General features: G+C 62.9%; 57 protein-coding genes (1 of these 57 running past the window's edge). 29 read left to right on the forward strand and 28 right to left on the reverse strand.

The window, feature by feature from the left end; all coding sequences use genetic code 11:
- Positions 1-45: 45 nt before the first annotated feature.
- From RA20_RS12455 to RA20_RS12470, 4 genes are read right to left on the reverse strand one after another with little or no spacing between them, the layout of a single operon-like run.
- Positions 46-999 carry a 2-hydroxyacid dehydrogenase gene (locus RA20_RS12455; RefSeq protein ID WP_039129064.1) on the reverse strand — a complete coding sequence of 318 codons (954 nt, stop codon included), beginning with the start codon at positions 997-999 and terminating at the stop codon, positions 46-48.
- A gap of 1 nt (position 1000) precedes the next feature.
- A complete protein-coding gene (locus RA20_RS12460; RefSeq protein ID WP_039129067.1) occupies positions 1001-1339 on the reverse strand; it encodes a tRNA-binding protein in 339 nt (112 codons plus the stop codon).
- Complete coding sequence (proC, locus tag RA20_RS12465) at positions 1332-2147, reverse strand: pyrroline-5-carboxylate reductase (RefSeq protein ID WP_039129069.1); 816 nt, start codon at positions 2145-2147, stop codon at positions 1332-1334. The genes RA20_RS12460 and proC overlap by 8 nt, the downstream gene beginning before the upstream one ends.
- Before the next feature lie 39 nt (positions 2148-2186).
- Complete coding sequence (locus tag RA20_RS12470) at positions 2187-2687, reverse strand: YbjN domain-containing protein (RefSeq protein ID WP_039129071.1); 501 nt, start codon at positions 2685-2687, stop codon at positions 2187-2189.
- Positions 2688-3022: 335 nt separating this feature from the next.
- On the opposite strand from RA20_RS12470, the gene RA20_RS25780 reads away from it, so the two are divergent.
- A complete protein-coding gene (locus RA20_RS25780; protein ID WP_193748833.1) occupies positions 3023-3178 on the forward strand; it encodes a hypothetical protein in 156 nt (51 codons plus the stop codon).
- Between the two features lie 134 nt (positions 3179-3312).
- Here the strand turns inward: RA20_RS25780 and RA20_RS12475 are convergent, their stop codons facing one another.
- Positions 3313-4389 (reverse strand): DUF2652 domain-containing protein, encoded by a 1077-nt coding sequence (locus RA20_RS12475; protein WP_039129074.1) that lies wholly within the window; start codon positions 4387-4389, stop codon positions 3313-3315.
- A gap of 109 nt (positions 4390-4498) precedes the next feature.
- On the opposite strand from RA20_RS12475, the gene sigZ reads away from it, so the two are divergent.
- Complete coding sequence (gene sigZ, locus RA20_RS12480) at positions 4499-5041, forward strand: RNA polymerase sigma factor SigZ (protein WP_039129077.1); 543 nt, start codon at positions 4499-4501, stop codon at positions 5039-5041.
- A 68-nt stretch (positions 5042-5109) separates the two neighbouring features.
- Complete coding sequence (locus RA20_RS12485; protein ID WP_039129080.1) at positions 5110-5820, forward strand: glutathione S-transferase family protein; 711 nt, start codon at positions 5110-5112, stop codon at positions 5818-5820.
- Positions 5821-5905: 85 nt separating this feature from the next.
- On the opposite strand, the gene RA20_RS12490 is transcribed toward RA20_RS12485, so the two are convergent.
- Positions 5906-6154 (reverse strand): accessory factor UbiK family protein, encoded by a 249-nt coding sequence (locus RA20_RS12490; protein WP_039129083.1) that lies wholly within the window; start codon positions 6152-6154, stop codon positions 5906-5908.
- A gap of 97 nt (positions 6155-6251) precedes the next feature.
- On the opposite strand from RA20_RS12490, the gene lgt reads away from it, so the two are divergent.
- The 5 genes from lgt (at position 6252) to RA20_RS12510 (ending at position 10508) form a co-directional block, all read left to right on the forward strand.
- Positions 6252-7151: a prolipoprotein diacylglyceryl transferase gene (lgt, locus tag RA20_RS12495; RefSeq protein WP_039129084.1), complete on the forward strand. Its 900-nt coding sequence runs from the start codon at positions 6252-6254 to the stop codon at positions 7149-7151.
- Positions 7148-8215: a class I SAM-dependent methyltransferase gene (locus tag RA20_RS12500; RefSeq protein ID WP_039129087.1), complete on the forward strand. Its 1068-nt coding sequence runs from the start codon at positions 7148-7150 to the stop codon at positions 8213-8215. The genes lgt and RA20_RS12500 overlap by 4 nt, the downstream gene beginning before the upstream one ends.
- A complete protein-coding gene (gene pgeF / locus RA20_RS12505) occupies positions 8212-8967 on the forward strand; it encodes a peptidoglycan editing factor PgeF (protein ID WP_039129090.1) in 756 nt (251 codons plus the stop codon). The genes RA20_RS12500 and pgeF overlap by 4 nt, the downstream gene beginning before the upstream one ends.
- Positions 8968-9253: 286 nt before the next feature.
- Positions 9254-9394, forward strand: a complete 141-nt coding sequence (locus RA20_RS25785) for a hypothetical protein (protein WP_193748834.1) — start codon at positions 9254-9256, stop codon at positions 9392-9394.
- A gap of 328 nt (positions 9395-9722) precedes the next feature.
- Positions 9723-10508: a Hint domain-containing protein gene (locus RA20_RS12510; protein WP_039129093.1), complete on the forward strand. Its 786-nt coding sequence runs from the start codon at positions 9723-9725 to the stop codon at positions 10506-10508.
- An 81-nt stretch (positions 10509-10589) separates the two neighbouring features.
- On the opposite strand, the gene RA20_RS12515 is transcribed toward RA20_RS12510, so the two are convergent.
- Positions 10590-11090, reverse strand: coding sequence for an Lrp/AsnC family transcriptional regulator (locus RA20_RS12515; RefSeq protein ID WP_039129096.1), 501 nt, complete (start codon positions 11088-11090; stop codon positions 10590-10592).
- A 239-nt stretch (positions 11091-11329) separates the two neighbouring features.
- Between RA20_RS12515 and trxB the strand changes: the two genes are divergently transcribed.
- Both trxB and RA20_RS12525 read left to right on the forward strand, forming a co-directional pair.
- Complete coding sequence (gene trxB / locus RA20_RS12520) at positions 11330-12271, forward strand: thioredoxin-disulfide reductase (protein WP_039129099.1); 942 nt, start codon at positions 11330-11332, stop codon at positions 12269-12271.
- A 5-nt stretch (positions 12272-12276) separates the two neighbouring features.
- Positions 12277-12609 carry a hypothetical protein gene (locus RA20_RS12525; protein WP_039129102.1) on the forward strand — a complete coding sequence of 111 codons (333 nt, stop codon included), beginning with the start codon at positions 12277-12279 and terminating at the stop codon, positions 12607-12609.
- Positions 12610-12643: 34 nt separating this feature from the next.
- Here RA20_RS12525 and RA20_RS24670 read toward each other — a convergent pair whose 3' ends face one another.
- Positions 12644-13927 (reverse strand): caspase family protein, encoded by a 1284-nt coding sequence (locus RA20_RS24670; RefSeq protein WP_082018009.1) that lies wholly within the window; start codon positions 13925-13927, stop codon positions 12644-12646.
- 380 nt (positions 13928-14307) lie between these two features.
- Here RA20_RS24670 and RA20_RS12535 point away from each other — a divergent pair, with 380 nt between their 5' ends.
- Together RA20_RS12535 and RA20_RS12540 are read left to right on the forward strand one after the other, a co-directional pair.
- Complete coding sequence (locus RA20_RS12535) at positions 14308-15984, forward strand: adenylate/guanylate cyclase domain-containing protein (RefSeq protein ID WP_152618513.1); 1677 nt, start codon at positions 14308-14310, stop codon at positions 15982-15984.
- Between the two features lie 222 nt (positions 15985-16206).
- Positions 16207-18282, forward strand: coding sequence for a bifunctional sulfate adenylyltransferase/adenylylsulfate kinase (locus RA20_RS12540; protein ID WP_039129108.1), 2076 nt, complete (start codon positions 16207-16209; stop codon positions 18280-18282).
- A 95-nt stretch (positions 18283-18377) separates the two neighbouring features.
- Here RA20_RS12540 and RA20_RS12545 read toward each other — a convergent pair whose 3' ends face one another.
- The gene (locus tag RA20_RS12545; protein WP_039129110.1) at positions 18378-18779 is read right to left on the reverse strand and encodes a response regulator; all 402 of its coding nucleotides are present in this window, start codon (positions 18777-18779) and stop codon (positions 18378-18380) included.
- The gene (locus tag RA20_RS24675; RefSeq protein WP_152618506.1) at positions 18763-20226 is read right to left on the reverse strand and encodes a sensor histidine kinase; all 1464 of its coding nucleotides are present in this window, start codon (positions 20224-20226) and stop codon (positions 18763-18765) included. Before RA20_RS24675 ends, RA20_RS12545 begins: the two co-directional genes overlap by 17 nt.
- Before the next feature lie 101 nt (positions 20227-20327).
- Between RA20_RS24675 and RA20_RS12555 the strand changes: the two genes are divergently transcribed.
- Positions 20328-21071 carry a substrate-binding periplasmic protein gene (locus tag RA20_RS12555; protein WP_039129115.1) on the forward strand — a complete coding sequence of 248 codons (744 nt, stop codon included), beginning with the start codon at positions 20328-20330 and terminating at the stop codon, positions 21069-21071.
- Between the two features lie 78 nt (positions 21072-21149).
- Here the strand turns inward: RA20_RS12555 and RA20_RS12560 are convergent, their stop codons facing one another.
- From RA20_RS12560 to RA20_RS12575, 4 genes are all read right to left on the reverse strand, one after another.
- Positions 21150-22034, reverse strand: a complete 885-nt coding sequence (locus RA20_RS12560; RefSeq protein ID WP_039129118.1) for a PhzF family phenazine biosynthesis protein — start codon at positions 22032-22034, stop codon at positions 21150-21152.
- A 124-nt stretch (positions 22035-22158) separates the two neighbouring features.
- Positions 22159-23346 carry a hypothetical protein gene (locus RA20_RS12565; protein ID WP_152618507.1) on the reverse strand — a complete coding sequence of 396 codons (1188 nt, stop codon included), beginning with the start codon at positions 23344-23346 and terminating at the stop codon, positions 22159-22161.
- Between the two features lie 76 nt (positions 23347-23422).
- Positions 23423-23647, reverse strand: coding sequence for a DUF1150 family protein (locus RA20_RS12570; RefSeq protein WP_039129122.1), 225 nt, complete (start codon positions 23645-23647; stop codon positions 23423-23425).
- A gap of 5 nt (positions 23648-23652) precedes the next feature.
- Positions 23653-24066 (reverse strand): Hsp20 family protein, encoded by a 414-nt coding sequence (locus RA20_RS12575; RefSeq protein WP_193748212.1) that lies wholly within the window; start codon positions 24064-24066, stop codon positions 23653-23655.
- A gap of 182 nt (positions 24067-24248) precedes the next feature.
- On the opposite strand from RA20_RS12575, the gene RA20_RS12580 reads away from it, so the two are divergent.
- The gene (locus tag RA20_RS12580; RefSeq protein WP_039129125.1) at positions 24249-24473 is read left to right on the forward strand and encodes a YdcH family protein; all 225 of its coding nucleotides are present in this window, start codon (positions 24249-24251) and stop codon (positions 24471-24473) included.
- Between the two features lie 274 nt (positions 24474-24747).
- On the opposite strand, the gene RA20_RS12585 is transcribed toward RA20_RS12580, so the two are convergent.
- Positions 24748-25797, reverse strand: coding sequence for a helix-turn-helix domain-containing protein (locus tag RA20_RS12585; protein WP_206540110.1), 1050 nt, complete (start codon positions 25795-25797; stop codon positions 24748-24750).
- A gap of 143 nt (positions 25798-25940) precedes the next feature.
- Between RA20_RS12585 and RA20_RS12590 the strand changes: the two genes are divergently transcribed.
- From RA20_RS12590 to RA20_RS12605, 4 genes are all read left to right on the forward strand, one after another.
- Complete coding sequence (locus RA20_RS12590) at positions 25941-27008, forward strand: alpha/beta hydrolase family protein (RefSeq protein ID WP_152618508.1); 1068 nt, start codon at positions 25941-25943, stop codon at positions 27006-27008.
- Positions 27009-27185: 177 nt separating this feature from the next.
- Positions 27186-28442: a uracil-xanthine permease family protein gene (locus RA20_RS12595; RefSeq protein ID WP_193748837.1), complete on the forward strand. Its 1257-nt coding sequence runs from the start codon at positions 27186-27188 to the stop codon at positions 28440-28442.
- 406 nt (positions 28443-28848) lie between these two features.
- Complete coding sequence (purE, locus tag RA20_RS12600) at positions 28849-29337, forward strand: 5-(carboxyamino)imidazole ribonucleotide mutase (RefSeq protein ID WP_039129129.1); 489 nt, start codon at positions 28849-28851, stop codon at positions 29335-29337.
- Entirely contained in the window at positions 29330-30406 is a 1077-nt protein-coding gene (locus RA20_RS12605; protein WP_039129130.1) for a 5-(carboxyamino)imidazole ribonucleotide synthase, read from the forward strand. The genes purE and RA20_RS12605 overlap by 8 nt, the downstream gene beginning before the upstream one ends.
- A 186-nt stretch (positions 30407-30592) precedes the next feature.
- Here the strand turns inward: RA20_RS12605 and RA20_RS12610 are convergent, their stop codons facing one another.
- From RA20_RS12610 to RA20_RS12645, 8 genes are all read right to left on the reverse strand, one after another.
- Positions 30593-31741 carry an alpha-D-ribose 1-methylphosphonate 5-triphosphate diphosphatase gene (locus RA20_RS12610; RefSeq protein WP_039129132.1) on the reverse strand — a complete coding sequence of 383 codons (1149 nt, stop codon included), beginning with the start codon at positions 31739-31741 and terminating at the stop codon, positions 30593-30595.
- Positions 31738-32517, reverse strand: coding sequence for an alpha/beta fold hydrolase (locus RA20_RS12615; RefSeq protein WP_039129133.1), 780 nt, complete (start codon positions 32515-32517; stop codon positions 31738-31740). The genes RA20_RS12610 and RA20_RS12615 overlap by 4 nt, the downstream gene beginning before the upstream one ends.
- A gap of 45 nt (positions 32518-32562) precedes the next feature.
- Positions 32563-33420: a DMT family transporter gene (locus RA20_RS12620; RefSeq protein ID WP_039129134.1), complete on the reverse strand. Its 858-nt coding sequence runs from the start codon at positions 33418-33420 to the stop codon at positions 32563-32565.
- A gap of 106 nt (positions 33421-33526) precedes the next feature.
- Complete coding sequence (locus RA20_RS12625) at positions 33527-34117, reverse strand: hypothetical protein (RefSeq protein ID WP_152618509.1); 591 nt, start codon at positions 34115-34117, stop codon at positions 33527-33529.
- 119 nt (positions 34118-34236) lie between these two features.
- Positions 34237-35889 (reverse strand): chaperonin GroEL, encoded by a 1653-nt coding sequence (gene groL / locus RA20_RS12630; protein ID WP_039129142.1) that lies wholly within the window; start codon positions 35887-35889, stop codon positions 34237-34239.
- Positions 35890-35954: 65 nt separating this feature from the next.
- The gene (locus RA20_RS12635) at positions 35955-36242 is read right to left on the reverse strand and encodes a co-chaperone GroES (RefSeq protein WP_039129145.1); all 288 of its coding nucleotides are present in this window, start codon (positions 36240-36242) and stop codon (positions 35955-35957) included.
- A gap of 192 nt (positions 36243-36434) precedes the next feature.
- Positions 36435-37436, reverse strand: coding sequence for an isopenicillin N synthase family dioxygenase (locus tag RA20_RS12640; RefSeq protein WP_039129147.1), 1002 nt, complete (start codon positions 37434-37436; stop codon positions 36435-36437).
- A 175-nt stretch (positions 37437-37611) separates the two neighbouring features.
- Positions 37612-38283 carry a DUF2161 domain-containing phosphodiesterase gene (locus RA20_RS12645; RefSeq protein ID WP_039129150.1) on the reverse strand — a complete coding sequence of 224 codons (672 nt, stop codon included), beginning with the start codon at positions 38281-38283 and terminating at the stop codon, positions 37612-37614.
- A gap of 164 nt (positions 38284-38447) precedes the next feature.
- Between RA20_RS12645 and RA20_RS12650 the strand changes: the two genes are divergently transcribed.
- The 3 genes from RA20_RS12650 to RA20_RS12660 all read left to right on the forward strand — a co-directional run bounded on the left by RA20_RS12650 (position 38448) and on the right by RA20_RS12660 (position 41693).
- Positions 38448-39431, forward strand: coding sequence for a TraB/GumN family protein (locus RA20_RS12650; RefSeq protein ID WP_039129153.1), 984 nt, complete (start codon positions 38448-38450; stop codon positions 39429-39431).
- A gap of 40 nt (positions 39432-39471) precedes the next feature.
- Entirely contained in the window at positions 39472-40452 is a 981-nt protein-coding gene (locus tag RA20_RS12655; protein ID WP_039129155.1) for a TraB/GumN family protein, read from the forward strand.
- Between the two features lie 320 nt (positions 40453-40772).
- Complete coding sequence (locus RA20_RS12660) at positions 40773-41693, forward strand: manganese-dependent inorganic pyrophosphatase (RefSeq protein ID WP_039129492.1); 921 nt, start codon at positions 40773-40775, stop codon at positions 41691-41693.
- An 88-nt stretch (positions 41694-41781) separates the two neighbouring features.
- Here the strand turns inward: RA20_RS12660 and RA20_RS12665 are convergent, their stop codons facing one another.
- On the reverse strand, positions 41782-42267 hold the full coding sequence (locus tag RA20_RS12665; protein ID WP_039129163.1) for a DUF995 domain-containing protein: 486 nt from the start codon (positions 42265-42267) through the stop codon (positions 41782-41784).
- A 328-nt stretch (positions 42268-42595) separates the two neighbouring features.
- On the opposite strand from RA20_RS12665, the gene RA20_RS12670 reads away from it, so the two are divergent.
- Complete coding sequence (locus RA20_RS12670; protein WP_039129165.1) at positions 42596-43318, forward strand: helix-turn-helix transcriptional regulator; 723 nt, start codon at positions 42596-42598, stop codon at positions 43316-43318.
- A gap of 83 nt (positions 43319-43401) precedes the next feature.
- Here the strand turns inward: RA20_RS12670 and RA20_RS12675 are convergent, their stop codons facing one another.
- Both RA20_RS12675 and RA20_RS24680 read right to left on the reverse strand, forming a co-directional pair.
- Positions 43402-45315, reverse strand: a complete 1914-nt coding sequence (locus RA20_RS12675; protein WP_039129168.1) for a methyl-accepting chemotaxis protein — start codon at positions 45313-45315, stop codon at positions 43402-43404.
- A gap of 230 nt (positions 45316-45545) precedes the next feature.
- Positions 45546-47600: a M10 family metallopeptidase gene (locus RA20_RS24680; RefSeq protein ID WP_052248989.1), complete on the reverse strand. Its 2055-nt coding sequence runs from the start codon at positions 47598-47600 to the stop codon at positions 45546-45548.
- 298 nt (positions 47601-47898) lie between these two features.
- Here RA20_RS24680 and RA20_RS12685 point away from each other — a divergent pair, with 298 nt between their 5' ends.
- From RA20_RS12685 to RA20_RS12710, 6 genes are all read left to right on the forward strand, one after another.
- Positions 47899-48774, forward strand: coding sequence for a TIGR01459 family HAD-type hydrolase (locus tag RA20_RS12685; RefSeq protein ID WP_039129171.1), 876 nt, complete (start codon positions 47899-47901; stop codon positions 48772-48774).
- Positions 48775-48971: 197 nt separating this feature from the next.
- Positions 48972-49415, forward strand: coding sequence for a MaoC family dehydratase (locus RA20_RS12690; protein ID WP_039129173.1), 444 nt, complete (start codon positions 48972-48974; stop codon positions 49413-49415).
- Positions 49416-50108: 693 nt separating this feature from the next.
- Complete coding sequence (locus RA20_RS12695) at positions 50109-50558, forward strand: hypothetical protein (protein ID WP_039129175.1); 450 nt, start codon at positions 50109-50111, stop codon at positions 50556-50558.
- Between the two features lie 176 nt (positions 50559-50734).
- On the forward strand, positions 50735-51667 hold the full coding sequence (locus RA20_RS12700; RefSeq protein ID WP_039129177.1) for a bifunctional riboflavin kinase/FAD synthetase: 933 nt from the start codon (positions 50735-50737) through the stop codon (positions 51665-51667).
- A 5-nt stretch (positions 51668-51672) separates the two neighbouring features.
- Positions 51673-52143 carry a YcgN family cysteine cluster protein gene (locus RA20_RS12705; protein ID WP_039129496.1) on the forward strand — a complete coding sequence of 157 codons (471 nt, stop codon included), beginning with the start codon at positions 51673-51675 and terminating at the stop codon, positions 52141-52143.
- 33 nt (positions 52144-52176) lie between these two features.
- Positions 52177-53211: a threonine aldolase family protein gene (locus tag RA20_RS12710; RefSeq protein WP_039129179.1), complete on the forward strand. Its 1035-nt coding sequence runs from the start codon at positions 52177-52179 to the stop codon at positions 53209-53211.
- Positions 53212-53245: 34 nt separating this feature from the next.
- On the opposite strand, the gene RA20_RS12715 is transcribed toward RA20_RS12710, so the two are convergent.
- Complete coding sequence (locus RA20_RS12715; protein WP_039129183.1) at positions 53246-54046, reverse strand: alpha/beta fold hydrolase; 801 nt, start codon at positions 54044-54046, stop codon at positions 53246-53248.
- Positions 54043-54645 (reverse strand): 2-hydroxychromene-2-carboxylate isomerase, encoded by a 603-nt coding sequence (locus RA20_RS12720; RefSeq protein ID WP_039129184.1) that lies wholly within the window; start codon positions 54643-54645, stop codon positions 54043-54045. The genes RA20_RS12715 and RA20_RS12720 overlap by 4 nt, the downstream gene beginning before the upstream one ends.
- Before the next feature lie 107 nt (positions 54646-54752).
- Between RA20_RS12720 and RA20_RS12725 the strand changes: the two genes are divergently transcribed.
- Positions 54753-55646: the 5' portion of a ribose-phosphate pyrophosphokinase gene (locus RA20_RS12725; protein WP_039129186.1), read on the forward strand. Its footprint extends 129 nt past the window's final position; the window shows 894 of its 1023 coding nt (coding positions 1-894); the start codon lies at positions 54753-54755; the stop codon falls past the right edge of the window.

Raw genomic sequence — 55646 nt, forward strand, 5'->3', positions numbered from 1 at the left:
CCCCGGGGGGCCGGGGGGCGGCCCCCCCGCCCTGCCAGGGTCAGCTTACACCCGGTTCGGCAGTGCCTCGCCGGCCAGATAGGCCGCAACATTGTCCAGCGCCATATGGCCCATGTTGCTGCGCACCTCCTCCGTGGCCGTGCCCAGATGCGGCAGCAGGGTTGCGTTATCCAGATCGATCAGCGCCTGCGGCACCTTGGGCTCGAACTCATAGACATCCAGGCCTGCGCCGCCGATGCGGTTGTTCTGAAGCGCCTCGATCAGCGCCGCTTCCTCGACCACTTCGCCGCGGGCGATGTTGATCAGATGCGCGTGGGACTGCATCGCGTTCAGCACTTCGGCGTTGATCAGGTGATAGGTCTCGGCACCGCCCGGCACCGCCACCACCAGGAAGTCCGCCTCAGCTGCCATTGCAGTCAGGCTTTCAGACCGGTCCGCCGGGAAATCCAGAGCTTTCTCAGAACGCGCCACATAAGACACATCCATGCCAAAGCCGAAGTGGCAGCGCCGCGCGATTGCCTGGCCGATGCGGCCCATGCCGGCAATGCCGACGCGCTTGCCGGTGGCATGCAGGCCCAGCATCTGCGTCGGGTGCCAGCCCTCCCAATCGCCCTTGCGCAGCATCCGCTCGCCTTCCGAGGCGCGGCGCGCCGACATCAGAATCAGCGTCATCGCGATATCGGCGGTGGCATCGGTCACCGCGCCTGGGGTGTTGGTCACCTCGACGCCCGCCGCCCGTGCAGCCTCCACGTCGATATGGTTGTAGCCAACGCCGAAGTTGGCCAAGAGTTTGCAGCGCGGGGTGCCCGCCTTGGCAAAGATCTCCGCCGAGAACTTGTCGCCCAAGGTCGGCACGACAATGTCGAATTCGGCCAAAGCCCGCAGCATCTCCGCTTCGGACATCACCGCGTTGGTCTCACGGATCTCCAGATCCCCGAACGCCTCCCGCGCCCGGGCCTCCACCGCGGCCGTCATCGGCCGCGCAATCCAGATTTTCATTTCAGTGCATCCTCCCGCCCAGCGGGACCTGTCCATCGGGACCCGCCAGGAATATTTCTCCATCCTCATCCGGCAGGCCCAGCACCAGGACTTCTGACATGAACTTGCCGATCTGCCGCGGCGGGAAGTTTACGACGGCCAGAACCTGCTTGCCCACCAGCGTTTCCGGCATGTAATGCGCCGTAATCTGCGCTGAGCTCTTTTTTACGCCAATATCCGGCCCGAAATCGACCCAGAGCTTGATTGCCGGCTTGCGCGCCTCGGGAAACGGCTCTGCACGGACGACTTCGCCCACCCGGACATCAACTTTCAGGAAGTCATCGAAACTGATCTCAGCCACGCGACAGCTCCTTGGAGCGGCTGGTGGCCGCCGCCACTGCCCGGTTCAGCAGCGCCGGGAAGCCGTCGTCATCATCCATCAGAACTTCCAGAGCGGCCTGTGTGGTTCCGTTGGGGCTGGTCACATTGATGCGCAGCTGGCCGGGGCTTTCTTCGGCCGCCTCTGCCAGCGCACCGGCACCAGCCACGGTCGCCTTGGCCAGCTGCATTGCCAGTTCCGCAGGCAGCCCCTGCGCCTCGCCTGCCACCGCCAGGGTCTCGATCAGGTGGAAGACATAGGCAGGACCCGAACCGCTGACGCCAGTGACCGCGTCCATCTGGCCTTCATTATCCAGCCGCACAACCTGCCCTACCGCTTGCAGCAGCCCCTCGGCGCGGTCCAGATCGGCGGCGCTGGTATGATCATTGCCGATTATCGCAGTGATCCCGCGCCCAACTGCGGCCGGTGTATTCGGCATTGCCCGCACGATCGGCGACTGCGCGCCCAGAACGTCTTCGAAAGTAGCGATGGAGGTTCCGGCAGCCACGGAAATGAACAGGGTGGACCCGTTGCCGTAGCTCTGCAGCGTGGGCAGCGCTTCGCCCATCATCTGCGGCTTCACGGCGATCAGCACGATACCCGGCGCCGCCGGCAGCTCTGCATTGATATGGACGCCGGTGCCCTGCAGCCACTCCGAGGGCCGCGGGTCGATCACCCAGACCGAGGATGCGGGCAATCCGCCCTCCAGCCAGCCGGCCAGCATCGCCGATCCCATCTTGCCGCAGCCCAGCAGCACCAGCCCGCGCGCAGCAATCTCTTGCATATTCATGTAAAGCCCCTCCCCAAATCTCAGGTTCAGGGCAAAGTCTTACGCCCGGCCGTAGGCCTCTGCAATGGCGACCTGCATCGCCTCATCCGCGCTGCGCCGGCCCCAAACCGCCAGCTGGATCGCCGGGTAGTAGCGTTCCGCATTGGCGACGGCCGCATTCAGCATCGCGTCGATCTGCTGCGGGCTTGCCATTTGGCCGCCTGCCAGCATCAGACCGTAGCGGAACAGCATCAGCTTGTGGTCTTCCCAGTAAGTGAAAGACCCCTCCCAGCACTGGTCGTTCATCCGGTTGATCAGCTCGTACAGCCGCGGCAGCTCTGCCTCAGGCGGCTCCATTTCAAAGCTGCAGACCAGCCGCAGGCATTCCTCGTAGCCGGACCAGGCCAGCGTCAGCGAATAAGTGCGCCACTGCCCTTCCACCGACATGGCGATCTGGTCGTCGCCGACCCTGTCGAAGTCCCAGTCGTGGCGCGAGGCCAGATCTTCGACGATGTCGATCGGGTGGATGTCTTCTTCCAGGTGAAGCTCGGATAGTGCCATGATGCCACCTCTCTTTTTGCCTAGCACACCGGGCACAGAGGCGCCCAACAGCTAGGTTTTTCTGCTATGGGCCGGGGAGGCATCCCCGCTCCCATACTAGATATGGTGGGCCTGAATTCAGGATCTGGCAACCCTTTATTTTGGGGATATCTGCAATAACTTGTGGATGAACTATCCACAGCCCCCTAAATGCCGGCCGCTCACCTACAAACACTCATATCCTGAAAAATGCAACTGCAATGCCTGTCCGGCCTGCCGTCAATATTGCGCATTTACAATGCTCATTTTAACCGGTAGAAAATGCGCATCTGAAACACTCATTAAGGAGCCCCCTCATGACACTGTCAGAAGCCTTCCTGTGGCCCGGAACCAAAGTCTGCGAACGCCTGGGTGTTGACCCCGAAGGCGAAGCGGGCCTGATCCGCTGGATGGTCAACACATTGGTCTACCTGACCGTCAGCCTGATCGCGGTCTGGATCCTGGCGGTCTGACTCAGCAGGAGAGATGCGCGCCGCTTGGCCGCAACCAGTTCAGCCCTGACAACCGGCTCAGGCTCCGCCGCCGCATCCGATGCGGCGGTCTTTTTTCACCGCAGCGCGGCAGGCTCTGCTCTTGCTTGCGCGCGTCAGGACGGAGGCGACACCTGCGGGTCCATCGCGTCAAAGGATGCCGGCCAGAACTCTGCCAGGAACCCGGCAGCCTCCTGCTCAGAGGCTTCGGACCGGTTGCCCGCACTGTCAAAGGCCCTGCCCATGGTATAGCGCAGCTCGGTCCCGCCCGGCACCGGCGTCAGATGGTAGGTTTCGGGCAGTTCAACGCCTTCCCGCGCCGGATCCTTGATCCGGGTCGAAAAATAGTCGAAGGGCTGCCAGTCCGTGATCCTGTAGACAAATTCAGCCAGTTCATGGGCACAGTGATACACCGAGCCAGGCCCCAGGCGGCCTTCGGGGTTTTCCATCCTGATCGCGCCCACTCTGTCCATCCAGCGCACCTTGAACTCCGGCGCGGTCAGCGCCTCCCAGACCAGCTGGACCGGCGCATCAATCCGGCGCCGGTAAGTCCAGACTCCGTCCTCCTCCTCCAGAAAATCGCGCTCCTGTCCGGCCCGGAACCTGTCCCAGGCACGGGCCAGGTCATAGACCTGCATGGAAACATCTCCGAAATGCTCGATCGCCTGCGAATAAGGCGCCATCGCCGCCTGCAGCTGCACTGCCTGCACCGCTGCATCGCTGAACAGCGCATAGCTGCGCACGCCGGTTTCCGCAGCGGCTTCGGTCTTGGTCATACGGTGCACCAGGATCACATCGGCGCCCGACAGATCAGTGACCGGCCCCACCTGCATTTCCTCAAAAGCGCCGAAGTGGACGATGATCTTCAGGTCCAGCCCGTGCGCGTTGGCGCAGGCCTTGCAGGGGCAGGTGGTATTGGCAACGATATCCTGCAGGCGGGTGGCAAAAGCATTGTAAAGGTTTTCGCAGAAGGTCAGCATCAGGTCGCCTGAAAAAAGCTCCTGCCGGGTCGAATAGGCGAGCACTGCATCCCCTTCCAGCTTCCAGAAGTGCAAGGGTTCGCCGACCTGTTCCGCCACTGTCTGCAGCAGCGACTGCAGGATCGGGTTGGCGTGGTCCAGCTCCGAGGAGGTGAGAAACTGCGTATATCCGGAGATATCCGCTATCAGTAGAAAACCGTTCTGTGCTGTCATCCTAACCGTCCCCCTTGAAACACACTTTGGCGCCGGTTGCACCGGCATCCAGCGCCAGTATAACAGAACACATCAAGATTTGCGCATATCTCCTTGCGGAGGCCCTGGTATGACCATCGAAGAAATCTGGCCCCGGTACCGCAGCCGCCTGCGTGCCTTCCTGCGCTCGCGGGTTTCGAATCCGGAAGATGCCGAGGATCTGCTGCAGGACATTTCGATCAAGGTTTTCACCGGCCTGCCCGCGCTGCAGGACAGCGCCAAGCTGCAGTCCTGGCTGTTCCAGACCGCCCAGCGCACCATCATCGACCATTACCGCAAGACCGGCCGCCGGGCGCCGCCGCATCCGGACGACCTGTGGTACGCCAAAGACGACCCCTCGACCCGCCAGGATCTGGAAGCCTGCGTTGAGCCCTTCATTCAGTCATTGCCCCCGGAGGCCGCCCGCATCCTGACGGCCATCGACCTCCAAGGGGTCTCGCAACGCGACTACGCGGCTGCAGCCGGCATCCCCTACTCCACTCTCAAGTCCCGCGTGCAATCAGGCCGCGCGGACCTGCGAAAAGCCTTCGAGGACTGCTGCGGCTTTACCTTGGATGCGCGCGGGAACATCGCAGAATACCACCCGAAACCAGACAGTTGCAAAAAATGCTGAGCTAACCGCCGTCTTTTCCTTTTGCCGTGCGTCTTACAAGCGAAACCACCGGAAGAAAGGAAATCACGATGATCCGGATTATCAGCTTCAAGATCTGCCCGTTTGTACAGCGGGTCACAGCGCTCTTGGAAGCCAAAGGCGTGGCCTATGCAATTGACTACATCAGCCTCAGCGACAAACCGCAGTGGTTCCTCGATATCTCACCCACCGGGCAGGTGCCGCTGCTGGTGACCGAAGACGGGACTGCGCTGTTCGAGTCCGACGCCATCACCGAATACGTGGATGAGATCACCGCGCCGCTGCAGCCCGGCCTGTCCCCTGAACAGCGCGCCCTGAACCGCGCCTGGAGCTATCAGGCCAGCAAGCACTACCTGGTACAATGCTCAACCATGCAAAGCGCCGATAAGGCTGTGATGGACGAGCGCATGGCCAAGCTGAGCAAGGCTTTTGACAAGGCCGAGAAGCAGCTTGGCGAAGGGCCGTATTTCTCCGGCGCTGAGCTTGGCAACGTGGACATCGCCTGGCTGCCGCTGCTGCACCGCGCCGCGATTGTTCAGGCGCACAGCGGTTACGACATGCTGGCCAGCTATCCCAAGGTGCAGGCCTGGCAGCAGGCGCTGCTGGATACCGGCATCGCCCGGAAATCCGTGCCGGAGGATTTTGAGCAGAAGTTCTCGGATTTCTACCTGGCTGAGCGCACCTGGCTGGGGCGCGGCGCCAATCTGAACGAAGCTCCGGGCGAAACGCCTGCAGCATCCAAGGCCGGGTGCTGCGGATAAGCCAAAACAAAAGCCTGCTGCAGCACAGTGCTGCGGCAGGCCTCTTTTCATCGCTGGGCGGGCGGTCCGCCCGCCGCCCCAGGCCTCAGCCTTTTTTGCCGGCCTCCAGCGCGTCCAGCCGCGCCTTCAGCGCCTCGTTCTCTTCCCGCGCCTTCTGCGCCATCGCGCGCACCGCGTCGAATTCCTCGCGGGTGACGAAATCACGGTCGGCCAGCCAGCGGTCGATCATGCTTTTCATCGCGGTTTCAGCCTCGTCCCGCGCGCCCTGGGCGACGCCCATCGCGTTGGTCATCAGCTGGGAAATATCGTCCAGGATCTTGTTCCGGGTCTGCATCGTCTTCTCCATCAACGGGTTGCCCCTTATATGGGCAAGCAAAGCCGCGGCGGCAAGCCGTTGACTCTTCTTAACATGCAGAGGCATTCAGACGCATATGCAGGCCCTGATCCAATTCCCCGACCTCTCGCCCGAGATTTTCACCATCGCCATCGGCGGGTTCGAGTTTGCCCTGCGCTGGTATGCGCTGGCCTATATCGCGGGCATTGTCATTGCCTGGCGCCTCGCCGTGGCCGCCCTGCGCCGCCCTGCTATGTGGCCCGGCAGCCAGCCGCCGATGAAGCCGCAGCAGGTCGAGGATCTGCTCACCTGGGTCATTCTCGGAGTGATCCTGGGCGGGCGGCTCGGCTTCGTGCTGTTCTATCAGCCCGCCTATTACCTGGCGAACCCCGGCGATATCATCAAAGTCTGGCAGGGCGGCATGGCCTTTCACGGCGGGTTGCTCGGAGTGGTCCTGGCGTCCTGGATCTATGCCCTGCGCCACGGCATACCGCGCCTGCAAATGGCCGACCTGGTCGCCCACACTGTGGCGCCCGGGCTGCTGCTGGGGCGGCTCAGCAATTTCATCAACGCCGAGCTTTGGGGCCGCCCGACCGATCTGCCCTGGGGCGTGGCCTTCCCGGGCCAGGCAGCGCAGGACTGCGGCCAGGCACTCGGCGCGCTCTGCGCCCGCCACCCCTCTCAGCTCTATGAAGCACTGATGGAAGGGCTGATCCTTGGCGCCCTGCTTCTCTACCTTGCCTGGCGCCGCAATGCCTTCCATACCCCTGGCCGCTTGCTGGGCGTGTTCCTCGCGGGCTACGGCCTTGCCCGTTTCATCGTAGAATTCTTCCGCCAGCCAGACGCGCAATTCGTCTCGCCCGGCAATCCCCTGGGCCTGGCCTGGCACATCGACGGCTTCGGCCTCACCCAGGGCCAGGCGCTGTCGCTGCCGATGATCGCAATCGGCCTCTATTTCCTGCTGCGGGCCCGGCACGCGGCACGGAGCACAGCATGAGCCTGGCAGACCATCTTGCCGCCCGCATCCAGGCAGAGGGCCCGATCCAGGTTGCAGACTATATGGCCGAATGCCTGCTGCACCCGAAGTTCGGCTATTACACCACCCGCGACCCGCTGGGCGCCAAGGGTGATTTCACCACCGCGCCGGAGATCAGCCAGATGTTCGGCGAACTGGCCGGCCTGGCGCTGGCGCAGGCCTGGATCGATCAGGGCTCCCCTGCTCCCTTTACTCTGGCAGAGCTTGGACCGGGCCGCGGCACCCTGATGGCCGACCTCCTGCGCGCAACCCGCGGCGTGCCAGGGTTCCACGCCGCGATGCAATTGCGTCTGGTCGAGGCGTCCCCGGCTCTGCGCGGCGTGCAGGCCAGGACGCTGGAGGGCTATGCCCCAGATTGGCTGGACAGCGTGGATGCGCTGCCGGACCAGCCGCTGTTCCTGGTGGCAAACGAATTCTTCGACGCCCTGCCTATCCGCCAGTTCATCCGCACGGGCGGTCAGTGGAGCGAGAAACGCGTTGGCCTGACAGAGGGTGCGCTCCGCTTCGGCCTGGCCGCGCCGGCGCCGCAGCCCGCACTGGAACACCGGCTGGCGGACACGAGCGAAGGCGATCTGGTCGAAGTCTGCGAGGCCGCTGCCCCTGTCACGCAAGCCATAGCCGCCCGAATCGCAGCCCGCGGCGGGGCCGCGCTGATTGTCGACTACGGCGACTGGCGGGCGCTTGGCGATACGCTGCAGGCGCTGCGCGCGCATGAACCCGCCGATCCGCTGCAGAACCCCGGCCAGGCCGACCTCACCGCGCATGTGGATTTCGAAGCACTTGCCTTGGCTGCTAAAACCGCAGGCTGCGCCTTTACCCGCCTGACCCCGCAAGGCGTCTTCCTCGAGCGCCTCGGCATCACTGACCGCGCCCGCGCGCTGGCCGCAGCGCTCTCGGGCGAAAGTCTGGAAAACCTGATCGCAGCACATCGGCGGTTGACGCACCCGGAGGAAATGGGAAACCTGTTCAAAGTGCTCGGCCTTTATCCTTCTGAGGCCGCCCCTCCGCCAGGATTGAACCCATGACGCTTGAAATTCTCACGTCCGATCTGCTTGGCCCGGTGCGGCACGGGTTTTTCACCCGCAAGGGCGGCGCCTCGTCAGGCATCTATCACGGCCTCAACTGCGGCCTTGGCTCCACTGATCAGCGCGAGGCGGTGCAGATCAACCGCGCCCGGGTGGCGGCGGCCATGGATGTGCCCTCCGAAAACCTCAGCGCCGTGCACCAGGTGCACAGCGCCGATGTGCTGGTGATCACCGAACCCTCGCAGGAGCGGCCCCGGGCGGATGCGATGGTCACCAATGTGCCGGGGCTGGCGCTGTCGATTCTGACCGCCGACTGCCAGCCGGTGCTGTTCTGCGACCCGGACGCACAGGTCATCGGGGCTGCCCACGCCGGGTGGCGCGGCACCCTCGATGGGGTTTTGGAAGCGACGCTGGAAGCAATGGAAGGCCTCGGCGCCCGCCGCGATAACATTGCCGCGGTGATCGGTCCGACAATCTCGCAGCGCGCCTATGAGGTCGGCCCGGAGTTCTTTGACGACTTTGTCATGCAGGACGACAGCTACGCCCGTTTCTTTGCCAATGGCGTGAACGGCCGCTACCAATTCGACCTGCCCGCCCTGGGCCTGCACAAGCTGCGCCAGGCCGGCGCCGGCCACGCAGAGTGGACCCGCCATTGCACCTATTCCGACGCGGAGAAGTTCTACTCCTACCGCCGCGCCACCCACGCCAAAGAGGCCGACTACGGCCGCCTGATCTCCTGCATCCGGCTTTAACCGCGCGTTAACCCGCCCAATTGTGGCGGATTTTCATAAATTCCGCCGCAATCTGTGCCTTCCGCTACGGAAGCCGCGCAGGGAGCTTTGTTTTTTCACTGCAAAGTCAGCGGCATACAGCGCCCCTCCGCATGCGCCCATGGCTGGGTTTCAAACCGCGCCCGCCTGTGAAAATGCCCACGGCGGGTCACATTCACGGCGCAAAGCTTACCCATAAAAGAGGCAGAACAAACAACAGCAGCAGCCTCCGCACAGGGCTTAGCTGCCGGGCGAAGGATTAGTGAAAATGAACAAGCGTTTCATTGCCTCCATCATACGCTCTGCCAAGAGCGAGACCGTGACTCTGCCTTGGGCTGCCAAGCGCCGCAACACTGGCCAGGCGCCGGTGCAGCTGGCCGTGCCCGCGCCCAAGCGGAAACTGGGTTAACGCCGGGGACGGGTGCCCGGGCGGCGGTTTTCCCCTGGCGCAGCTGCGCCAGCCCGGCCTGCCGCCGCCGGGGCACCTGACCGGGGTTTGGAGCCTCACAGCCCTGCTTGACGCTTCCTTAGCCGAATCGCCTTACGCCCGTCCCTGCCAGCCGCTGGGATCCGCCCGCAGCGGTGACGGGCCGGCCGCATGTTAACCAGTTTGCTTCAGATTTTTTGACAATTCTAATTAAAACCCGCCAGATTACAGACATACACATCGTTCAAGCGCGTCTGTGTTGCCGGTGGGGGCCGATGCAAACGGGCAGTTTGAAAGGAGAGGTCCGGTAATGACCATCCCCCAGTCGCTGCAGAGGGCTGCAGCCAAAGCCGTCGAGGCCAATGCGTTCCTGCAGGACCCGGCCGCCCTGCGCTCTGCCACCAAGCCGCAGCTGCGCCGTTATGATGTCAGCAGCCTGCTGCCCAACGGCGCCATTTCTGAAACCCGCCATATTGCCCCGGCGCTGCCGCTGTTTGAGGATGCCTTCTGCGCCTTCTCCCGCGGCTCGCTGGTGGAAACCGCACAGGGGCCCATCGCTGTTGAGGACCTTCTGCCCGGCGACGAGATCCTGACGAGTGATGGCGGCAGCCAGCCGCTGGTGTGGATCGGCCGGACCAGCCTACTGCCCGCCCGCCCCGGCAGCCAGGGCCGCAGCCACCGCTTGACCAGCTTCATGGCCGACAGCCTGGGGCTGCAAAAACCCGCCGCCAGCCTGGTAGTGGGGCCCGCCGCCCGCCTTCTGCGCACACCGCCACACATGCAGGGCAGCACAGACGGCAGCCAGCTCCTGACCCCGGCCGCCGAATTCCAGGACGGCATGAGCATCTTTGAAACCGCGCCGCCGACGCCGGTGGACATGTACCACTTCTGCCTGCCCCGCCATGCGGTCATCAATGCCGGCGGGCTTGAATTCGAGACCTACCATCCGGGGCCTGACGCACTGAAACTGGCAAGCTACGCGATCAAGACACTGTTTCTGAACTTGTTCTCCCATGCCGACAGCATTGCCGAATTCGGCCCGCTGGCGCATCCGCGCGCCGACGGCGGCAGCCGCAGCAGCTCTGCGGTTCTGTAAGCAGCCAGCCGCTTCAGCAACAAAAAGCCGGGCAGATACAGCCCGGCTTTTGCACGTCCAGCAATGTGAATGCAGCGGCGCTCAGGCCTCGCGGGCCAGACGCTCCTCCAGCACCTCAAACGGCACGCCCGGCTCATCCTTGGCGCCGCGGATCACCAGCGAGGTCTTGACGCTGGCCACATTCGGCGTGGTCAGCAGCTCGCCGGTCAGGAAACTTTGGAAGGTGCTCAGATCCGGCGACACGCATTTCAGGATGAAATCCACCTCGCCGTTCAGCATGTGGCACTCGCGGACCAGCGGCCAGCTGCGGCATTTCTCCTCAAAGGCGCTCAGCTCGACCTCGGCCTGGCTCTCCAGTCCCACCATGGCAAAAACCTGCACCTCAAAGCCCAGCTCGCGCGAGTTCACATCCGCATGGTAGCCGTGAATCAGCCCGGCCTCCTCCAGTGCCCGCACCCGGCGCAAACACGGCGGCGCCGAAATGCCGACCCGCTTGGCCAGCTCGACATTCGTCATCCGCCCATCAGCCTGAAGCTCCGACAAAATCTTGCGATCGATCGGATCAAGACGGGTTGTGACCATGCCGGAAACTCCTATGGATTTTGCGTTTCTTATAGCACTGCCGCGGGGCCGCGCAATAATGTTTCATCCGCGCGCAATATTCTTTGCATCCCGAAGGTGCAAGGCGCAATGCTTGCCTCCGCGGCAAATTTGCATCCTGCCGTATACATCTGCTGAGGGGTTTAAGCCAGCACCTGCTGCCGCTATATGCATGTCCTGACGGCGGCAAGCCCGCCATGCTGCTTACGTAAGGGACGAACATGAGCGAGACGCGCCACACTAAGGTTCTGATCATCGGCTCCGGGCCTGCGGGCTATACCGCAGGGGTCTACGCGGCCCGTGCCATGCTGGAGCCGATCCTGGTTCAGGGCATCGAGCCCGGCGGCCAGCTGACCACCACTACCGAGGTCGAAAACTACCCCGGCTTCACCGAGGTCCAGGGCCCCGATCTGATGATCAAGATGCAGGAGCACGCCGCGGCGATGGGCACCGAGATCATCGGCGACATCATCACCTCGCTCGACACATCTTCCCGCCCTTTCACCGCCAAGGGCGACAGCGGCACCACCTACACCGCTGATGCGGTGATCCTTGCCACCGGCGCCCGCGCCAAATGGCTGGGCCTGGAATCGGAAGAGAAGTTCAAGGGCTTCGGCGTCTCGGCTTGCGCCACCTGCGACGGCTTCTTCTACCGCGGCCAGGAGATCGTGGTGATCGGCGGCGGCAACACCGCTGTTGAGGAAGCTCTGTTCCTGACCAATTTCGCTTCCAAGGTGACCCTGATCCACCGCCGCGACGAGCTGCGTGCGGAAAAGATCCTGCAGGACCGCCTGATGAAGAACGAAAAAATCGAGACCCTGTGGTTCCACACCCTCGAAGAGGTGGTCGGCACCGACAACCCGCTGGGTGTCGAAGGCGTCGTGGTCAAGAACGTGCAGACCGGCGAGCTGAAGGAAATCCCCTGCAAAGGCGTCTTTGTCGCCATCGGCCACGCACCTGCAACCGAACTGGTCAAAGACGTGCTGGAACTGCACAACGGCGGCTATGTGAAGGTGAAGCCCGGCTCCACCGAGACCTCGATCCCCGGTATCTATGCCGCGGGCGACCTGACCGACCATAAGTACCGCCAGGCGGTCACCTCGGCCGGCATGGGCTGCATGGCGGCGCTGGATGCAGAGCGCTTCCTGGCAGAGCAGGAGTAAACCTGATGCCGCATGATTTCGAAACCCAGCGGGCTGAAACTGTTGCGGCATTCAACGACCTGCAGGCCAATCACGGCCTGCCTGAGGTGGCGGACGTGGATTACTTCTTCGTCCCCGCCCGCGATGGCGCCGACTGGCACCCGCTGGCTGAGGAACTGAGCAAGGAAGGCTTTTCCTGCGAGTTCTTTGAGGCCGAAGGGGAAGACCCGGCTTATCTGAGCGCCACCCTGCCGGACCAGATCATCTCATCCGCCGGCATCTGGATCGGCGAGGAGCTGTCAACCCGCGCGGCCCTCGCTCACGGGTTTGCTCCCGACGGCTGGGGGCTTGAGGGCTGAGCCCGCGCGCCCAGCAGGCAACGGCACCCGGGGCCTAGCGACACCCCAACAGCTGTTCCTGCGCCTTCAGCCGGCTGACCTCATCGCGCTCTGCGGCGCTCAGCGGCACTTCGCCAGCGCTCATGCCGGGAATGCAACCAGCATTGGAAAATGCTGCCTGCCCGCGCGCGCTCTGAAAACAGTAGCCGCGGCGGGCAAAGATCGAATTGCGCTGAAACCATAGCGCGTCGCACTGATTCTGCCCAACAGGCGCAGCGGCGCTGGCGGCGGCATCCTTGCGGATCCAGTTTGAATGCGCCCAGCCCTGCAGCCCGGTTTCCGTCCGCACTTGCAGCCAGCGCCCGCGCTGCGCCAGAACCGCCAGCCGCGTGCCCTCCACCATCTTGGCCAGCCGCCGTGCACCCGACGTGGTGCCATCGCGCAAGGCCAGGAATCCGTCGCCGTTCGGATCCAGGCCCGAAACCCGGTAATCAAATTGCTGCGCCCGCGGCCGGATCTGCCCGGAAGGCACCGCCTGAACCGCGACACCAGCCGTGCCAGCCGGGTCCGGCGCGGCCTGCCCGCGTGCAGTCAGAAAGACCTCATCGATCAGCGAGGAGTTTTCCCACGGCACCTGGCTGCCGCCGGTTTCTGACACCACATCGGCCCGCACCCGCCGCATCATCGCGTGCAGGTCCTCATGGCGCGGCAGATGCCGCAGCAGCGCCGCCGTGAACGGGCTATTCCTTCCGCTGCCGTCCAGCGCCACGTTGCCTGGCTGGGTGGAAAACGCGATGTAGGAGCCGACGCCAGCATCCACCCGCGCCAGCCCCCGCGCTGCGCCGCCCAGGCTGCGCGCCGCCATCCGCGACTGGAATGGATTGTTCCGGCAAGCATCCAGCACGATGATATTGCGCCCGGCACGCAGCTCCATCTCACGAAGGATCGCCTGCAGACTCACCGACGCGGACTTCAGCTCCCGCTCAACCGATCCTGCAACGTCAACTGGTAAAACAAAATTCTCCGCCCCTAACTGCACTCCGTGGCCGGAAAAATAGAACAGCGCCGTGTCGTCCTGCTGCAATTGGCTTGTGACCTGCTGGGCCAGGCGCAGGGTTTCCCGGCGGCCCAGGTTGTAGCCGTCATGCACTTCAAACCCGATACCGCGCAACGCCGCCGCAATATCACGCGCATCCCGCTCTGCGTTGGGCAGGTAGGAGGCGTTTTGATAGTCAGAATTGCCCAGTACCAAGGCGATCCGCCGCCCGGCCTCCGCCAGTGGCGCCGACCAAAGCAGCGGCAGAGCGGCTAGCAGCACGGCCTTCAGAAAATTCAACACTGTATCAATCCCTGTTAAACCAATGCCCGGTCAACGTGGCACAGGCCCCGTGGCGCAATCAAGACACCCGCCCGGGTCTAATGCCGCGCAGCGGCAAATACGCACAGCTGCAAAGCCCGCACATGTTTCCCGCGCGGCCGAAAGCCAAAATCAAAGATCTGAAAAGGAAGTGAAAGTCCGCAAGGCCAAGATTGCGTGTTAAGAGAAGAAGCTGAAAGCAGCCCAGAAGGCACTTAAGAAAGCGGCATAGTCCTTTCACCAGCTGGCGCATTGGCAGACTCGCAGCACCGGGTACGCTGCGCCTGCCGGCAGTCCCGCCTTGACCACTTCACCTACCGCAGCCAGTTTGGCACCGCAACATGCAGACAGAAGGACATACCGTGGCAAGCGCGCTTTGGCAGGGCAATTGGATCAGCCGCACCCGGATCATTACCGGGCTGGTGCTGTTTGCCTATGCCTTCTTCCATTTCCTCAACATCGGCTTTGGCTTGCTGTCCCCGGCCTGGATGGACGAGTTTCAGGATGCCCGCCTTCTGATCACCCGCAGCGCATTGGGCAGCACCGTCCTCTATGCCTCGCTGATCCTGCATGCCGGGCTGGCGCTGTGGAGCCTGGCCCGCCGCCGCAGCCTGAAGATGCGCTTCAGCGAGGGCCTGCAGACCGTTCTCGGCTTTCTGATCCCGCTGCAGCTGCTGAACCACCTGGTCTTCACCCGCTACTCGCATGAGATCTACGGCACCAATGACGAAATGCCCTATGTCATCGTGCTGATGTGGAACTCGCCCGAAGCCGGGCAGCAGACCGCGCTGTTGCTGGCGGTCTGGATCCACGGCTGCATCGGCCTGCATTACTGGCTGCGCCTCACCCGCTGGTGGCGGGCACTGCTGCCCTGGATGACAGGCCTGGCAGTGTTTGTGCCCGGCTTTGCCCTGGCCGGCTTCCTGACCGAAGGCCGCCGCATCTACGGACTGTTTGTCGAAGGCAGCCAGCGCCCGGCGCTGATGGAGGATTTCAACTGGCCCAGCAACGAGGCTTTTGACGAACTGTTCCAGATCAACAGCAGCACGCTGACCGGTTTCCTGGTGCTGCTGGGCCTGGCCGCGGCCGCCCATGTATTTGGCCGGCTGCTGCGGCGGCGCCGGGCAGTGCGCATCCGCTATGCCTTCGGCCCGGAGATCCGCGCCGAGCGCGGCATGACGCTGCTGGAGATGTCTCAGGCCAATGGCGTTCTGCACACCTCGCTGTGCGGCGGCAAAGGGCGCTGCACCACCTGCCGAGTGGTGGTCGACGAAGGCGTCGAGACCCTGCCGCCGCCATCGCCGGACGAGGCCCGCAGCCTGGCGCGTGTCAAAGCGCCCGCCAACATGCGGCTCGCCTGCCAGATCCAGCCGCAGGCGCCGCTCACCGTCACCCGCATGTTCCGCCCCGACGGCAGCAAGGGCCGTGCCCATGCCAGCCAGGGCAGCGAGCAGCAGCTGGCAGTGCTGTTCCTCGACATGCGCGGCTTCACCGCCCGCACCTCCGGCCAGCTGCCCTATGATGTGGTGTTTCTGCTGAACCGCTTTTTCGATGCCATTGTCCCTGCCATCACCGGCGCAGGCGGCACAGTCGACAAATATCTGGGCGATGGTCTGCTGGCGCTGTTCGAAGCGCCTGCCCCTGACCGCTCCGCCCGCGCTGCGCTGGACGCCGCCGCGGCTGTCGGCACTGCGCTGCAGGATTTCAACGCCGGCCTGCCCGACAGCGAACCGCACATCCGCGTCGGCATCGGCATCCATCTGGGCGAGCTGGTGCTGGGCGAGATCGGCAGCGCCGCCCATGCGCCGCGCACCATCATCGGCGACAGCGTCAACACCGCCAGCCGCCTTGAGGCGCAGACCAAGGAACTGGGCGTCGAGCTGCTGGTCTCCGCCCGGGTGCTGCAGGCAGCCGGCTATGAGGCAGAGGGATTCGCCCTGCAGACCTTCCAGCTGAGGGGCGTTTCCGCGCCGCTCGCCGCCCTGCCGGTGGAACAGGCAGCAGCTCTTCCCCGGGTGCTGGCCGCGGGACAGCGTTAAGCCGCCTGCCCGCCTGACAGAACAGGCGTTTTCCCTTTCCTGCCGCTGCTGCGCAACAGATCCGGGCAGGCAAGCAACAGGGGAACAGCCTGCCCCGCCACCCGCTCCCGTTGCAACGATGCCACGCAGGCAGAAATCCGCAATTTGACTGAATTAGGGCTTTGCTTCCGCTGCGATCCATGCAATGCGTTCACGCGTGAACACACTTTGAGACAGTGAACAGTGCCCGCCGACGTTTCCCCCTCAACCCCGGATGAGGAAGACCTGCTCTTCCGCCTCCTGCGCCAGCTCGACACCGAGCCGGACGCCTCGCAGCGGACCACAGCTGCGGCGCTGGGGATTTCGCTCGGGCGGCTGAACACTCAATTGCGCCTCGCCGCGGATTCCGGCCTGATCACCATTAGTGACCGCCCCGGCCCGGACAAGCGGCAGCGGTTTGCCTATTCGCTGACCACCCGGGGTGCTGCGGAAAAAGTGCGTCTCACCGATCAATTCCTCGCCCGCAAGCTCGCTGAATACAACGCGCTGCACGCGGAACTCACCGGCTCCGCAAGCGGACTGCCCCCTCTCAAACACAGGACCCATCCAATGCAAAGCAACCTGGCTCCCATTCCAGAGCTCTATGTCTCTTACGAAAGCGCGCAGAAACTGAAGGTCGAAGCAGCAGACCTCGTCAGCTGGGACCTGACCCCGCGCCAGATCTGCGACCTGGAACTGCTGATGAACGGCGGCTTCAACCCGCTGAAAGGCTTCCTGACCGAGGCCGATTACGACAGCGTCGTCGACTCCATGCGCCTGGCCGACGGCACCCTGTGGCCGATGCCGATCACCCTGGATGTGTCCGAAGACTTCGCCTCCAAGCTGGAAGCGGGCCAGGACATCGCCCTGCGCGACCAGGAAGGCGTGATCCTGGCGACCATGACCGTCACCGACAACTGGACCCCGAACAAAGCAAAAGAAGCTGAGAAGGTCTTTGGCGCCGATGACGACGCCCACCCGGCGGTGAACTACCTGCACAACCAGGCCGGCAAGATCTACCTGGGCGGCCCGGTGACCGGCATCCAGCAGCCGATCCACTATGACTTCCGCGGCCGCCGCGACACCCCGAACGAGCTGCGCGCCTACTTCCGCAAGCTGGGCTGGCGCAAGGTTGTTGCCTTCCAGACCCGCAACCCGCTGCACCGCGCCCACCAGGAGCTGACCTTCCGCGCCGCGCGCGAAGCCGAAGCCAACCTGCTGATCCACCCGGTTGTCGGCATGACCAAGCCGGGCGACGTCGATCACTTCACCCGCGTGCGCTGCTACGAGGCGGTGCTGGACAAGTATCCGGCGGCCACCACCTCCATGTCGCTGCTGAACCTGGCAATGCGCATGGCCGGCCCGCGCGAGGCTGTCTGGCACGGCATCATCCGCAAGAACCACGGCTGCACCCACTTCATCGTCGGCCGCGACCACGCGGGCCCGGGCAAGAACAGCCAGGGCGAAGACTTCTACGGTCCCTACGACGCGCAGGAGCTGTTCCGCCTGCATGAAGAGGAAATCGGCCTGAAAATGGTGGACTTCAAGCACATGGTCTATGTGCAGGAGCGCGCCCAGTACGAGCCCAACGACGAAATCGCGGACCGCGACAATGTCACCATCCTGAACATCTCCGGCACCGAGCTGCGCCGCCGTCTGGCGGAAGGCCTGGAAATCCCGGAATGGTTCTCCTTCCCGGAAGTGGTGGCCGAGCTGCGCAAGACCAAGCCGCCGCGCTCCAAGCAGGGCTTCACCGTGTTCTTCACCGGTTTCTCCGGCTCCGGCAAATCCACCATCGCCAACGCGCTGATGGTCAAGCTGATGGAAATGGGCGGCCGCCCCGTGACCCTGCTGGACGGCGACATTGTTCGTAAGAACCTGTCGAGCGAGCTGGGCTTCTCGAAAGAGCACCGCGACCTCAACATCCGCCGCATCGGCTATGTGGCCTCTGAGATCACCAAGAACGGCGGCATCGCCATCTGCGCCCCGATCGCGCCTTACGCCACCACCCGCCGCGCTGTGCGCGAAGACATCGAGTCCTTCGGCGCCTTTGTCGAAGTGCACGTTGCCACCTCGATCGAGGAATGCGAGCGCCGCGACCGCAAGGGCCTGTATAAACTGGCCCGCGAAGGCAAGATCAAAGAGTTCACCGGCATCTCCGACCCCTACGACGTGCCGCAGAACCCTGAGCTGTCGGTCGAGACCGAGAATGTCGACGTCGACAACTGCGCCCACCAGGTTCTGCTGAAGCTGGAAAGCATGGGTCTGATCTCCGGCTGATCCGGACGGCAGCGCGAGAAAAGAGAGCGGCCCGCCATTTGGCGGGCCGTTTCCGTTTGCAAGGAGCGCCAGCCCTGCCCCGCAAGGCCTAGCCGCTAATCCGAAGTGACCAGTTTCACAACCTGCTCGATGTGCTCCACGGACAGAGGTTTGTTGAAGAACTCCTTCACCACCCCAAAACGCTTGGCCCGCTCCCTGTCGTCCGGATTCAGCGAGGTTGTGAGCATGATCACAACGTTTTTGGCGAAACCGCCGCCGATTTCCTGGGTCGCCGCCTCCAGAAACTCAAACCCATCCATTCTGGGCATGTTGATATCCAGGAAAATGATATCAACCTCCAGCTCAGGGTTCGCCTTCAAATGCTCCAGCGCCTCATCCGCAAAGGTAAACACCAGGACCTCTTCCACCAGTCCCGACTTCTTGATGGTCCGCAGGTATTGACGCTGGTCGATCTCTTCATCGTCAATCAGGATCGCCAGCCTAATGGGCTTCGTCATCTAAACTCCTTGGGAACTTCAGAATAATGGCCGTTCCGCCATCAATTCCGTCTTCTATGAAAATGGTACCGCCATGATTTAACATCACACGGCGGCACGTGGCCAAGCCTATTCCCGAGCCCTCATAGTCGGACCGTGCGTGCAGCCTCTTGAAGAGGCCGAATATTGTTTCGCGGTACTCCTTTGGAATACCGATACCGTTGTCGGCCACCCTGAACACAACATCACTGGCACTGACCTCAGCGGTCAGGCGCACAATGGCTTCCTTGCCCGGCCGGCGGAATTTTACTGCATTGGCAATCAGGTTCTGAAACAAAAGCCGCAGCTGCGCCGGCTGGCCAAACACCGCGGGCAAGCGCCCCGCTTCAATGGTTGCGCCTGCCGCCCGGATGTCTGCCGCCAGATCCTTGGACACCTCCTCGACCAGTACTGAGACATCAACGGTTTCAGCAGAAAATCCGCCCTGGACAAGCCGCGAGTACCCGAGGACATCATCAACAAGCGCGCCCATCCGCGCATTTGTGGCGCGCATGTCTCCCAGTACTTCCAGCCCATCTTCGTTTGGCACGCCGTCTTCAACCAGCTCATCGATCAGCATCGCCATGGTATTCACCGGCGACTTCAAATCATGGGAGAGAGCATAGGTGAACTCCGCTTGCTCACGGTTAGCATTCCTTAGCTGTGCGACATGCCTTTCCGTTGCCTCGCTCCACCGGTTGATGGCTCTTTCAAGGGTTTCAAACTCGGACCTGCCCCCGCCGCCTGGAAATGCCCGCACCGCTTCCAGTGCCAGCCTTTGCCCTTTCGCCTCCGGGTCATAGCTGCTGGCAAATCTGGACAGGGCGGACAAATGCCGCCCGACAAGGCGCTGGAAAATCAACAGGATTGCAAAACTCACAACCGCCGTTTTCAGGAAGTTGGTTGCCAGGATAACAAGCGCCCGGTTCAGCACCCTGCCCCAAATGCGTGAGTAATCCGCATAAATCACCAGCGAACCCAGATTGTCCGTTTCTCCATTCACTTTGCGCAGAATGGGGAACTCAATACGGTAGCCTGCCCCGGCCGCTCTCCCGGCAGCGGGGGCTGATAGCCCGGCACCGGAGATTTCCACACTGCTGACCCCCTCGATCTGGGCGATACCGGCAAGCTGGCTCTGGATAAGGCTTTCATCAAGCAGCCAGACGCTTTCGGCAAGGCTGGGCAGTATCGACACTTTTATCCGGTCCAAAGCCGCGTCCTGATCGCCTTTTTCCCGGTGATAATCAGCACCCAGCTGGATGAATGTCATGAAAAGTGCCAGCACCGTGCTGCACAGGATCGTCCAAAAGGCAAACCTGCGTCCGACAGTGCTGCGCAGCCCTTCAGCCCACGCGGATGCAAGAGACCAAGGTTTCCGGGAGGCGGAAGAGGCCGCGGGCTGCCTGTTTTGATCGTCAACGATGGCCAACTCAGTATCCTTTTGCCCTCGTTTTGACTTCTCCCGCGGGTTGATATCACATTAAGCGATTCCGGTTAAAGAGTAACTTAGCCTCACAAAGGAGAAGCTCAGTGACAAAAATTGCACCGTTTCTGCTCAGCGCCCTGTGCGCGGCAACCACGGCCCAGGCCGAAGAATTGAATTTTTGCTACGACCCTTATCCGCCTTACACTATCGGCACATACGGCCCGGCCAGCAATGGCTTGAAAGTGGAACTGCTGGACGCCGTCACCTCCCGGATAGAAAACCTGACCGCAACGGTCACAATCCTGCCGTGGAAAAGATGCCAGCAAGAGGCCCGCAATGGCGCCGTGGACGGCATTCTGCCGCTTTTTCCCAACCCGGAGCGCTTGGAGTACATGGCGTTTACCGACGGTACATTTGACGAGCAATCCGTCCTGTGGCACCGGCCGGACCAGTTCGAAGACAGTTACGTCTGGGATGGCGGTTTCAGCGCCATCTCGCATCTGCGCCTCGGGATGCTGACCGGCTCTTATGTCGATGAGGAAATGGAGGCCGCTTTTGAAGGCCGGCAGGGCATAACCCGGGCCAGGGACATCCAGACCCTGATGGAGCTGCTGGTGCTTGGGCGCGTCGACCTTGTTGCTACGGATGCTGCTGTCGGGCGCCATATTCTTGAGATAAACGGCTGGCAGGGCCAGGCACAGCGCTTGGCCAGGCCGGTGGCCAGCCGCACATCCCATTTCGGGTTGTCAAAAGCCTCCGGTGCCTCCCGGTACCTGGAGGATTTCAACAGGGCGATTGCAGCCCTGCACGCGGAAGGGGCGATCGACGCAATCCTGTCAGGCGAATAGAAGTTCCCTGCAGGCTGCAGCAATAGGGCTGCCCCCTGCGGGTCAGACCTTAGGGGCCGCTCCCTGGCGGCGGCCATCCTAAACGCCGTCCGGCAAATCCACCGTGCCGCGCATCAGCACAAAGCCCTCGCCGGCCACCCGCACGCCTTCGATGGCATCCGCCGAGCCAACCCGCGTCACCCGCGCTTGGCCGGGGCGGCCAAGGCCATGGCCCTGTTCGGCTGTGAACTCCGCCTTCCGCATCAGACCATGCCGCCACAGGTATGAGGCCATGGCGCCAGTGGCCGAACCGGTGAACGGGTCTTCCGGCGGGCTTGGCGGCGCCATCAGCAGGCGCGAGAACGTGTCGCCCGCCTCAGATGCTCCCTCAAGCACCACCAGGAAGGGCTCCATCATGTCGATGCCGTCCGCACCAAGCGACTTGCCCAGCGCCGCCAGCGCCTCCAGGTTCAGCTCTGCGGCTTCCAGCGCAGCACGGTCCTTCAGAACCGTCACGCAGAACGGCAGCCCCGTCGAGACTTTCTGCGGCCGCCCTACGATAGCCTCAACCGGCAAAGACACCGCCGCGGCCACCAGATCCGGGTCGGCATAGGGGCCGAACTCCGGCGCCACCTGGGTCATCTCGATCAGACTGCCCTCCAGTGTCACCGCGACAATCCCGGCCCCGGTTTCCAGCGTCAGGCTGTCCCCGTCAATCAAGCCCCGGTCCCGCATTGCTGCCACCGTGGCGATGGTCGGATGGCCGGCAAAGGGGATCTCGCGGCTGGCCAGGAAGTACCGCACCTTCACATCCGCCGCGTCCGAGGGCCCGGTAAAGGTGCATTCCACCAGCGAGGTCTCCCGCACGTAAGCGGTGCAAACCTCCACCGGCAAATGCGCGCCGCCATGCACAACAGCGCAGCCATTGCCGCCAAAGGCGCGGTCCGAGAACGCGTCCACCCAGTCGAAATCAAACGTGTTCATTGTCTTATTCCTTTTGAAGGTTTCCCAGTCGGCACGGCCTTCGTCCACCGCTTCATGCCGACAGCGTGCGGCCCCGACAGAAGCAGCTGAAGGTTCTGTCGGTAACCGGCAAACGCGGCCTTGATCATTCTGGCGCCCCGCCTTTACCTTCCGCAAACGCTTGCGCCGCTTTTCCATTCACGGCAAGGCTGTAAAACTGCTGCTCGAAGGCTTTTTGCGGGATCCCAAAACTCGCCTGGAAAGCTTTCTCAGGCCGTTTGCCTGCACCAATCTGGCGCCAGTATTCGAACAAGGACCGTTCGCCGCTGCGTTCCGCCAGCAACCGCGCGGCAAAATGGGAGGTCTGGTAGGCGTGCGCCGACGACAAGGCCTGCTTGCTGGCCAGGCTCCGCAGATCGCGCGGGGTTTTGGAAATGTCCTGCCGCAGGCGTTCAAGCGATGGCCTCCGACGACCGGTAACGGTTTCCATATAGCGTGCATCAACAACCTGGGCAGCGCCTTCAACAAGCCATGCCGGCCCCATCAGGTGAAGATACTTCCGCGCGTTGCGCGCCGAAGCGCGGCCGCCGCTCAGTTCGGCCTGAACGAGATGCATGTATTCGTGTGCCAAAACGGGTCCCATCCAGAGCCGGTTGCGCTGCAGCCATTTCGCAGTTGGCGCCCTTTTGGTATCCCAGCAAATATACAGCCAATCCGGAAAGGCCGCGGCATGAAACGCTTTCCCCGAGCAAGCCCGGTTGATCGCATTACCCAGTGTCATCTTTTCTGCCGGAAGCTCCCGCATGATCCATTCCGCGTATTGATTAACTGTCCAGGGGTTTCCAGCCGCGGCAATACCGATGTTGCCTGCCAAGGTGATGCCGTGGCGGCGGGCAAAATGTTTGCGGACGGAGGCTAAATTGCGCAGCACCGCCTGCTCTACCGCTCGGGATTCCGCGTGGATGACAGGTTTTTGCTCCGACGGAAGATACATCGCCAGGCCAGGATCAAGCGCTGTCAGTTCCCGGCACCAATGGATCGCCGTTTTTTGGTTCAGCTTCGGCAGCCTTGCCAGTTCCCGCCCGAATTCCGGGCGCCTGTGCGCCACCATTTTGCGCCAAGCGGCTCGGGTGCGCCTGTCCAGCGCCCCGCTGGCCGGGCCGGGCGCATAGCCCAGATGCCGCAGTTGGCTACGCAGGCAATCTGCAAACGGGTCTGCAGCAGCCGGGGCTGCCAGCACGGCAAAACCCAGCGCGGCGGCAAACAGCCGGAGTCTCCGGAACATGAAAGGATCTCCTTGAAACGAATAGATCAGGGGCTCGCCCCGAAACAAATCAGGCCCCCAAATTGGGAGCCTGATGCAGTAAAAATCAAGTTTTTTCAGGCAGAAACCCGGGATTACTAGCCTCTCAGTGCACCGCGACCGGTGTCAGGTCGTGCTCCCGCGCCAGCAGGAAGGCCAGGCGGCGGCCGGCCACCAGCGCCAGCTGGCTGCCCTCGGCGTCATGCACCGCATAAAGCTGCTTATGGCCTTCGGCGCTTTCCTGCAGCTCCTTGGGCAGATCCGCCACCGCAACCGGTTTCACATAGACGGTGCGGTCGGCGCCTTCTTTGAAGTCAAACGGTGTATGCATTGCTCTTACCCCTTTCTGATATTGATCGTCTGGACCACGGTTTCGGGCCGCGCGCGCGTGAGATCCACATGCAGCAGCCCGTTTTCCATCACCGCCTCGCCCACTTCGACACCATCGGCCAGCACGAACATGCGCTGGAACTGGCGCGCCGCGATGCCGCGGTGCAGGAACACCCGCCCCTCGCTGTCATCGCGCTGGCGGCCGCGGATCACCAGCTGGCGGTCCTCGACGGTGATCGCCAGATCCTCTTCGGCAAAGCCGGCCACAGCCAGGGTGATGCGGTAGGAATAGTCGGAAGTCTGTTCGATGTTATAGGGCGGATAGCCTTCGTTGCCCGATTTGGCCGAGCGTTCCAGGAGGCGTTCCAGCTGCTCGAACCCCAGCATGTGCGGGTAGGAGCCCAAGGTAAGTTTCGACACGTGTGTTCGTCCTTTATGCCAAAGCGACGGATGCGTGCGGCCCCGGTCCCGGCAGCCGCGTCCAAAAGAATATGGGTGGTTCCTTTTGGATTCACAAGAGCATGTGCCTATAGGTCTAGCGGAAATGCGGTTAACGAAGTATCTTCGGCGGTACTTCATTCATCAGCTTTGCAGAGTCGCCCATGAATGCACCCACAGATGTGTCGATGAAGACCGATGAGGTCCTGAAAGTTGAGCTGGAGGTTTTCCGCAGGCAGCACCGTGATCTGGACGAGGCGATCAGCGCGCTGGAAGAGCGCGCCACCTCCGACCAGCTGACCATCCGCCGCCTGAAGAAGCAAAAGCTCATCCTCAAGGATAAGATCGCCTTGATCGAAGACCGGCTCACCCCGGATATCATCGCCTGACGCCGCGCCGGTTTCCCGGCGCCGCAGCCCCTGCGCCGAAGCTGCCAGGGCGTGAGCTGCAGAACGCAGCACTTCCCCGGAACGCAAATTCTCCCGCCCCCTCCCGGGTGCAGCATAGCTGCCCCCGAAGGCGTTGGGCATGGCAGCGCGCCCGGTGGCGCGCTGCGGCACCGCCGCTTCGCCAAGGGCCTCTCCGGCAGCATGCTCCTGAACAGGCACAGCCGCCCTGCTGCGCTTGGATCCTGCCCCCCCCTCCTGCCGGGGGCACTGCGCGTCAGCGCAGCCCGGCAGGCCGCTGTGCAGGTTGCGCCTCTTGCGCCTTCCGGTAACCGGCCGGTGTCTCGCCGTAGACCCGCTGGAACTCGCGGTAGAAATTGGAGCGGGACAGGAAACCAGATTGCGCTGCAATGGCAGTGACGCTTTCGCCGCTGCCTGCCAGCAGGCTTGCGGCATGGGCCAGGCGGAAGCCGTTGATGTATTGCGAAACATTCTGCGCCTGCGTCCCGTTGACCGCAGCTGAAAGCTCCCGCGCGGGGACATGCAGCCGTTTCGCCAGCCGCTGCAGCGACAGCTCCGGATCCAGGTACAGCTGCTCCTGCTGCAGCAGCCGGCGCAGCCGCGCCTCCAGCGCCTCTTCCTGCCTGGCCGCCACCCTGGCAGGCCGCGCGGCTGCCTGCGGCGGTGCAAACAGCAGCGGCAAAGCGCAGAGCGTCGCCAGCAGCATTGCAAGCAGCGGCACAGTGCCGGCCGAGATCAGCGCGGGCACATGCAAACCGCCCCAATAGGCAAAATCCATGGCAATGGCGCTGTCCAGCAGCAGAACGAACAGCTGCAGCCCGGCCGCCCGCAGCGTCCAGCGGTTCAGCGCAGCTGCACGGTCCAGCCGCGCCTGCGCCAGCGCATCCGGCCCCTTGCGCCACAAGCGCAGCAGCGCTGCCGCATAGATCAGGTAGCTGGCGCTGATCAGCCAGTCCAGCTGACGCAGATCGGCGACCAGCAGCCAGAACAGCGCCAATGCAGCCAGCGGAGCAGACAGATGCAGCACAGCCATGCGCACCAAGGCCCGCTGCTCCAGCGCCAGCGCCGCAAATCCCAGGTAGAGCAGAGGTCCAAAATACAGCGGCATCAGCCGCTGCAACGGCAGCACCGTGCTGATGCCATAGCCGAATCTCAGCCCGACCAGCAGCGACGACACGGCGCTGAGCACAAAGAAGGCCGAGAACAGCAGATTGGCCCGGCAGCAGCCCAGCCTTGCCCGCCAGACCAGCCCCGCCAGCACGCTGCACAAGGCTGCTGTAAGCACAGGCAGTGGAAAGGTGAGCATAGCGGGGCTGTCCATCTGTCCTCGATCCCTGTCCGGCTGTCCTGCATCAGGTTCCAGGACAGCTATAGGCCGGGAGTGCCCTTGCTGCAATTGCTCCAGCGTCCCAGCTTGCGGCAGGTCTGACACAGCAACCGGAGACCCTGATGACATCCCTGCTCCCCTCCCTGGCCCGTATCAGCGGCCTGACCCGAATTGGCGCCCTGGCCTGTTTCTGCCTGGGGCTTGCCGCTGGCGCTGAGGCCGGCGGCTATGACCCGGGATTCCGGCAACTTGAGGTTCCGGCAACCGAAAACCGCCCGCGGCTGCAAGGCTTTCTGTGGTATCCGGCGGAAGACAGCCGGGAGCTGGCGCCCATCCATGACAGCAAGGTCTGGGAACCGGTTCCGGTGGCGAAAGGCGCAACGCCCGCCGCAGGCCGGTTTCCTCTGGTGGTGCTGTCCCACGGCCTCTACGGCAATGCGCTGAACCAGAGCTGGCTTGCCGCAGCACTGGCCCGGCAGGGATTTGCAGTGGCCGCAATCAGCCATCCCGGCACGTCGACGTGGTCGCGGGATCCGGAGCTGAGCCGACAGCTCTGGCAGCGGCCGCGTGATATCTCCCGGCTGATCGACTATTTGCTGTCGGCGCCGGAAACCCGCGGGCTCACCGACCCGCAGCGGATCTATATGGCAGGGCATTCACTGGGTGGCTTCACTGCAGCGCTGCTGGCCGGAGCGCGCTATGATGCAGAAGGACTGGAACGGTTCTGCACGGCCGCGCCGGATGATCTGGTCTGCAGCATCCTGAACGGATGGCAAGTGGCGCAAACACCAGAGGACCGCCAGGAAATGGAAGCCGACCTCTCCGATCCGCGGATCAAGGCGTTTGCGCTGTTCGACCTTGGCGGCACCCAAAGCTTTGCACCGGAAAGCCTTGCCGCGATCCGCCGTCCGCTGCTCATTTTCGGCGCGCCGGTGATGAACTCCGGGCTGACGCTGGACCGGGAATCCCGGACTTTGGCCGCTGCGCTGCCTGCGTCCGGCAGCCGCTACATTGAACCGGAAACGCTGGCGCATTTCGACTTCCTGGGCCAATGCAAGCCCGGCGGTTTCGAAATCCTGGCGCACGCCGAACCCGGCGACGAGATCATTTGCGCCGGCGGCGGTGCGGAACGGGCCGCCAAGCACCAGCAGATCATCGCCGAAGTGGCCGCCTTCTTCAGCCAGCCATAAGGAACGGAGCCGCCGGCAGCCGCAAGGCTGCCGGCGGCTCTTACCGGATGGTCAAATCTGCGGAATCGGGCTAGGAGCGGTCTGATTGTTTCCGGGCAGCCTGAGAAGGCCTTCCGGAACAAGCCTCTGAACAACAAGACGAGCCTGCAAATGACCGCTGCGAGCGAACAGATCCCCATGCCCGACGCCCAGGGCACCGACTATAAATTCTCCCCAAGGCAGGCGCTGACCGGCGCCCAGATGCTGTTTGTTGCTTTTGGCGCGCTGGTGCTGGTGCCGCTCTTGACCGGGCTGGACCCAAGCGTTGCTCTGTTCACTGCAGGCATTGGCACGCTAATCTTCCAGATCGTGACCCGCGGCCAGGTGCCAGTGTTCCTGGCCTCCTCCTTTGCCTTCATCGCCCCCATCATCTACGGCGTGCAGACCTGGGGCATGGCGGCGACCACCGGCGGGCTGGCGGCAGCGGGCTTGCTCTACGTGGCGCTCAGCTTTGCCATCCGCGCCTTTGGCGCCGGCTTCCTGCACCGGCTGCTACCGCCAGTGGTGGTTGGCCCGGTGATCATGGTCATCGGCCTGTCGCTGGCGCCGGTGGCCGTCAACATGGCGACCGGCCTCGCGGGCGACACCCAGGTGATGCCGCGCAATACCGCCCTGCTGCTGGCCGCCATTTCGCTCGGCACCACGATGCTGACCGCGATCCTCGGCCGCGGCATCATGCGCATTGTGCCGATCCTGGCAGGCGTCGCGGCGGGCTACATTGCCGCCCTGATCCTGGGTGCCGTTTCCGGCGAAAGCCTGGTCAGCACCGCCGCCGTTGCAGAGGCCCCCTGGTTCAAGGTCCCCGGTTTCGTTGCTCCGGAATTCAATCTCGCTGCGATCCTGTTCATCCTGCCGGTAGCCATAGCACCGGCGATTGAGCACTTCGGCGACATCATGGCGATCTCCAGCGTGACCAAACGCGATTATATGGAAAAGCCCGGCATCCAGAACACCATGCTAGGCGACGGCCTGGCAACCGCGGCCGCGGGGCTCTTGGGCGGGCCGCCGAATACCACCTATTCCGAGGTGACCGGCGCGGTCACCCTCACCCGCGCCTTCAACCCGGCGATCATGACCTGGGCAGCTCTCTTTGCCATTGCACTGTCCTTCGCAGGCAAACTGTCGGGCGCGCTCTCTACCATCCCGATGCCCGTAATGGGCGGTATCATGATCCTCTTGTTCGGGATGGTAACTGTGGTGGGCCTCTCGGTGCTCGCAAAACTGGGTGAAGCGCTGTCAGAAGCACGCAACATGGTGATCATCTCCACCGTGCTGATAATCGGCCTCGGCGGGCTGACGCTTGAGTTCGGTGAGGGCTTCACCCTCGCAGGCATCGGCCTCTCCGGCGTCGCGGGCCTGCTGCTGAACCTGATCCTGCCGCAGCAGCGGGACTGATCCCGAAAAGACGCGGGGCCGCGCAAGCGGCCCTGCGCAGCGCTCCTCAGGTTTCAGGTGCCGGATGTGCGCCACATGCGCGGCAATTTCTTCCCGGGTGAACGTCGAATGCACCCGCCGGGTTGAGGCCGGATGGTTCCCCAGCCCCAGCGGCAAGCCCCCCGCAGGCCGGGCAGACATCGTGCAGAACGCGTTCCAAAGGTTCCGTTCAAAGGGTCTGCTCACAGGCGCGGCACCGCGGTTTCCACAAGCGGGCGGGAGCCGCTCCTTACTATCAGCCTGCGGTATAGCGCCAGCCCCCGGAAAAGAAGGCATATCGCGCTGTTTTCCCGTCCAAGCCACATTGCGAAAATCGCGGCTTTGCCTATAGTGCGCGCTCCACAAGCCGCGACAGGAGCCACCAGCCATGGCCGACATCAAAGTGGGCATCATCATGGGCAGCCAATCCGACTGGCCCACCATGAAGGAAGCCGCCAATATTCTCGATGAACTGGGCGTTGCCTATGAGGCCAAGATCGTCTCTGCCCACCGCACCCCGGACCGGCTGTGGAGCTACGGCAAATCCGCAGCAGACCGCGGCTTGCAGGTGATCATCGCAGGCGCCGGCGGGGCTGCCCACCTGCCCGGCATGGTTGCCTCCAAAACCCGCGTCCCCGTTGTCGGCGTGCCGGTCCAGACCCGCGCGCTCTCCGGCGTCGACTCGCTTTACTCCATTGTGCAGATGCCCAAGGGCTTCCCGGTCGCCACTATGGCAATCGGTGCCGCAGGAGCTGCAAACGCAGGCCTGATGGCCGCAGGCATCCTGGCATTGCAGGATCCCGCTCTGGCCGAACGCCTCGACGCCTGGCGCGAAGCGCTCTCCGCTTCGATCCCCGAGGAACCCGCCGATGACTGATACCCTCGCTCCCGGCGCCACGATCGGCATCCTCGGCGGCGGCCAGCTCGGCCGGATGCTTTCGGTCGCGGCCTCCCGTCTCGGCTTCAAGACCCATATCTTTGAACCCGGTGCCAACCCGCCCGCAGGCCATGTCGCTGACCGCGTGACCACCGCAGGCTACGAGGATGCCGACGCGCTTGCCGCTTTCGCCGCCTCGGTCGATGTGATCACCTATGAGTTTGAAAACATCCCGACCTCGGCGCTGGACCTCCTGGAATCGCAAAAGCCGATCCGCCCTGGCCGCGAGGCGCTGCGCATCAGCCAGGACCGGCTGACGGAAAAGACCTTCCTGCAAGACCTGGGCCTGCAAACCGCTCCTTTTGCCGACATTACCGACCAGGCCAGCCTGGATGCCGCCCTGGCAGAGATCGGCGCACCGTCGATCCTGAAAACCCGCCGCTTCGGCTATGACGGCAAAGGCCAGGCCCGCATCAAGGTACCGGAGGATGCAGGCGAAGCACTGGCTGCCATGGCTGGCGCGCCCTCCATTCTGGAAGGCTTCGTCAGCTTCAGCCACGAAGTCTCGGTGATCGCGGCCCGCGGCACCAGTGGCGAAATCGCCTGTTTCGATCCCGGCGAGAACGTCCACCGCGACGGCATCCTGCACACCACCACCATCCCCGCGCGCCTGAGCCAATCGCAGCGCATGGACGCGGTGCTGATGGCCGGCAAGATCCTGAATGCGCTGGATTACGTCGGCGTGCTGGGGGTTGAGCTGTTCGTGACGCCCCAAGGCCTGATCGTCAACGAGATCGCCCCGCGGGTGCACAACTCCGGCCACTGGACCCAGAACGGATGCACCGTGGACCAGTTCGAACAGCACATCCGCGCCGTTGCGGGATGGCCGCTGGGCGATGGCCAGCGCCACTCCGATGTGGTGATGGAAAACCTGATCGGCGATGATGTGGACCGCATCCCGGAGCTGGCAAAGGAAGCCGACTGCGCTATCCACCTCTATGGCAAGGCCGAGGCTAAGCCAGGCCGCAAGATGGGCCATGTAAACCGGGTGCTGAAACCGCAAAGCTGACGTCTGCGGCTTGGTCCGGGGGCGCCGCCCCCGGACCAAGGACTGACTTGGGGCTCTGCCCCAAACCCCGGGAGTATTTCTGACCAGAAAGAAGCGGCAGGGCCCAAAAACGAGGGCCTTGTGAAAGCGGCTCCGCCGGTTTCGCGCGCCGCAAAGAGGGCCATCCGGCCTGATGCGCGGCGCAGCTTACCTCAGGAACCTGGACGCAACATCTCCCGACATGTAACTGACCCGGCCGCCGCAAACAGTTGCAGCAACTCTGCGGGTTTCCTTGTTCAGCACCAGGATATCTGCCCGCTTGCCCGTCTCCAGCCGGCCCCGGTCCTCAAGCCGCAAAACATGCGCCGGGCCTTCCGACACCAGTTTCCAGGCGCCCGCCAGATCCAGCACCCCGGATCGCGCCAGCATCAGTGCAGCGCGGCGCGGGCTGGGATAATGATAGTCCGAGGCCAGCGCGTCGCAGAGTCCCATGGCAATCAGCTCAAGAGCGGATGCGTTGCCCTTATGTGAACCGCCCCGCACCACATTGGGCGAACCGAGGATGATGCTGTCCCCTGCCGCCCGCGCGGCCTCTGCCGCGTCCAGCGTTTCCGGGAATTCGCAGATACGCGCGCCGCGCTCCCGCCAGACAGCGCGGTCTTCGGCCGTGCGGTCGTCATGGCTGCCGAGCTGCACACCCTGCGCGGCCAGCTCGGCGCACAGCGCCTCTGCATTACCCGGCACCTCGCTCCGCCGCGCATGCATATCCTTCAGCATCTGCCAGTGCGCCTCTGGATTCCGCCCGGCCTTCAGCGCCTGGCCGGTAAGGCGCGGCGGCTTTTTGCCCTGAGACAGGCGGTCATGCGGCAAGTGGTCATTAAACACCACATAAGGCACCTGCCAGGCAGCCACTTTGGCGGCCAGTCCGGCATAATCCTCCAGCATATGAATCTCGAACCGAAGCTGCGGCAGCAAATCGGTGACCAGGCTGGATCGCACCGCCTGGATACCTTCAAACACCTGCGCGGCGAACTCCGGTCCGCGCAATCCGCCCTCCCAGGAGTAGAACTGCGCCAGAACCGCGGTGGTGATGCCATTGGCCGCCAGCTCTGCCTCGGCAGCCACGATGCCTTCCCCCATCTGCTTCATCGCCCCCCGGCGCGGCGCCAGATGGCGTTCGAAACCGTCACCGTGCAGATCGACGATCCCCGGCAGCAGCAGATAGCCTGAAAGGTCCACCGCCCGGCCCGCTGGCGCAGCAACGATCTTACCGCCGGCAAAGGCAATTTCCCCGGATGTCTCCAGCCCATCCGGGCACAGCACATCGCCGCCTTGCAAGGTCAGTTCCAGCGTCATTCCTCAGCCCCCCGGGCGCAGCCGCCGTTCAGCTGGCAAGCCTTTGCAATAATCTCTTCCGCGGCGTCCAGCCAGCTCAGCGCAGGCTCAAACCGGCCCTGCTCCAAGAAATGCAGCGCCTGAGCCATCACCTGCGGGTTGTTCATCATGTATGTATGGGTGACAGGCAGGGTCAGATGCGCCGCCATACCTTCCACCTTGGTGCTTTCCACCGAAACCTTGCCGTCATCCGGTCCCGGAATGAGATTCGAGAAAACCGGGTTCAGGGTTTCGCTTCCGGCAATCACGCCGAGTTCAAAAGCCACCGGCGGCAGACGTTTCGGCAGGCTGTCCACGCCAGTGCCCAGCTGCAGCCCGGCAGGCCCGTTCAGGTAGCCGAACACCTCCCAGTCCCCCAGCTTATCCACCAGCTCACTGCCCTGATTGGGCGGCCCCATCATTACGACCCGGCCAAGGTTGCGCAGCTCATTTTCCTGCAGCCAGTGACGCAGCAGGATACCGCCCATGGAATGGGTTACCACATGGGTTTTCTGCGCCCCGCAGGCAGCAAATGCATCGGGCAGCACGCTGTCCGCCAAGACCTCCACCGGCTCTTCGGTTGACGGGTAGCCAGGCCGCACAACGGAGTAGCCCCGCGACTGCAGCACTTCCTCCATCACTACAAAAGACGCCTCGGAGCGCGCCAGCCCGTGCAGCAGAATCACGCAATCCGCGGCGGCAGGCAGCGGCAGCAGCGCCGCAGCCGCGGCAAGGAAGGATTTCAGAACATCACGCATGACGCCCAGATAAGCGCAAGCGGCGGAACAGGGAAGACCCTGCGCCTATTTGGCAGCGCTCGCCTTGCGCCCAGGCGCCCGCAGCACCACCAGCGCGATGCCGCCCAGCACCGCCGCGCTGCCAAAGACCAGCCGCAGGCCGATCGCCTCGCCCAGCATCGCCGCCCCGGCCAGGATCGCAATCACCGGCACGCTCAGCTGCACAGTCGCCGCCACCGCTGGCAGGATCTGCGGCAGCAGCCGGTACCACAGCGCATAGCCCATGCCGGAGGTCACCGCGCCTGACAGCACCGCCAGCACCGCGCCATATGCAGTCACCGTGCTGCCCCCAAGCCACAGCGCGACCGGCAGGAACATCGCTGTCGACCACAGGAAATTCACCGCCGTTGCCGCCAGCGGCTGCGCCGCCCCGCGGCCCAGAATGCTGTAGATCCCCCAGCCCAGCCCCGCCGCCGCCATCAGGAGCGACGCACCCAGCGGCACCGCACCGGAACCATCGGGCCAGACCACATAGGCCAGCCCCAGAAAGGCCAGCACCGCGCCTGCCACCTGGCCTGCGCTGACCGGCGTGCCCCGCAACGCACCCCAGGCAAACATCGACACCTGCACCACGCCGAACAGAACCAGCGCCCCAAGTCCCGCATCAAGCTGCTGATAGGCCAATGAAAACCCGGCAATATAGAGCGTCAGCGCCGCGCCGCCCTTCAGGCTCGCCCCCCGGCCCTGACGCACCGCCAGCCCCTGCATCCGGCACAGAACCACCAGCATGGCAGCCCCGGAAGCCAGCCGCAGCAGCCCAAAGCTGCCCGCATCCATATGCCCCGCGCCAATGGCCATACGGCTGAGAATGGAGTTCGCGGCAAAGGCGATCATGGTGAGGGAGACAAGAAGAAACAGGCGCATTGCAATGGGTTAGCCCGCCGGGGTGCAAGGGGCCAGTGAATTCTTCGTGTCAGAGGTCCGAGAACGCCCGCGGGTAGATCAGCTCTTCCTCCGGCACATCATCGCATCAAGACCCATCTGAAAACGCAAAAGAAACTGCCGCTTCTTCAATCGCGCTTTTAATCGTTGGTTCAGAAGAGCCATATTGACCAAGGAAATCCTGCTCCAGCAATTCAACATTTTCTTCATTGATCTGGTCTTCGGCAGCCTGCAAATCTTCCCAGTACTGCTCGATGTCAAAGGTCTCAAATTTCTGCAAACTTTGCTTGGCAGCGGCCTGCAGAGTCAGAACCGGAGCAAGCACCTCGTTAAACCGGTCCGCAATACTTTCCAGTTTCAAGAGTTTAAGCAGCGGAACACTATCTGCAACCAGTTGCGGCTGGTTTCCAAGCAGCCCATCCCAGACACCCCCATTCCCGATCCCACCAGCCAGGTGCGAAGAGCAGAACACAACCCATTGGAACTCATTCATGACGCCCAGTTCTTTCAGCGAAATGTATCCTCCAGTCAGCGTTTCCGGAGTTTGGATTTGTTGCAATTCTAGAGAAATGTGATCTGTAAAAATGAGATTGTACAAATCCGAAAGAACAATCTCAGAGGAAGGGGAACGGTCTAAAGCATCAAGCTGTGGCGCAGATGGCATAGGCACTTTGAACAAATCGAAATTCCAATATTGAAGACACGGCGAGACTACAAAGTTCAGCCAGTACGGCAAGTTAAAACAAAAAGGGCTGCCCTCACAGGCAGCCCCAAATCATCCGGATGGATGGCTGATGCTTACATCATGCCGCCCATGCCGCCCATGCCGCCCATGTCGGGCATGCCGCCGCCAGCGCCTGCGCCTTCTTTGGCGGGCTTGTCAGCAACCATGGCTTCGGTGGTGATCAGCAGGCCTGCAACCGATGCCGCGTCTTCCAGAGCGGTACGGGTCACTTTCGCCGGGTCGATCACGCCGAAGGAGAACATGTCGCCATATTCTTCGGTCTGCGCGTTGAAGCCGAATGCGCTGTCGGTGCTCTCACGGACCTTGCCCGCAACAACCGCACCGTCGACGCCTGCGTTTTCAGCGATCTGGCGCAGCGGCGCTTCGATGGCTTTCTTGACGATGGTGATACCGGCGTTCTGGTCGGCGTTTGCGCCTTCCAGGCCTTCCAGTGCCTTGCCGGCCTGAACCAGGGCAACACCGCCGCCGACGATCACGCCTTCCTGCACAGCTGCGCGGGTTGCGTTCAGAGCATCGTCCACACGGTCTTTGCGCTCTTTCACTTCCACTTCGGTCATGCCGCCGACGCGGATCACGGCAACACCGCCTGCCAGTTTGGCAACGCGTTCCTGCAGCTTCTCACGGTCGTAGTCGGAAGAGGTCTCTTCGATCTGGGTGCGGATCTGGGCAACACGTGCTTCGATCTCGGCCTTCTCGCCAGCGCCGTCCACAACAGTGGTTTCGTCTTTGGTGATTTCGACCTTCTTGGCGGTGCCCAGCATGTCCATGGTCACGGACTCGAGCTTCATGCCCAGATCTTCGGAGATCACCTGGCCGCCGGTCAGGATCGCGATGTCCTGCAGCATGGCCTTGCGGCGGTCGCCGAAGCCCGGTGCCTTGACAGCAGCAATTTTCAGGCCGCCGCGCAGTTTGTTGACAACCAGGGTCGCCAGCGCTTCGCCTTCAACGTCTTCGGCGATGATCAGCAGCGGCTTCTGCGACTGGATCACCTGCTCCAGCAGCGGAACCATCGGCTGCAGCGAGGACAGTTTCTTTTCGTGCAGCAGGATCATGCAGTCTTCGAGGTCTGCAATCATCTTGTCCGGGTTGGTCACGAAGTAGGGCGACAGGTAGCCGCGGTCGAACTGCATGCCTTCGACGACATCGGTCTCGGTTTCCAGACCTTTGTTCTCTTCGACGGTGATCACGCCTTCGTTGCCGACTTTCTGCATCGCGTCTGCGATCTGCTGGCCGATGGCTTCTTCGCCGTTAGCGGAGATGGTGCCAACCTGCGCAACCTCAGCGGAGTCTTTCACGTCGCGTGCGGAAGCTTTGATGCCTTCGACGACTTTGGCGGTTGCCAGGTCGATGCCGCGCTTCAGGTCCATCGGGTTCAGGCCCGCTGCAACCTGCTTCAGGCCTTCACGGACGATCGCCTGGGCCAGAACGGTTGCGGTGGTGGTGCCGTCGCCGGCTTCGTCGTTGGTGCGGGAAGCAACTTCCTTCACCATCTGGGCGCCCATGTTCTCGAACTTGTCTTCCAGTTCGATTTCCTTGGCAACCGACACACCGTCTTTGGTGATGCGCGGCGCGCCGAAGGATTTGTCCAGAACCACGTTGCGGCCTTTCGGGCCCAGGGTCACTTTCACAGCGTCAGCCAGCACGTTCACGCCGGCCAGCATGCGGTTGCGCGCGTCAGTGGTAAATTTGACGTCCTTAGCAGCCATTTTTCACTCTCCTAGAGAAATTCTGTAATTGTCAGCGAGTTAGGGGATCAGAGAAGCCGGAAGGCTTACTCGATGATGCCCATGATGTCGCTTTCCTTCATCATCAGCAGCTCTTCGCCGTCAACGGTGATCTCGGTGCCGGACCATTTGCCGAACAGGATCTTGTCGCCTGCGTTCACTGCCATTGCGATCAGCTCGCCGCTGTCCTTGCGGGCGCCTTCGCCGGTGGCGACAACAACGCCTTCGCTCGGCTTTTCTTTTGCGGAATCGGGGATGATCAGGCCGCCAGCGGTTTTCTCTTCGCTTTCGGTGCGGCGCACCAGCACACGGTCATGAAGCGGTTTCAATGCCATCTTTGCAGCTCCTTAAAGGCTCAAAGGTTGTTATCTCGTTCCACCCCCGCTCCCTGGCAGGGGTCGTTATCACTCACACCCGGCGAGTGATAACGAGGGGAAGCTAGGAATGCCCCGCGGCCTTGTCAACAGCGGAATCAGCAAAAACTTGGGGGCACCGCAGCGCCCCCTGAATTTCCTTGGGTTATCTGCTCAGGCAGCCCTGCCCTTTAAGTGCGGAAAGCTGTCCTTGAAGCGGCCGAACTTATGGCTGCCGCAGGTGACCGGCTGATAGCGGGCCGGGTTCTCCGCGCTGACACAGCACTCCAGGGGCTGGAACACCGCCTCTGCATCAGCGTCGATAAAGAAGGGAATCGAGTAACGCTCGCGCCCCGAAGCATTCACCACCCGGTGCAGGTTCGCCAGGTACAGATCATTGGTCAGCCTTTGAATCAAATCGCCGATGTTAATCACAAAAGTTCCGGCAACCGGCGGCCCCTCGACCCAGGCGCCATCGCGGTTCATCACCTGCAGGCCGCCCACATCATCCTGCGCCAGAATGGTCAGGCTGCCGTAATCGGTGTGGGCGCCAATGCCCATCACGCTCTCATCGATCTGCCCTTCCTGCGGCGGGTAGTGCAGCAGCCGCTGGATGGTGATCGGGTTTTGCATTCTCGGTGCAAAGAAATCAGCCTCCAGATCCAGGCTGACCGCAATCGCCCGCATCAGCCGCTGCGCCAGGGCTTTCATCTCCTCATGATAGCCGTAGACGGCGTCGGCAAACTCCGGCCGAGCCGCGGGCCACTGGTTGGGGCCGAAGAACGGGGTGCTGCCGCCCGGGCATTCCGGGCCGATGTCAAAGCACTCTTTCAGATCCTTGGTCTTCGTCGGATCGGTGTTTTCCCCGAAAATCTCGATATAGCCGCGCAAGCTGAGCCCGGACTTCGAGATATGGAGGTCCATCTTGTCCTGCAGCGGCAAGTCAAAGAACGCCCGGGTCTCATCAAAGGCGCCGTTCACCACGGCCTCCGGCACACCGTGGTTTTTCACATAGAAGAACCCGGCGTTGGTCAGCGCCCAGCGGATTTCCTTGGCCACGTCAAACAGGCTGCCGCCGCTGTTCAATGCGCTGATATCGATCACCGGGATCTTGTCGAAGGATACCCGCTGCGCCCGCAGGCGGTCCTGAAGCCGGTCGATGTCCTGAGTTGCCATTGCTGTCTCCCCTCGTGCAAAGCTGCCGCTGTCATCGGCGCTGCACCGGGGTTTCTCAACAGGGAAAAAATCCGCCTCACTTGAACTGAAGTAAAGCGAGCTAACTTCTCAGCTTTCAATTTAAAGAGACTGGAAGGGATCACACATTAGCGCACAGAAACCGAATAGCAGGAAACTACTCTTCTTCCCAGCTCCCGGCCCAATGCACCAACCCCTCTCGGCCCGCTTCTGTCAGCTGGTAGATGCCGGTCTCAACGCGCTCGAACCAGCCATAGTGATTCTTGCCCATCAGCTGAGTGGCGCGGGAAACGCCGGTGGCCTTGGCAACCTCCGCACCTTTGGTTGCGCCTGCCTCAGCCAGATGCGCGGCGCAGGCCAGCGCGTCCTGGCGGTAAGCGGTGACAATGCCGTGCCGTGTGGCGCCGCCGGCATTGGGATCGCCGCGCAGGGTTTGAAACTCCCGCAGCAGCCGCGCCTGCTTCTTCTTGGATTTGCGCGGCGCATAAGGTCCGGGATCGCAATGAACCTCCGCCCGGCCGTCCTCGCGCAACGTAATAAGGCCCAGTCCCAGCCGCCGGCACATCGACAGATTGTCCTTCAGCATCCGCCGCGCCTGCCTTCCGCCGGGCCGCGGCACCGCGATATAGACGTGGTCCGAGACTGAGAGCCGGGCAATCGCCTGATGAAAAAGCGACAGCGAAAACTTCAGCTTCAGCTCGACAATCACTGGCGCCTCATCGCCGCGGACCGCCACGACATCAGCAGCGCCCACCTCTCCCTTGACGCTGTAGCCCTGCGCTTCCAGCAGCGCTTTGACGGGCGGGTAAAGCTGATCTTCGCGGTCCATGCCTTTCAGTGGCAGGAACTGCCGCCAAAGGCAACTCTGCCGCAAACCGCCCTGCTCTCCGCAAAACCCGCCCGCCTCTCAAGGTTTTACATTGCCGTGACCCATCCCCGGACCTAGGTTCATAAGTCCAAGCCACAGGTCCGGACCCGGGGAAAGGGCACTTGATGAAACGGATAGTACTGGCGCTAGCACTGGCACTGCAGGCCACAACCGGCTTTGCCGCCTGCCGCGGCCTCGACTACCGCGCGCATCTGCCCGCTGATACCGAAGCCCGGCTCGAGCGCGAGATGGCCGCCACGCCGTTTTCCCGCGGCAACCATTGGGTTGCGACCAAGGGCAGCCGCACCATCCACGTGATCGGCACGATGCACGGCGGCGATGCCCGCATGGCCAAGGTGATGCGCACCCTGCGCCCCGCCCTGGCCGCTGCCGAGGCGATCTACCTGGAAACCTCGCAGGCGGATATGGAGCGGATCGATGGAATGCCGCCGTCGATGGCCCGCAATTTTCTGCTGCCCAAAGGCCAGGAGTTGCGCCACCTGCTGGACCAGGAGGCCTGGCAGCGGTTTGAGCTCACCGCCCGTGTCAGCGGCGCCAATCTGGACACGGTGAACCGGATGCAGCCCTGGGCGGTCTCCATGTTCCTGGTGCAAAGCGGCTGCCGCCCCTACGGCTTTGGCCTGCGGCGCGGCCTGGATGACCGGATCGCTGATTTTGCCCGCCGCAAACGCATTCCGCTCGGCGCTCTGGAAACCCCGGAACAGGCGCTGGCAGCCGTCGCCAGCCTGCCGCTGCGCGACCAGGCCCGGATGCTGGAACTGGAGCTGGAGCTTTTGCAATCCGGCAGGCCCGAGGATGCCACGCCGGTGGAGGCCTATTTCGACCAGAGCGTCTGGACCGCCTTTATCCTCGCGCCCTGGGTCAGCGCCCAGTACAGCAGCTTTTCCAGCGCTGAAACAGAGCGGCTGTGGCGCCAGTACAACCGCCGTCTGCTGGACCTGCGGAACAGCCGCTGGATGCGAGTCATCCTTGCCGCCGGCCAGGACCGGATTGTGGTCGCTGTGGGCGCAGCCCACCTGCCCGGCAGGAACGGCGTCCTGAACCTGCTGCAGGCGCAGGGCTTCACCCTAAACCGCGCCCCGTGGTAGGCAAAGGCCGGACAGTTTTTCTTTTTAGGACCCTTCCTTCATGCGCCTTTTTCTAACTTCATTTTTCCTTCTGCTGCCCACATCGCTCTGGGCCGCCTGCACCGGCATCGACCAAAGGCTGGCAATGCCCGCCGAGGACCGCACCAGGATTGAAGCACAGGTTGCGGCCACGCCGTTTTCCGAAGGAAATCACTGGATCGCCCGGCGCGGCAGCCGCACCCTGCATGTGGTCGGCACCATGCACATCTCCGACCCCCGTCTGGACGCCATCACAACCGCCCTGGCCCCGGTCATTGCCGAGGCCGACCTGCTGCTGCTGGAGGGCACCAAGCAGGAGGAAGCGGAGATGCTGGCAGCGATCGGCCGCGACCCTTCGCTGACCCTGATCACCGAAGGCCCCAGCCTGATCGACCGGCTGCCGCCGCAGGAATGGGAAAGCCTGGCCCAAAAAGCCCGTGCCAACGGCGTGGCGCCCTGGATGGCCGCCAAGATGCGGCCATGGTTCCTGGCGGTCTCGATGGCGGTCCCGCCTTGCCTGCGCATGCTGCCGGACAGCACCAACGGACTGGACAGCCGGCTGGAACAGGCCGCGGAGGACGCCGGCACTGAAACCCGGGCGCTGGAAGGCCCGATGACGCTGTTTGAGGTGTTCAACAGCGAGCCGCTGGAAGAGCAGGTCCGCCAGCTGCGCGCCTATCTGGCCCTGCTGGGCGGCGAACAGGATGCCTTCTACACCATGGTCGAAGCCTATTTCGACGAGCAGTCGCAGACCTACTTCACCATCTACGAGCAGGATTTCCTGCAGTCGGATGTTCTTCCAGCCGGCGAAACCCGCCGGATCTGGCAGGAGTCGATGGAAGCCATGCTGGACAACCGCAACCTGGCCTGGATCCCGGTGATCGAGGCAGCGCAGGGTGATCTTATCGTGGTCGCCGCCGGCGCGCTGCACCTGCCCGGCGAAAACGGCGTGCTGAACCTCTTGCAGCAGCAGGGCTACACGCTGGAGCGTGCGCCGTTCTGATCTCTCTATGGAGCCCGTACCGCACAGAGCTTTTCAGGGATCAGCTACACCACCAGCAATTCCTATACCCGCAGAACTAAGCCGGGCTGATGCCGGACTGCCACCCGGGCCTCGCCCGGTATATCCGGGATTTCGCACAGCAACCGGGCTACGGTGCGCCCCTTCCGGGGCGCGATGCCGGGACAGCAGACCTGTTCGGCCAGCCCCCTTCTGAACACAACGCCGCATTGCAGAAGCTGCGGGGTGACAAGCCCGCCCGCCAGTCCTATAAGGCGCGCAATTCTCCCCTTTTTGGACTCATGAGTGAACAGGACAGTCACATGACCATTCAAGTTTTCGGCCATAAATCCCCCGACACCGATTCCACCGGCTCGCCGATCGTCTGGGCCTGGTACCTGAACGAGGTAAAAGGCGTTTCCGCTGAGCCCAAGCTGCTGGGCGAGCCGAACACCGAAGCGGCCTTCATGCTGCAGCGCTGGGGCTTCGAGAAACCCGCGATCATCGAAGATGTGGCCGATGACGCAGCGGTTGTGATCGTCGACACTAACAACCCGGCCGAGCTGCCCGCCAACATCAACGGCGCCGACGTGCAGGCGATCATCGACCACCACAAGCTGGTCGGCGGCCTGGAGACCAAAGGCCCGATCGACATCACCATCCGTCCGCTGGCCTGCACCGCCACCATCATGCACGACCTGATGGGCGACGATGCCGCCAAGATGCCGGAAGCCGTCAAAGGCGCGGCGCTGACCTGCATCCTGTCCGACACCCTGGAGTTCCGCTCGCCGACCACCACCGCCCATGACAAGGCCGTGGCCGAGAAGCTGGCTGCCGACCTGGGCATCAACATCTCTGAGTACGCCGCCGAAATGTTTGCCGCCAAGTCGGACGTCTCCTCCTTCTCCGACGCCGAGCTGCTGCGCATGGACTCCAAGGAATACGAAGTCGACGGCACCAAGTTCCGCGTCTCGGTTCTGGAAACCACCGCGCCGGCCGTTGTGCTGGACCGCAAGGCCTCGCTGATGGACACCATGACCACCGTCGCGTCCGAGGACGGCGTTGATCAGGTGCTGCTGTTTGTGGTCGATATCCTGAACGAGGAAGCCACCCTGCTGGTTCCGAACGACCTGGTGAAAACCGTTGCTGCCAAATCCTTCAGCGCCGATGCTGCGGGCGACACCGTGGTTCTGCCGGGCATCATGTCCCGCAAAAAGCAGATCATCCCGAACCTGAAAGTCTAAGTCCCCAACCGGACCGGACAGCAGAAGGCGCCCCGCGGGGCGCCTTTTCTTTGAGGGAGGTCTTGGGGCTCTGGCCTGCCCGCCCGTGCTACAGCCCCAGGCGCTTGCTGATTTTCCGGAACAAGCGTTTCTGACTGTTGCCGCTCACCTGCTTTTCAGCGTTGTGCCGGTACCAGCCGCCGTCCTCGCCCAGGTAGCGTTCCCAAACAGTGCCGTCCGGCGCGGTGACAAACTGCCAGCAGCTCTTGAAAGGCAGAACCTTCACCGCCCCGTCAACGGCTTTGTGCCAGTCGGCTTCACTGCACAGCTTGCCCTTCCGGGTCACATACCATTTGCCCGTGCCCACAGCATCGCCGGTCTTGTTGATCCCCTGAAAGCTGCCATCTGCGGCCCAATAGGCGTGGCCGCCGCGGCTCCAGTTTGACGTCTTGCCCGCATAAAGCTGCATGATGACTTCCGGCGGCGTCGCCTTGGCGCCCTTTGGCTTGGCGGCGGCCAATGCGCCGGTCCCCGGCAACGCGGCCAAAGCCAAAGCTGCGGCACCAGCCAGAAAATACTGTTTCAATGATGTCATTTCCGAAATTCCCCAAGTAGATGCTCTGCGCCGCCGCAGCGGCAAGGTTTCCAGCAAGTGCGCCGCCGTAGCCCGCACGCATCTGGCTTCAGTACAACTGAAACCGCGTGAAAACAGGGCTGCCACCACTCACTCATCAATCGCGCACCTGCCGGAAACAGCCGCCCGGCCCAATTGCCAAGCACGAAAAAAACATTGCCTGATCGCCTTAGACGGGCCAACCTAGTGATATTTATAGGGCTGCGAAATCTTATAGGACTGGACGCCGCACCGGCCCGCTCGGTTAACTTGCGGTAGTTTATTGTTTGGTACTGATGTGAAAAACGCCTTGATCGACACCCTGGATGCGCTGCTCTGCCCGCCGGACCAGACCGGCCGCTGGCAGGCCGCGCAGAGCCTGGCACAGCAGATGGGGATCAAGAGCATCCTGGTCGCCAAGGCAGACGGCACCCTGAAGGACATCAGCTGGATCAGCACGAACATGCCGGACAGCTGGATGGAGGAATATCTGTGCGAGGGGTATGTCGAGGTGGACCCGCTGGTCGAAGACCTGGCGGCGCGCTCCGGCAGCATGGTTCTAAACTGCGGCACCCTGCAGCGCAGCGACGGGGCGCCGGACAAGGCCTGGGCCTATAACCACGGGCTCAAGGCTGCCGGGTTCGGCACCCTGCATTGCACCCGCTTCGGCCAGCCGCGCGGTGCTGGGAAGTATGTCACGCTCGGTTATGAAGACAGCTTCCGCACTGCCCGCAGCAGCAGCGGGCTGGAGATGCAGCTGTTCTCCGCCCTTCTGGCCAGCACCATTGATCAGGACACTCCGCCCACGGAGAAGCGCTACGGCGGGACTGCGCCGCCGCTGCTGACCACGCGCCAGCGGGAGGTGCTGTCGCTGCTGGCGGAGGGCATGATGACCGCCCGCATCGCCGAAAAACTGGGCCTGTCAGAAGCCGCGGTCTCCTTGCATTTCGCCAATGCCCGCAAGGCTCTGGGGGCCAATACCCGCGAGCACGCCCTGGCGCTGGCTATGAAGCAGGGGCTGATAGAGCTCTGAACGCGCCAGCGGCAGCCCGTTTCCGGACTGCCGCTGTCTGTTTGCAGTGCTTGGCCTTGGTGCAACCCTGCTTGACCCGCCTCTCAGGCAGAGCGGGCCTGCGGCTCGCTTTCCTCCGGGAACACTTCACTGCCGTCGTTGAAGTCCTCCCAGATCGTGCCCCCGCCTTCATCAGCAGCCGGTTCCGGCTCTGCCCAGAGCTGTTCTGCCACGGGTTCAGCTGCGGCTGCCGGCTTGGACTGCCAGCCGCCTCCGCCAGGCGCGGGCTCTTCACCGTCGCGCAGGGTGAACTGGCCCACCAGTTCATTGAGCCCCACGGTCTCGTTGTTCATGACCCGGATTGCATTGCCGGATTCCTCCACCATGGAGGCATTCTGCTGGGTCACCGAGTCAAGCTGGGAAACGCCGGTGTTGATCTCGTTCAGCCCCTGGGCCTGTTCGGCGGATTCGCTGGAGATGCCATTGACCAGCTCGGCGATGTTGGTGACCTGTGTGACCACGGTCGTGAGCGCCTTGCCGGCGCCGTCCACCTTCTGCACCCCGTCCTTCACATGCTCGGTGCTGGCGCTGATCAGCACTTTGATCTCATTTGCCGCATCCGACGAGCGCTGTGCCAGTGCCCGCACCTCCGAGGCAACCACCGCAAAGCCGCGGCCGACCTCGCCCGCACGCGCGGCCTCGACGCCTGCGTTCAGTGCCAGGAGGTTGGTCTGGAAGGCGATGTCGTCGATCACCGTGATGATCTGCGAGATCTGGTTCGAGGATGCCTCGATTTCATTCATCGCTGCAATGGCGCCTTCCACCACGCGGCCGCTGGTCTCGACATCGCTGCGCGCGGTCTCCACCACTGATTGCACCTCCTGGGCGTTGCGGGCGGAGTTGTTGACGCTCGCGGTCATCTGCTCCAGCGCGGCCGCCGTCTGCTCCAGCGTCGCCGCCTGGCTTTCGGTGCGGCCCGACAGCTCCTCAGAGGCGGACTGGATTTCGCCCGACTGCTGCTGGATCCGGTGGCCTGCGCGCACCACATCGGCCATCAGTTCATTCAGCTTGTCAACGGTCTCGTTGTAGTTCACCCGCAGCGGATCGTAATCCCCGCTGAAGCTGGTGTTGATCCGGTCGGTCAGATCGCCCGAAGACAGCCGCTGCAGCGCCGCCCGCAGCCGTTCGATCACCTGCTCGCTTTCCTCGCGCAGGGCGTTCTGCTCCTCCAGAGCATTGATCACCCGTCCGGAGACGGCATCAATGTCCTTGGCAATCTCGCCGAAATCATCAGCGCGCATCCGATCGGCAACTTTGAGGCCCAAATCGCCTTCGGCCACCTCGCGCAGAGCCCCGCGCAACCGGGCAACCGGCCGGGTGATGGTCAGTGTCACCTGCCGTGCATTGCGGGCCATCACCAGCAGCGCCACCACGGAGAAGCCGATCAATGTATAGAGCAGCTGCATATCATGCGCCCGCGCTTCCGCGGCCGTCGTCTCGGTGAACTCTTTGATCTCCTTGCCCAGCGGAGCCAGCGCCGCGTTGAGCTCCTCATACCGTTTCTGCAGGTCCGGCAGCGCTGCAGCCGCAGCCCCGGCGTCCGTGAAGGCCAGCTCCATGACTTCCTGGGCAGCGGCGGAAAAGGCTGCCGCAACCGGCACCAGCTCAACCACATGCTGGCGGATCTCTCCGGACAGGTCCACCTTCTGCAGCGCCGCGATGGAGTCCTGCATGCTCTGCAGGTCGCTGGCGAACTTGGCTTTCAGGTGCTCTTTCTTCTCTGCCGGCCCGTCCGGACCAACCAGAAGAGCATGCACCACGCCCGCCTCCATCGCATCATGCATCTTGTCTGCCATCAGCTCGTGGCGGATGGCATCGGTTGCATTGATCTGCCGTTCAAGCTCCAGCTCGCTTTGCCACAAGCTGTAGACCGCTGCGGTTGAGAGAATGACCACAGACGCGATCGAAATCACACCTGAGTACAGCAACCGGGTTTTCATCGTTAGAGTTCGGAACATCGGTAACACACCATACTGTTGCACGCGAACTCAGCCTAAAGGTGAGTTATTAAGAAAGGCTTGGGTTTTCAACAATCACCAACAGTCATTTATTTTCATATGCTTGCACATCCTCCGGCGAGGTGCAGAGGGTGCCGCAACTGGCTGGAAGCACCGCCAAGGGCACCTCTGCATGCAACCGGGCCAGGGCAGTGTCCTGCCCTGGCCCGGCCGCGGTTCCCCGTGTTGGATCAGAGGATTGTGATATTGCCGGTCAGGTCCTGCAGCTGCAGATCCTCCAGCGTCAGGATGTCGCCGCCGCCGAAGTCGAACACCACGTCAGACCCGGCCTGGCTGGCATTGCTGAGCGCGTCGGCTTCAGAGGAGAGGCCGAAGCCGCCCAGCAGCAGCGTGTCGCTGCCGGTGCCGAAGTCGGTGATCGTGGCGGTGTCATGATTCAGCTTGAACTCGAAGGTGTCGGCGCCGCTGCCGCCAGTCATGGCATCATCGCCAAAGCCGCCGGTGAGGAAGTCATTATTGTTGCCGCCGAACAGCGTATCGTTGCCGGACCCGCCCTTCAGGCTGTCGTTGCCATTGCCGCCGTAAAGCGCATCGTTCTGGTTGAAGCCGATCAGGGTGTCGTTGCCATTGCCCGCGACCAGAGTGTCGCCGCCGGTGCCGCCGGACAGCGAGTCATTGCCCTGATTGCCGACAAGGCGGTCAGCGCCACTGCCGCCGGAGAGGATGTCGTCGCCTTCGCCTGCGTTCAGGGTGTCGTTGCCGGCATTGCCTGTCAGGCTGTTGCTGCCGTCATTGCCGGTGATCACATTGCTGGCGGTATTGCCGGTGCCGTCGAGATCGCCGGTGCCAGTCAGCACCAGGTTTTCGATATGATCGCCATGCGCGCTCAGATCAAAGCTGACCGAGCTGTTGACGGTATCGGTGCCTTCCCCGGCGTCTTCGATGACCGTATCGCCGCTGTGGTTGACCCAGTAGATGTCGTCGCCGTCGCCGCCGTCCAGCTTGTCCGCATTGCCGCCGCCGTCGAGCACGTCATTGCCATTGCCGCCGAACAGCGTGTCCTGGTTGGCGCCGCCGTCCAGCGTGTCGGCGCCGCTGTTCCCGGTCAAGGTGTCATTGCCGTTGCCGCCGGTGAGGCTGTCGCTGCCGCCGTCGCCGCGCACGTAGTCGTTGCCGAAGCCGCCCCCCAGGACATCGCCGCTGCCGCCGCCGCGCAGGGTGTCATGGCCGCCATGGCCATACAGGGTGTCAGCCCCGTCGTTGCCCTCCAGCCGGTCATTGCCGTTGCCGCCCCGCAGGGTGTCGCTGCCGGCACCGCCGTAAAGCGAGTCATCGCCGTCTCTGCCTTCCAGCGAGTTGTTGGCCTGGTTGCCGGTGATCACATCGTTGCCTGCGCCAGTGATCACGTTTTCCAGCACGGTGCCGCGGGCAATACCGATATTGCCGGTCAGGCCGCCAACATCCGAGAATTTGGTATCCTCCATGTCGATGCGTGCATCCTGGCTCCAGGGGCTCACGTCGAGGGTGTCGTTGCCGCCCTGATCATAGATCGTAAAAGCAAACTTCTTCCACGCCACATCATTGTGCGGCGCGCCGAGATTGCTCCAGGCGTCGAAATAGGTGCCAAGCGGACCGGTGAGATTGGAGTTCAGCCCCCAAATGGTGTTGCCTGCAGTGCCGCCACTGCCGCCAGGCGCGCCGTAAAGGTTCTGAATGGCGATAACATCCACCATCATCGGCGTCAGCACAAAGCCGAAATCAGCCGACACCGAGGTGTTCTCGACTTGGTCGAAGTACGACATCACCGACAGCTGCCAGCTGTCATTGGAGAAGGTCTCGTCAACGCCATAGGTGGCGCCGCCGTTGTAGTCCCCCTGATGCCCCAGCCCCAGCGCATGGCCAAGCTCGTGCATATAGGTCTGCTGGCCGTAGCCGTCGATCTCGGTTCCGTATTGAGCCAGCCAGTCGGTGGAAATGTTGACGGTGGCAGATTGGGTATTGCCGTTGGTGGAATACGTCGCGTGTGCGTATGCGCCCGGCTGATCATCGGTAAAGGTGATTTGCGCCGCACTGGTGGTTTCTACAAATTTGATATCGGCGACCATCTCCCAGGAAGCCATCGCCCGCCGTGCCATCTCCTGGCCATCGGCGGTCAGCCCGGTCAGATTGACCGTGATCTGATTGCTGCTGCTGGTATCGAAACTGTGGCCCAGGTCGCTGTTGTCCTGCCAGTACCCGTCGGTGAGGTAATCCGCCATTTGATCCAAGGTGCCTGCGGCTGCCATGGTAGTCCCTTTCTGCAATGCCCCGGCACCGCGCAAACCAGTAAAATCAACAAAAGCAGGGCGTTAAAATCAACGCCACAGCCGTAGCCCCCTGCATTCGGTTTGGGTAGCAAGGTATTCCTTACCTTGCATTGTAGTGTCGAAAATTCCGCTATGATTGCATCACTCCCTAGGCGCGGCGGCCGCTACCCGTTAGCCGTCATCAGACGGATCGGAAAGATGATGCTTTGCTGGCCATTGCCGCCGCCCTCTGCCATAGCTGGGCGCGCAACAGATCCACGCGCAAGAAGGCCCGGCCATGACCCAGATCATCACTTCCCTTTCCGACGTCTCCAGCCGCTACAAGGCGCTGTTTGTCGACCTCTGGGGCTGCGTGCACAATGGGATCACTGCCTTTCCCGATGCGGTTGCCGCGCTGAAGGCTTACCGCGAGGCGGGCGGCATCGTGGTGCTGGTCACCAACTCGCCGAAGCCGCGGGCCGGCGTGGCGGCGCAGCTGGGCCAGTTCAACGTGCCGGATGATGCCTATGACACGATCTCCACCTCGGGCGATTCCGCACGGGCGGCAATGTTCACCGGCGCGGTCGGCAACAAGGTCTATTTCATGGGTGAGTGGCAGCGCGATGCAGGTTTCTTCGAGCCGCTGCATGTTATTCATGAGCCCGTCGAGATCACCCGGGTGCCCCTGCAGGAGGCCGAAGGCATTGTCTGCTGCGGCCCGTTCGACACCATGGCCGACCCGGAGGTGAACCGGGCCGATTTCCTTTATGCCAAGCAGAAGGGCATGAAGCTCTTGTGCGCCAACCCCGACATCATCGTCGACCGCGGCGAAAAGCGGGAATGGTGCGCGGGCGCCCTGGCAAAGCTCTACACCGAAATGGGCGGCGAGAGCCTCTACTTCGGCAAACCGCATCCTCCGATTTACGACCTGGCCCGTCTGCGTCTGCAGGAAGTGGCGCCGGGGATTGCCGATTCCGAGATCCTGGCGATCGGCGACGGGCCGCATACGGATATTGCCGGCGCCATGGGCGAAGGCATCGATTCTCTGTTCATTACCGGCGGGCTTGCGGCCAGAGAGACAAAGACATCGGTCCAGCCGGATCCGGAAGCGCTGGCTGCCTACCTGGCGCAGGAGCAGTCTGCCCCCACCTATGCCATTGGTTTCCTGCGCTAAAACCTCCTGAAAGCCCCCGTGCCATGGTACCGGGCGCCCTCTGATGTGTTCAAACCCCGCCTGCCCCGGCGGGGTTTTTCTTTGTCAGAAATCTCTTGATTTTCTGCACCTGCAAAGTAATAAAGTTGCGCAAGCGGGCAATCGGGCGCGCAAATGTTTCATCGACGCCTGAAGGGAACAGGCGAACGGAGGATCGAATGTTGGACAACATGCCGCGCGGAACCATCTGCATCGAAGACATCGAGATGGGCATGACCCGTTATGTGCGCAAGGTCATCACCGATGAGGACATCCAGATGTTCGCCCAGGTCTCGACCGACCACAATCCGGTGCACCTGGATGACGAATACGCCAATGACACCATGTTCCAGGGCCGCATTGCCCATGGCATGCTGACCGCGGGGCTGATCTCGGCGGTGATCGGCGAGCAGCTGCCCGGCCACGGCACCATCTACATGAGCCAGTCGCTGAAGTTCCTGGCGCCGGTGCGCCCGGGCGACATGGTGCTGGCCGAGGTCGAGGTGACCGACATTGTGATCGAAAAGCGCCGGGTCAAGCTGGACTGCCGCTGCATGGTGGACGGCAAGAAGGTGCTGGTGGGCGAAGCCATGGTGATGGCGCCGTCGCGCAAGTTCGACTGAGGCGGTCTTAAAAAGGGGGCGTTGCCCCCTCGGCCCGTGCCGGGCCTCACCCCCAGGGTATTTTTGACCAGAAAGAAGCGGCATTGGCGGCGGTTCGGCCCCGTGCGCGCAGCACTTAGAGCCGCCGGGGCAGCCTGCCCGGGCGGTTTTGCTTTGGCTGGTTCTGTCTGCATGGCGCGGGGTCCGCGAAGGATGGCGGCGCCGCCGGATGGAGCTGGACAGACCCCGCGGGGCCCGCTCGGACAAGCTGGCTTGAACGAGCCCCTTTTTATCGGAGCCGGTTTCCGGGTGCTGCGCAGGCGGCCTCACAGTTCGCCTGCGCCTCTCATCATGGCCCCGGCGCGCGGGGCCTTGGCGGGTGATCTTGATCACTTGGGAGCATGGCAGAGGGGCATGAGGATCAGGTGAAGGCGGCGTTCGGCGGGGGCGCAACGCCTGCCTGCTCAGATCGCTTTCACACCGATTACACAGCCAATCCATCCTATCCAAGGCACTATCTCAAAGGAGCAAAACAGTTCCGCCCGCTCATTCCGCCGTCAAACAGAAAGAATTTTCTTGGCAGATATCTGTGTCTAATCCGAAGAAGCTGATCATCGTGTTATTGATGGCATGAGGGCCGCCCTTGCCACTTGCAGCCATCGTGAAGATAACCCACTCGCGACGGCCGTTTGAATCTTCGACAAATGAATAGGAATGAGCTTGGCTCAGAGGATCATCATTGAAACTCAGCCCGTTGATCCTTTGGAAGAGATTCCACTCTGCCTGTCACAAAACCAGTTGAAAGCCTTCGCGGCTTCAAAAAACTGGTCCCTTTCCCTGGCTTCAAACGGCACGTGGCTGGTCACCCCGCCAGGCCTTTCTCTGCGGTTTGGAGACGGCAATCTTGCCTCCGTTTCCAGAGAAGCTCCTGGCGATTTTGATGAGTTTATGAAGCTTGCTTTTCGAAGGCAGATAGACAGCAAGGTATCCACACAAGACGTTGAGTTTTTTGCACTGCCGACGGCTGGCTTGGGTCAGCTGAGTATGGTTAAGGCCGTGTTTGAGCTGCCGAACGATCGGCGGGTGACCTACCATTTCAGCACCCTGGCAAGCCAGTCCTATATTATGAACACCCATTCTTCGTTGTCCAACTGCGGAAATTGACGGCTGACCAAAAGCGCTGTTCGGGCCAGAATTGAAGTGCCATTGGAATCCTTTTTGGGAGCCCATGGTGTTTTCCTGGCTGCCAGCTTGAATTTCTGCGGGAGGCTTGCAGCTCCGTCCCTTTCTCGCAGCACAGGCCGCTTGAACCGGCTGCGGCATAGCGATAGGCATGCGCCATGCGTATCGTCAGAGATTATGAATTCGTCGAAGTCCAGGACCGGGGCGCCACGGTTGCCATCGGCAATTTCGACGGCGTGCATCTGGGCCATCAGTCGGTGATCGAACTGGCCCGCAAGGCGGCGCCGGAGGCTCCGCTGGGGGTGATGACATTTGAGCCGCACCCGCGCGAGTATTTTGCGCCCGATGCGCCGCCCTTTCGTCTCATGCGCGCCGAGACCCGCGCTCACCGGCTGGAGAAGCTGGGGGTGAAGCGGCTTTATGAGCTGAATTTCAACACTGCGCTGTCGAGCCTCAGCCCCGAGGAATTCGCCCGCGACGTGATTGCCGAAGGGCTGGGGCTGGCGCACGTGGTGGTCGGCGCCGATTTCTGCTTTGGCAAAGGACGCGCAGGCAATGCCGTAGACTTGCAGCGCTTTGGCGCGCAATACGGGTTTGGCGTCACCATTGCGCCTTTGATGGAGTATTCCGAGCACGCAGTCTCCTCCACCGCGATCCGCAATGCGCTGAGCGAAGGCCGGCCAGCGGATGCCAAGGAGATGCTGGGCCATTGGCACCGGATCGAAGGCACTGTGATCGGCGGCGAGCAGCGCGGGCGTGAGCTGGGCTTTCCAACCGCCAACATGTCGATCGACGGGCTGCACCAGCCCCGGTTCGGGGTCTATGCAGTGCTGGTCGATGTGCTGGACGGCCCGCATGAAGGCAGCTACTTCGGCGCTGCCTCCATTGGCGTGCGGCCGATGTTTGGCGGCGAAGTGCCTAATATCGAAACCTTCCTGTTCGATTTTTCCGGTGACCTTTACGGCGCGACGCTGTCCGTCGGGCTGGTGGCCTTTCTGCGGCCGGAGCTGAAGTTCGACGGGCTGGATGCACTGATTGAACAGATGGACGCGGATTGCACCAAGTCGCGCGAAATCCTGGCAGCGCTATGAAGCCAGTGAAGGATGTCATTGACCGGTCCGGCCTGGGCAAGCGGTTTTGGGAGAAGAAGCCGCTTGCGGAGCTGAACGAGAAAGAATGGGAAGCGCTGTGCGACGGCTGCGGCAAATGCTGCCTGAACAAGCTTGAGGACGAGGAGACCGGCGAGGTTGCGCTCACCCGGGTCGCCTGCCGCCTGCTGGACGACGCCACCTGCCGCTGTGCGCAATACCCGATCCGGCACCAGTTCATCCCGGAGTGCATCGTGCTGAAACCCGAGAATCTGGACACCCACGCCTATTGGATGCCGGAGACCTGTGCCTACCGGCTTCTGTGGCAAGGCAAGCCGCTGCCGGAATGGCATCCGTTGCTGACCGGCACGCCGGAAAGCGTGCATGAGGCAGGTGTTTCAGTGCGCGGCTGGACTGTGTCGGAGTTCGAGATTTCCGAAGACGAGTGGGAAGACCACATTATCGAAGAGCCAACCTGATATTTTCCGGCTTCCGTTTCAAGGAGTTCATCTATGCATTTCGCCTCAGACAATTCCGGACCGGTGCCGCAGCAGATCCTGGATGCTTTGGCCAGGGCCAATCAGGGTTACGCCATGGGCTATGGCGCCGACACGGAGATGGCCGGGGTGACGGCCCGGATCCGGGAGATTTTCGAGGCGCCGGAGGCCGCGGTCTATCTTGTGGCCACCGGCACCGCCGCCAATGTGCTTGCTTTATCGACCCTGTCGCAGCCCTGGCAAACTGTCTTTTGCACCCTCCCCGCGCATATTCTGCAGGATGAGTGCAACGGGCCGGAGTTCTACACCGGCGGTGCAAAGCTCACACCGGTCACGGACGCAGGTAAGATGACCCCTGACGATTTGCGCACCGCCATCGAAGGCGAAGAGAGCCGCGGCGTGCACGGACCGCAGCGCGGGCCGGTGTCGCTGTCCCAGGTTACCGAACAGGGCACCGTCTATTCCTTGGCTGAGTTGGAGGCGCTCGGCACCGTGGCCCGGGACTATGGTCTGCCAGTGCATATGGACGGCGCGCGCTTTGCCAATGCTCTGGTCTCGCTTGACTGCACGCCCGCAGAGATGACCTGGAAGGCGGGAGTGGATGCGGTCTCTTTCGGCGGTACCAAGAACGGCTGCATCGGTGTGGAGGCGGTGATCCTCTTTGACCCGGCCCTTGCACAGCAGTTCGAGTACCGCCGCAAGCGCGGCGCGCATCTGTTCTCCAAGCACCGCTATCTGTCGGCGCAAATGCTGGCCTACCTGAGCGATGATCTGTGGCTGGACAATGCCCGGGCCGCCAATACCAAGGCTGCGCTGCTGGCCGAAGGGCTGTGCGCCGCCGGTGCAAGGCTCAGCCACCCGGTACAGGCGAATATGATTTTTGCCGCCCTGCCCCGCGGCACCCACCGCCGGCTGTTTGAAGCCGGCGCCGCGTATCACCTGTGGGATGGCGGTCTGGAGGGGTCGGACGAGGAGCTGGTCACCGCCCGTTTTGTCTGCGACTGGTCGCTGCCGGATTCGCAGGTGCAGGCGCTTCTCTCCCTGCTGTGACGCTTGGACAGGGGGCTCTGCTCCGGGTCCCTGTTCAGTGCTCTGCCCAGAACCCGCGCAGTTGCGTTGCGGTTGTTTCCGGATGGGTCACTGGCAGCATATGGCCGGCGCCGGGTATTGTGATGCAGCGGGCGCAGGCCAGTCTGCGCGAAAGGCCTGCAGCCACCGCCTGCATCACCGGCAGGCTGGCGCCGCCGGACAGCAAAAGCACCGGCATAGACACCGGATCCAATGCGCCCGCTGCCAGGGTACCGTTCTCATCCAGATGCAGCGTCTGGTAGCTTGCCGGGATCACCGGCATCGCCCGCACCATCGCTGCGCGCACCTGCTCCGGAAGGTCCGGCCATTTTGGGTCGCCGGTTCCCCACATCCGGTTGAACAGGCGGGCGGCCAATTCGATATCCCCGGCTGCCAGCGCCGCATCCACGGGCTGACTCTCGGCTTCCATCCTGGACAGAACGCCAGGGTCATCCGCCCGCGCCGCTGCAAACAGCACCGGCTCGATCAGGGTGAGGCTGCGCACCAGCGCGGGACGTGCCATTGCCATCCGCAGTGCCACAGTGGCACCAAAGGAATGGCCCATCAGATCAACCGGCTGCGTCAGCAGCGCCAGCCCGGCTTCAACGTTCTGCAGCTGGTAATTCCCCTGCCCGTCCCAATCCGGGCTGCGGCCGTGGCTGAGCATGTCGAAAGCCGTCAGGGTGGCCTCCTCTGCTAACTCCGCCGCCAGTCCGCGCCAGGCTCCGGAGTGCGCCAGCGAGCAATGCACCGCCAGCACCTGCCGCGGGCCATTGCCGAAGCTGCGGGAAAACACTCCCGCCGGAAGATCCTTCACGCCGCCTGTCCCGCCAGATGTGCGTCCAGGTCTTCCAGCCGGTCCTGCCCCCAGAACCGCCCCCCGTCCGCAGTCACCCAGAACGGCGCCCCGAACACCCCGGCACTGACTGCATCCTCGAGGTTTTGCGCATAGGTCTCCGCTCCGGCCAGGAGGCCGCTGTCGGCTAGCGCTGGGTCAAAGCCGGCGCCGCTGAGACAGCCGCGGATCACATCGTCTTCGGCGATGTTCCTCTCCTCCGCCCAGCAGGCGCGCAAGATCGAATGCACCAACTGGCCCATATCGCCGCCGCCCGCCCGCTGCGCCGCGATAATGGCATAAGAGGACGGCGCAGCGTTGGTGGGCCAATGCGCCGGTTTCAGGTTGACGGGCATATCCAGCTTTGCCGCCTGCCGCTGCAGCTCGATCAGCCGGTATTCCTGGCGCGAGGGATGGCGCTCGCCCGGCGGAGTGCCGCCGGTGCGGGGAAACAATGAAATAATGTCCAGCGGCTTGCAGTTCACCGTCACGCCGTGGCGAGCGGCGATCTCCCAGGGCCTTGTGCCGGCCAGATAGGCAAAAGGCGACAGGGTTGAGAAGTAAAAATCCATAGCTGCCATTGGTTGTTTCTCCCGCTAATAACTTTGCGTGAAGGTATGTGCGTGCTAAGCGGGGTTCAATATCACGAATCTGACACATAGCCATTGCTGCCTGGGGATATCAGCCAATGCCGACCTTGAACGAACCCAAGCTTATTGCTGGGAACGCCAACCTCCCTCTTGCCCAAGCCATTGCCCGCCGCATGAGCATGCACCGCGGTGTCGACCAGGGACTGGTGGATGCCCGCGTCGAGCGGTTCAATGACGGCGAGATCTTCGTCGAAGTCTATGAAAATGTCCGCGGCGAGGACATGTTCATCATCCAGCCGACCTCGAACCCGGCCAATGACAACCTGATGGAGCTGCTGATCATCGCGGACGCGCTGCGCCGCTCCTCGGCCCAGCGGATCACCGCGGTCATTCCCTACTTCGGCTATGCCCGCCAGGACCGCCGCACCAAGGCGCGCACCCCGATTTCGTCGAAGCTGGTGGCCAACATGCTGACCGGCGCCGGCATCGAGCGGGTGCTGACCATGGACCTGCACGCCGCCCAGATCCAGGGCTTCTTCGACATTCCGGTGGACAACCTCTATGCCTCGCCGATCTTTGCGCTGGACGTGAAGGACCAGTTCAAGGACCGGATGGGCGAGATCATGGTGGTGTCGCCGGACGTCGGCGGCGTTGCCCGCGCCCGCGAGCTGGCCAAGCGAATCAACGCCCCGCTGTCGATTGTCGACAAGCGCCGCGAGAAGCCGGGCGAAGTGGCCGAGATGACGGTGATCGGCGATGTGAAGGACAAGATCTGCCTGATCGTCGACGACATGTGCGACACTGCCGGCACCCTGTGTAAGGCCGCCCAGGTGCTGCTGGACAATGGCGCCAAAGAGGTGCACGCCTATATCACCCACGGCGTGATGAGCGGCCCGGCGGTTGAGCGCGTCACCAACTCGGTGATGAAGTCGCTGGTGCTGACCGACTCGATCCAGCCCACCGAAGCCGTAAAGAACGCGCCGAACATCCGC

The organism is Leisingera sp. ANG-Vp, from assembly GCF_000813725.1.
Classification (GTDB): Bacteria; Pseudomonadota; Alphaproteobacteria; order Rhodobacterales; family Rhodobacteraceae; genus Leisingera.

Bases quoted from the DNA above. Each gene is read 5' to 3' on its own strand.
- RA20_RS12455 (WP_039129064.1), bottom strand. From the start codon at position 999: ATGAAAATCTGGATTGCGCGGCCGATGACGGCCGCGGTGGAGGCCCGG.
- proC (WP_039129069.1), bottom strand. From the start codon at position 2,147: ATGAATATGCAAGAGATTGCTGCGCGCGGGCTGGTGCTGCTGGGCTGC.
- RA20_RS12470 (WP_039129071.1), bottom strand. From the start codon at position 2,687: ATGGCACTATCCGAGCTTCACCTGGAAGAAGACATCCACCCGATCGAC.
- RA20_RS25780 (WP_193748833.1), top strand. From the start codon at position 3,023: ATGACACTGTCAGAAGCCTTCCTGTGGCCCGGAACCAAAGTCTGCGAA.
- RA20_RS12475 (WP_039129074.1), bottom strand. From the start codon at position 4,389: ATGACAGCACAGAACGGTTTTCTACTGATAGCGGATATCTCCGGATAT.
- sigZ (WP_039129077.1), top strand. From the start codon at position 4,499: ATGACCATCGAAGAAATCTGGCCCCGGTACCGCAGCCGCCTGCGTGCC.
- RA20_RS12485 (WP_039129080.1), top strand. From the start codon at position 5,110: ATGATCCGGATTATCAGCTTCAAGATCTGCCCGTTTGTACAGCGGGTC.
- RA20_RS12490 (WP_039129083.1), bottom strand. From the start codon at position 6,154: ATGCAGACCCGGAACAAGATCCTGGACGATATTTCCCAGCTGATGACC.
- lgt (WP_039129084.1), top strand. From the start codon at position 6,252: ATGCAGGCCCTGATCCAATTCCCCGACCTCTCGCCCGAGATTTTCACC.
- RA20_RS12500 (WP_039129087.1), top strand. From the start codon at position 7,148: ATGAGCCTGGCAGACCATCTTGCCGCCCGCATCCAGGCAGAGGGCCCG.
- pgeF (WP_039129090.1), top strand. From the start codon at position 8,212: ATGACGCTTGAAATTCTCACGTCCGATCTGCTTGGCCCGGTGCGGCAC.
- RA20_RS25785 (WP_193748834.1), top strand. From the start codon at position 9,254: ATGAACAAGCGTTTCATTGCCTCCATCATACGCTCTGCCAAGAGCGAG.
- RA20_RS12510 (WP_039129093.1), top strand. From the start codon at position 9,723: ATGACCATCCCCCAGTCGCTGCAGAGGGCTGCAGCCAAAGCCGTCGAG.
- RA20_RS12515 (WP_039129096.1), bottom strand. From the start codon at position 11,090: ATGGTCACAACCCGTCTTGATCCGATCGATCGCAAGATTTTGTCGGAG.
- trxB (WP_039129099.1), top strand. From the start codon at position 11,330: ATGAGCGAGACGCGCCACACTAAGGTTCTGATCATCGGCTCCGGGCCT.
- RA20_RS12525 (WP_039129102.1), top strand. From the start codon at position 12,277: ATGCCGCATGATTTCGAAACCCAGCGGGCTGAAACTGTTGCGGCATTC.
- RA20_RS12545 (WP_039129110.1), bottom strand. From the start codon at position 18,779: ATGACGAAGCCCATTAGGCTGGCGATCCTGATTGACGATGAAGAGATC.
- RA20_RS12560 (WP_039129118.1), bottom strand. From the start codon at position 22,034: ATGAACACGTTTGATTTCGACTGGGTGGACGCGTTCTCGGACCGCGCC.
- RA20_RS12570 (WP_039129122.1), bottom strand. From the start codon at position 23,647: ATGCATACACCGTTTGACTTCAAAGAAGGCGCCGACCGCACCGTCTAT.
- RA20_RS12580 (WP_039129125.1), top strand. From the start codon at position 24,249: ATGAATGCACCCACAGATGTGTCGATGAAGACCGATGAGGTCCTGAAA.
- RA20_RS12585 (WP_206540110.1), bottom strand. From the start codon at position 25,797: ATGCTCACCTTTCCACTGCCTGTGCTTACAGCAGCCTTGTGCAGCGTG.
- RA20_RS12590 (WP_152618508.1), top strand. From the start codon at position 25,941: ATGACATCCCTGCTCCCCTCCCTGGCCCGTATCAGCGGCCTGACCCGA.
- RA20_RS12595 (WP_193748837.1), top strand. From the start codon at position 27,186: ATGCCCGACGCCCAGGGCACCGACTATAAATTCTCCCCAAGGCAGGCG.
- purE (WP_039129129.1), top strand. From the start codon at position 28,849: ATGGCCGACATCAAAGTGGGCATCATCATGGGCAGCCAATCCGACTGG.
- RA20_RS12605 (WP_039129130.1), top strand. From the start codon at position 29,330: ATGACTGATACCCTCGCTCCCGGCGCCACGATCGGCATCCTCGGCGGC.
- RA20_RS12610 (WP_039129132.1), bottom strand. From the start codon at position 31,741: ATGACGCTGGAACTGACCTTGCAAGGCGGCGATGTGCTGTGCCCGGAT.
- RA20_RS12615 (WP_039129133.1), bottom strand. From the start codon at position 32,517: ATGCGTGATGTTCTGAAATCCTTCCTTGCCGCGGCTGCGGCGCTGCTG.
- RA20_RS12620 (WP_039129134.1), bottom strand. From the start codon at position 33,420: ATGCGCCTGTTTCTTCTTGTCTCCCTCACCATGATCGCCTTTGCCGCG.
- groL (WP_039129142.1), bottom strand. From the start codon at position 35,889: ATGGCTGCTAAGGACGTCAAATTTACCACTGACGCGCGCAACCGCATG.
- RA20_RS12635 (WP_039129145.1), bottom strand. From the start codon at position 36,242: ATGGCATTGAAACCGCTTCATGACCGTGTGCTGGTGCGCCGCACCGAA.
- RA20_RS12640 (WP_039129147.1), bottom strand. From the start codon at position 37,436: ATGGCAACTCAGGACATCGACCGGCTTCAGGACCGCCTGCGGGCGCAG.
- RA20_RS12645 (WP_039129150.1), bottom strand. From the start codon at position 38,283: ATGGACCGCGAAGATCAGCTTTACCCGCCCGTCAAAGCGCTGCTGGAA.
- RA20_RS12650 (WP_039129153.1), top strand. From the start codon at position 38,448: ATGAAACGGATAGTACTGGCGCTAGCACTGGCACTGCAGGCCACAACC.
- RA20_RS12655 (WP_039129155.1), top strand. From the start codon at position 39,472: ATGCGCCTTTTTCTAACTTCATTTTTCCTTCTGCTGCCCACATCGCTC.
- RA20_RS12660 (WP_039129492.1), top strand. From the start codon at position 40,773: ATGACCATTCAAGTTTTCGGCCATAAATCCCCCGACACCGATTCCACC.
- RA20_RS12665 (WP_039129163.1), bottom strand. From the start codon at position 42,267: ATGACATCATTGAAACAGTATTTTCTGGCTGGTGCCGCAGCTTTGGCT.
- RA20_RS12675 (WP_039129168.1), bottom strand. From the start codon at position 45,315: ATGTTCCGAACTCTAACGATGAAAACCCGGTTGCTGTACTCAGGTGTG.
- RA20_RS24680 (WP_052248989.1), bottom strand. From the start codon at position 47,600: ATGGCAGCCGCAGGCACCTTGGATCAAATGGCGGATTACCTCACCGAC.
- RA20_RS12685 (WP_039129171.1), top strand. From the start codon at position 47,899: ATGACCCAGATCATCACTTCCCTTTCCGACGTCTCCAGCCGCTACAAG.
- RA20_RS12690 (WP_039129173.1), top strand. From the start codon at position 48,972: ATGTTGGACAACATGCCGCGCGGAACCATCTGCATCGAAGACATCGAG.
- RA20_RS12695 (WP_039129175.1), top strand. From the start codon at position 50,109: ATGAGCTTGGCTCAGAGGATCATCATTGAAACTCAGCCCGTTGATCCT.
- RA20_RS12700 (WP_039129177.1), top strand. From the start codon at position 50,735: ATGCGTATCGTCAGAGATTATGAATTCGTCGAAGTCCAGGACCGGGGC.
- RA20_RS12710 (WP_039129179.1), top strand. From the start codon at position 52,177: ATGCATTTCGCCTCAGACAATTCCGGACCGGTGCCGCAGCAGATCCTG.
- RA20_RS12720 (WP_039129184.1), bottom strand. From the start codon at position 54,645: ATGGCAGCTATGGATTTTTACTTCTCAACCCTGTCGCCTTTTGCCTAT.